This window comes from Flavobacterium sp. UMI-01, from assembly GCF_019656315.1.
In the GTDB taxonomy this organism is placed as follows: Bacteria; Bacteroidota; Bacteroidia; order Flavobacteriales; family Flavobacteriaceae; genus Flavobacterium.
Window position 1 is genome coordinate 1 of sequence record NZ_BPLU01000035.1, and the last position, 57,671, is coordinate 57,671.

52 protein-coding genes and 1 tRNA gene (1 of these 53 running past the window's edge) are annotated in these 57,671 nt (G+C 36.6%); 26 read left to right on the forward strand and 27 right to left on the reverse strand.

The window, feature by feature from the left end; genetic code table 11:
* Positions 1–311 precede the first annotated feature (311 nt).
* Together K5R64_RS10220 and mce are read right to left on the reverse strand one after the other, a co-directional pair.
* Positions 312–385, reverse strand: a tRNA-Ile gene (locus K5R64_RS10220).
* A 142-nt stretch (positions 386–527) separates the two neighbouring features.
* On the reverse strand, positions 528–929 hold the full coding sequence (gene mce, locus K5R64_RS10225) for a methylmalonyl-CoA epimerase (protein WP_220763216.1): 402 nt from the start codon (positions 927–929) through the stop codon (positions 528–530).
* Positions 930–1,095: 166 nt separating this feature from the next.
* Here mce and K5R64_RS10230 point away from each other — a divergent pair, with 166 nt between their 5' ends.
* Positions 1,096–2,757, forward strand: coding sequence for an Ig-like domain-containing protein (locus K5R64_RS10230; RefSeq protein ID WP_220763217.1), 1,662 nt, complete (start codon positions 1,096–1,098; stop codon positions 2,755–2,757).
* Here K5R64_RS10230 and K5R64_RS10235 read toward each other — a convergent pair.
* Entirely contained in the window at positions 2,754–3,521 is a 768-nt protein-coding gene (locus K5R64_RS10235; RefSeq protein ID WP_220763218.1) for an amidohydrolase, read from the reverse strand. The two genes, K5R64_RS10230 and K5R64_RS10235, sit on opposite strands and share 4 nt — an antisense overlap.
* 178 nt (positions 3,522–3,699) lie before the next feature.
* Here K5R64_RS10235 and K5R64_RS10240 point away from each other — a divergent pair, with 178 nt between their 5' ends.
* Both K5R64_RS10240 and K5R64_RS10245 read left to right on the forward strand, forming a co-directional pair.
* Complete coding sequence (locus tag K5R64_RS10240; RefSeq protein ID WP_220763219.1) at positions 3,700–4,152, forward strand: 6-carboxytetrahydropterin synthase; 453 nt, start codon at positions 3,700–3,702, stop codon at positions 4,150–4,152.
* A 23-nt stretch (positions 4,153–4,175) separates the two neighbouring features.
* Complete coding sequence (locus tag K5R64_RS10245) at positions 4,176–4,931, forward strand: UDP-2,3-diacylglucosamine diphosphatase (RefSeq protein ID WP_220763221.1); 756 nt, start codon at positions 4,176–4,178, stop codon at positions 4,929–4,931.
* A gap of 19 nt (positions 4,932–4,950) precedes the next feature.
* On the opposite strand, the gene K5R64_RS10250 is transcribed toward K5R64_RS10245, so the two are convergent.
* The 7 genes from K5R64_RS10250 to K5R64_RS10280 form a co-directional block, all read right to left on the reverse strand.
* Complete coding sequence (locus K5R64_RS10250) at positions 4,951–5,307, reverse strand: hypothetical protein (RefSeq protein ID WP_220763223.1); 357 nt, start codon at positions 5,305–5,307, stop codon at positions 4,951–4,953.
* A 78-nt stretch (positions 5,308–5,385) separates the two neighbouring features.
* Positions 5,386–6,435 (reverse strand): glycosyltransferase family 9 protein, encoded by a 1,050-nt coding sequence (locus K5R64_RS10255; protein WP_220763225.1) that lies wholly within the window; start codon positions 6,433–6,435, stop codon positions 5,386–5,388.
* 84 nt (positions 6,436–6,519) lie between these two features.
* A complete protein-coding gene (locus K5R64_RS10260; RefSeq protein WP_220763227.1) occupies positions 6,520–7,800 on the reverse strand; it encodes an MFS transporter in 1,281 nt (426 codons plus the stop codon).
* Entirely contained in the window at positions 7,797–9,488 is a 1,692-nt protein-coding gene (recJ, locus tag K5R64_RS10265) for a single-stranded-DNA-specific exonuclease RecJ (RefSeq protein WP_220763229.1), read from the reverse strand. Before recJ ends, K5R64_RS10260 begins: the two co-directional genes overlap by 4 nt.
* Positions 9,489–9,527: 39 nt before the next feature.
* Entirely contained in the window at positions 9,528–9,872 is a 345-nt protein-coding gene (locus tag K5R64_RS10270; RefSeq protein WP_220763231.1) for a HopJ type III effector protein, read from the reverse strand.
* Positions 9,873–9,883: 11 nt separating this feature from the next.
* Positions 9,884–10,600: a 16S rRNA (cytidine(1402)-2'-O)-methyltransferase gene (gene rsmI, locus K5R64_RS10275; RefSeq protein ID WP_220763234.1), complete on the reverse strand. Its 717-nt coding sequence runs from the start codon at positions 10,598–10,600 to the stop codon at positions 9,884–9,886.
* A 212-nt stretch (positions 10,601–10,812) separates the two neighbouring features.
* Positions 10,813–11,847, reverse strand: coding sequence for a hypothetical protein (locus K5R64_RS10280; RefSeq protein ID WP_220763236.1), 1,035 nt, complete (start codon positions 11,845–11,847; stop codon positions 10,813–10,815).
* Positions 11,848–12,235: 388 nt separating this feature from the next.
* Here K5R64_RS10280 and K5R64_RS10285 point away from each other — a divergent pair, with 388 nt between their 5' ends.
* Positions 12,236–12,826 carry a thymidine kinase gene (locus tag K5R64_RS10285; protein WP_220763238.1) on the forward strand — a complete coding sequence of 197 codons (591 nt, stop codon included), beginning with the start codon at positions 12,236–12,238 and terminating at the stop codon, positions 12,824–12,826.
* 82 nt (positions 12,827–12,908) lie between these two features.
* Here K5R64_RS10285 and rpoN read toward each other — a convergent pair whose 3' ends face one another.
* From rpoN to K5R64_RS10305, 4 genes are all read right to left on the reverse strand, one after another.
* Positions 12,909–14,369, reverse strand: a complete 1,461-nt coding sequence (rpoN, locus tag K5R64_RS10290; RefSeq protein WP_220763240.1) for an RNA polymerase factor sigma-54 — start codon at positions 14,367–14,369, stop codon at positions 12,909–12,911.
* 163 nt (positions 14,370–14,532) lie between these two features.
* A complete protein-coding gene (gene asnS, locus K5R64_RS10295) occupies positions 14,533–15,966 on the reverse strand; it encodes an asparagine--tRNA ligase (RefSeq protein ID WP_220763243.1) in 1,434 nt (477 codons plus the stop codon).
* Between the two features lie 454 nt (positions 15,967–16,420).
* Entirely contained in the window at positions 16,421–19,045 is a 2,625-nt protein-coding gene (locus K5R64_RS10300) for a glucosidase (RefSeq protein WP_220763246.1), read from the reverse strand.
* A 202-nt stretch (positions 19,046–19,247) separates the two neighbouring features.
* Entirely contained in the window at positions 19,248–21,665 is a 2,418-nt protein-coding gene (locus tag K5R64_RS10305) for an RND family transporter (RefSeq protein WP_220763248.1), read from the reverse strand.
* A 195-nt stretch (positions 21,666–21,860) separates the two neighbouring features.
* Between K5R64_RS10305 and K5R64_RS10310 the strand changes: the two genes are divergently transcribed.
* Positions 21,861–24,131, forward strand: coding sequence for a cation:proton antiporter (locus K5R64_RS10310; protein WP_220763250.1), 2,271 nt, complete (start codon positions 21,861–21,863; stop codon positions 24,129–24,131).
* A 1-nt stretch (position 24,132) separates the two neighbouring features.
* A complete protein-coding gene (locus K5R64_RS10315; RefSeq protein WP_220763252.1) occupies positions 24,133–24,462 on the forward strand; it encodes a multidrug efflux SMR transporter in 330 nt (109 codons plus the stop codon).
* Here K5R64_RS10315 and K5R64_RS10320 read toward each other — a convergent pair.
* From K5R64_RS10320 to pyrH, 3 genes are all read right to left on the reverse strand, one after another.
* The gene (locus tag K5R64_RS10320; protein WP_220763254.1) at positions 24,459–26,954 is read right to left on the reverse strand and encodes a DUF5686 family protein; all 2,496 of its coding nucleotides are present in this window, start codon (positions 26,952–26,954) and stop codon (positions 24,459–24,461) included. The genes K5R64_RS10315 and K5R64_RS10320 overlap by 4 nt on opposite strands.
* 109 nt (positions 26,955–27,063) lie before the next feature.
* Positions 27,064–27,627 (reverse strand): ribosome recycling factor, encoded by a 564-nt coding sequence (gene frr / locus K5R64_RS10325; RefSeq protein WP_220763257.1) that lies wholly within the window; start codon positions 27,625–27,627, stop codon positions 27,064–27,066.
* Positions 27,628–27,697: 70 nt separating this feature from the next.
* Positions 27,698–28,405, reverse strand: a complete 708-nt coding sequence (gene pyrH / locus K5R64_RS10330; protein WP_220763259.1) for a UMP kinase — start codon at positions 28,403–28,405, stop codon at positions 27,698–27,700.
* A 223-nt stretch (positions 28,406–28,628) separates the two neighbouring features.
* On the opposite strand from pyrH, the gene K5R64_RS10335 reads away from it, so the two are divergent.
* The gene (locus K5R64_RS10335) at positions 28,629–29,276 is read left to right on the forward strand and encodes a carboxypeptidase-like regulatory domain-containing protein (RefSeq protein ID WP_220763261.1); all 648 of its coding nucleotides are present in this window, start codon (positions 28,629–28,631) and stop codon (positions 29,274–29,276) included.
* Between the two features lie 3 nt (positions 29,277–29,279).
* On the forward strand, positions 29,280–29,876 hold the full coding sequence (locus K5R64_RS10340; protein WP_220763262.1) for a hypothetical protein: 597 nt from the start codon (positions 29,280–29,282) through the stop codon (positions 29,874–29,876).
* A 2-nt stretch (positions 29,877–29,878) separates the two neighbouring features.
* Here K5R64_RS10340 and K5R64_RS10345 read toward each other — a convergent pair whose 3' ends face one another.
* From K5R64_RS10345 to K5R64_RS10365, 5 genes are all read right to left on the reverse strand, one after another.
* Positions 29,879–30,658 carry a patatin-like phospholipase family protein gene (locus K5R64_RS10345; RefSeq protein ID WP_220763410.1) on the reverse strand — a complete coding sequence of 260 codons (780 nt, stop codon included), beginning with the start codon at positions 30,656–30,658 and terminating at the stop codon, positions 29,879–29,881.
* 448 nt (positions 30,659–31,106) lie between these two features.
* The gene (gene truB / locus K5R64_RS10350; protein WP_220763263.1) at positions 31,107–31,805 is read right to left on the reverse strand and encodes a tRNA pseudouridine(55) synthase TruB; all 699 of its coding nucleotides are present in this window, start codon (positions 31,803–31,805) and stop codon (positions 31,107–31,109) included.
* A 1-nt stretch (position 31,806) separates the two neighbouring features.
* A complete protein-coding gene (locus tag K5R64_RS10355; RefSeq protein ID WP_220763264.1) occupies positions 31,807–32,592 on the reverse strand; it encodes an undecaprenyl-diphosphate phosphatase in 786 nt (261 codons plus the stop codon).
* Between the two features lie 83 nt (positions 32,593–32,675).
* Positions 32,676–32,909: a DUF3098 domain-containing protein gene (locus K5R64_RS10360; RefSeq protein ID WP_220763265.1), complete on the reverse strand. Its 234-nt coding sequence runs from the start codon at positions 32,907–32,909 to the stop codon at positions 32,676–32,678.
* A gap of 76 nt (positions 32,910–32,985) precedes the next feature.
* Positions 32,986–33,861, reverse strand: a complete 876-nt coding sequence (locus tag K5R64_RS10365) for an ABC transporter permease (RefSeq protein ID WP_220763266.1) — start codon at positions 33,859–33,861, stop codon at positions 32,986–32,988.
* Between the two features lie 159 nt (positions 33,862–34,020).
* On the opposite strand from K5R64_RS10365, the gene K5R64_RS10370 reads away from it, so the two are divergent.
* Both K5R64_RS10370 and K5R64_RS10375 read left to right on the forward strand, forming a co-directional pair.
* Entirely contained in the window at positions 34,021–37,569 is a 3,549-nt protein-coding gene (locus K5R64_RS10370) for a DUF559 domain-containing protein (RefSeq protein WP_220763267.1), read from the forward strand.
* Positions 37,570–37,841: 272 nt separating this feature from the next.
* A complete protein-coding gene (locus tag K5R64_RS10375; protein WP_220763269.1) occupies positions 37,842–38,531 on the forward strand; it encodes a zinc metallopeptidase in 690 nt (229 codons plus the stop codon).
* 241 nt (positions 38,532–38,772) lie between these two features.
* On the opposite strand, the gene K5R64_RS10380 is transcribed toward K5R64_RS10375, so the two are convergent.
* A complete protein-coding gene (locus tag K5R64_RS10380; protein WP_220763270.1) occupies positions 38,773–40,074 on the reverse strand; it encodes an MFS transporter in 1,302 nt (433 codons plus the stop codon).
* Positions 40,075–40,194: 120 nt separating this feature from the next.
* On the reverse strand, positions 40,195–41,217 hold the full coding sequence (locus K5R64_RS10385; protein WP_220763272.1) for a LacI family DNA-binding transcriptional regulator: 1,023 nt from the start codon (positions 41,215–41,217) through the stop codon (positions 40,195–40,197).
* Positions 41,218–41,371: 154 nt separating this feature from the next.
* On the opposite strand from K5R64_RS10385, the gene kduI reads away from it, so the two are divergent.
* The 4 genes from kduI (at position 41,372) to pth (ending at position 45,041) form a co-directional block, all read left to right on the forward strand.
* Positions 41,372–42,214, forward strand: a complete 843-nt coding sequence (gene kduI / locus K5R64_RS10390) for a 5-dehydro-4-deoxy-D-glucuronate isomerase (protein ID WP_220763273.1) — start codon at positions 41,372–41,374, stop codon at positions 42,212–42,214.
* Between the two features lie 18 nt (positions 42,215–42,232).
* Complete coding sequence (locus K5R64_RS10395) at positions 42,233–43,027, forward strand: gluconate 5-dehydrogenase (RefSeq protein ID WP_220763274.1); 795 nt, start codon at positions 42,233–42,235, stop codon at positions 43,025–43,027.
* Positions 43,028–43,046: 19 nt separating this feature from the next.
* Complete coding sequence (locus tag K5R64_RS10400) at positions 43,047–44,222, forward strand: DUF4861 family protein (RefSeq protein ID WP_220763275.1); 1,176 nt, start codon at positions 43,047–43,049, stop codon at positions 44,220–44,222.
* Between the two features lie 192 nt (positions 44,223–44,414).
* Complete coding sequence (gene pth, locus K5R64_RS10405) at positions 44,415–45,041, forward strand: aminoacyl-tRNA hydrolase (protein ID WP_220763276.1); 627 nt, start codon at positions 44,415–44,417, stop codon at positions 45,039–45,041.
* 225 nt (positions 45,042–45,266) lie between these two features.
* Here pth and K5R64_RS10410 read toward each other — a convergent pair whose 3' ends face one another.
* The 3 genes from K5R64_RS10410 to K5R64_RS10420 form a co-directional block, all read right to left on the reverse strand.
* The gene (locus K5R64_RS10410; RefSeq protein WP_220763277.1) at positions 45,267–45,986 is read right to left on the reverse strand and encodes a DsbA family protein; all 720 of its coding nucleotides are present in this window, start codon (positions 45,984–45,986) and stop codon (positions 45,267–45,269) included.
* Between the two features lie 224 nt (positions 45,987–46,210).
* Entirely contained in the window at positions 46,211–46,558 is a 348-nt protein-coding gene (locus K5R64_RS10415) for a toxin-antitoxin system YwqK family antitoxin (protein WP_220763278.1), read from the reverse strand.
* Positions 46,559–46,755: 197 nt separating this feature from the next.
* Complete coding sequence (locus K5R64_RS10420; RefSeq protein WP_220763280.1) at positions 46,756–47,103, reverse strand: toxin-antitoxin system YwqK family antitoxin; 348 nt, start codon at positions 47,101–47,103, stop codon at positions 46,756–46,758.
* 220 nt (positions 47,104–47,323) lie between these two features.
* Here K5R64_RS10420 and aspS point away from each other — a divergent pair, with 220 nt between their 5' ends.
* The 12 genes from aspS to K5R64_RS10480 form a co-directional block, all read left to right on the forward strand.
* On the forward strand, positions 47,324–49,078 hold the full coding sequence (gene aspS / locus K5R64_RS10425; RefSeq protein ID WP_220763282.1) for an aspartate--tRNA ligase: 1,755 nt from the start codon (positions 47,324–47,326) through the stop codon (positions 49,076–49,078).
* A gap of 108 nt (positions 49,079–49,186) precedes the next feature.
* Entirely contained in the window at positions 49,187–49,381 is a 195-nt protein-coding gene (locus tag K5R64_RS10430; RefSeq protein WP_220763283.1) for a cold-shock protein, read from the forward strand.
* 234 nt (positions 49,382–49,615) lie between these two features.
* Positions 49,616–49,981, forward strand: a complete 366-nt coding sequence (locus K5R64_RS10435; RefSeq protein ID WP_220763284.1) for an NADH-quinone oxidoreductase subunit A — start codon at positions 49,616–49,618, stop codon at positions 49,979–49,981.
* A 117-nt stretch (positions 49,982–50,098) separates the two neighbouring features.
* Complete coding sequence (locus K5R64_RS10440; RefSeq protein ID WP_220763285.1) at positions 50,099–50,647, forward strand: NADH-quinone oxidoreductase subunit B; 549 nt, start codon at positions 50,099–50,101, stop codon at positions 50,645–50,647.
* A 5-nt stretch (positions 50,648–50,652) separates the two neighbouring features.
* Positions 50,653–51,174, forward strand: coding sequence for an NADH-quinone oxidoreductase subunit C (locus tag K5R64_RS10445; RefSeq protein ID WP_220763286.1), 522 nt, complete (start codon positions 50,653–50,655; stop codon positions 51,172–51,174).
* Between the two features lie 34 nt (positions 51,175–51,208).
* Positions 51,209–52,447, forward strand: coding sequence for an NADH-quinone oxidoreductase subunit D (locus tag K5R64_RS10450; RefSeq protein ID WP_220763287.1), 1,239 nt, complete (start codon positions 51,209–51,211; stop codon positions 52,445–52,447).
* A gap of 20 nt (positions 52,448–52,467) precedes the next feature.
* Positions 52,468–52,998, forward strand: coding sequence for an NAD(P)H-dependent oxidoreductase subunit E (gene nuoE, locus K5R64_RS10455; RefSeq protein ID WP_220763288.1), 531 nt, complete (start codon positions 52,468–52,470; stop codon positions 52,996–52,998).
* A 1-nt stretch (position 52,999) separates the two neighbouring features.
* Positions 53,000–54,367: an NADH-quinone oxidoreductase subunit NuoF gene (nuoF, locus tag K5R64_RS10460; protein WP_220763290.1), complete on the forward strand. Its 1,368-nt coding sequence runs from the start codon at positions 53,000–53,002 to the stop codon at positions 54,365–54,367.
* A 105-nt stretch (positions 54,368–54,472) separates the two neighbouring features.
* Positions 54,473–55,516, forward strand: coding sequence for a 2Fe-2S iron-sulfur cluster-binding protein (locus tag K5R64_RS10465; protein WP_220763292.1), 1,044 nt, complete (start codon positions 54,473–54,475; stop codon positions 55,514–55,516).
* 3 nt (positions 55,517–55,519) lie between these two features.
* Positions 55,520–56,572 carry an NADH-quinone oxidoreductase subunit NuoH gene (gene nuoH / locus K5R64_RS10470; RefSeq protein WP_220763294.1) on the forward strand — a complete coding sequence of 351 codons (1,053 nt, stop codon included), beginning with the start codon at positions 55,520–55,522 and terminating at the stop codon, positions 56,570–56,572.
* Between the two features lie 363 nt (positions 56,573–56,935).
* Entirely contained in the window at positions 56,936–57,481 is a 546-nt protein-coding gene (locus K5R64_RS10475; RefSeq protein ID WP_220763296.1) for an NADH-quinone oxidoreductase subunit I, read from the forward strand.
* A protein-coding gene (locus K5R64_RS10480; protein ID WP_220763298.1) for an NADH-quinone oxidoreductase subunit J crosses the window boundary here: on the forward strand, positions 57,481–57,671 show its 5' end (the start). Its footprint extends 322 nt past the window's final position; 191 of the gene's 513 nt are visible here — the first part of the coding sequence; it begins with the start codon at positions 57,481–57,483; its stop codon lies off the right edge, out of view. Before K5R64_RS10475 ends, K5R64_RS10480 begins: the two co-directional genes overlap by 1 nt.

A 57,671-nucleotide genomic window follows, 5' to 3' on the forward strand; every position in this document is an offset into this window, starting at 1 on the left:
TAGAGCGCAATTTAGAGGTGTTAGAAAAATTGATTTTTTCCTGTTTAGATTATCCAATCTTTTTGCCTAATCCCCAACTTTTGAACTTGATCCTTATTAAGTTAATTAGCATACATTTCAGACTTAAAAATGGGTCACCAAGAAAAAATCAATGGGTCACCGAATGGGTCACCTTTTTTCAAGATATAACGAACTTTAAATAGCAAACTAAGATTTTACTATTGCATCTGTAGATCCTTGTTTTATAAGGTATTTTAACCCCTAACAACAAAAAAGCCTCTACATTGCTGTAAAGGCTTGATATTGAACTGTGGTCCCACCTGGGCTCGAACCAGGGACCACCTGATTATGAGTCAGGTGCTCTAACCAGCTGAGCTATAGGACCGGTTAAGAGTCTGCAATATTACTACTATTTTTTGTTAGCTCCAAATATTTTTTGATTAGTTTTAGTTCCCTTCTTTATCAGGTAGGTAAGGCACTTGGCAATTAATGGATTAAGAGTTGGTTTTCGCTTGTAGTGGGTTGCTTTATTTGATTTCCTGACACAATTCTATTAATACACCATGAGTGTTTTTGGGATGTAGGAATACGATTCGCTTGTTGTCGGCTCCATTTTTTGGGATTTCGTCCACAAAAACAAAATCTTCGTTTTTTAATCGTGCTATTTCGGTTTCCAAATCTGCTACTTCAAAAGCGATATGGTGTAAGCCTTCGCCTTTTTTTTCAATAAATTGAGCAATTGCACTTTCGGGCTTTGTGGCTGACAAAAGTTCAATTTTGGTGTTATCCGTTTTAAAAAATGCGGTCACTACAGATTCGCTAGCAACTTCTTCTGATTTGTATGGTCCTACACCCAATAGTTTTTCAAAAAGCAATTGGGAGTCGGCTAGGTTTTTTACGGCAATCCCGATATGTTCTATCTTGTTCATGGTTTATTTTTTTGTTTGGTCCGTTGTAGTCTTACAAAATTACGGATAAAAGGTCGAGTCCTATTTCGATTTAAAAATTTAAATAGAACAGTTGTAATAAATAGAATAAAAATTTCAATTACCGTAAATATAATTGTTATTTTGTATCCTTTAATTTTGATGACCCATGTTCAAAAACAATTTCACTACTTTCTTTATTGTACTTTCTTTGTCGCTAATAGGTTGTGCTAAAAGAGGAAATATCACGGGCGGGTTAAAAGATACCTTGCCGCCTATTTTAAAAAGTAGTTTTCCTAAGAATTTTTCGACCCAATTTAACGCAAAAGAAATCAAGCTAAATTTTGATGAGTTTGTCAAACTAAGGGATTTGAATAAGCAGCTTATCATTTCGCCACCCATGAAACATGAGCCCTTTATTTTGCCGACCAATGCAAGTAAATTTATAACCATCCAGCTAAACGATACGTTGCAACCTAATACAACGTATAGTTTCAACTTTGGACAAAGTATAGCGGATAATAATGAAGGCAATCCGTTAAATCAATTCAAATACGTGTTTTCAACGGGGACTTATATTGATTCTTTATCGTTAGGAGGAACGATAAAAGATGCTTTTGAAAAAGTGCCTGATAATTTTGTTTCGGTTATGTTGTATGAAAAAAACGAAACATTCAACGATTCGGTTGTTTTTAATCAAACACCGCGTTATGTTACCAATACGTTAGATAGCCTTAAAACCTTCCGTTTGGAAAATCTAAAGGCAGGGAAATACCTTTTGGTGGCGATAAAAGATAAGAATAAGAACAACAAATTTAATCCTAGGGAAGAAAAAATTGGTTTTATAAAACAAACCATTACGATTCCAAATGATACGCTCTTTGAATTGGAGTTGTTTAAAGAGGTATTGCCTTTTAAAACGTATAAACCCGCTCAGGTTTCGGGAAACAAATTGCTGTTGCCTTACGATGGAAAGCAAGATTTTACCAAATCCAAACCTAAAGTTGTCTTGAAAAACGGCGCCACCATTGTACCAAGTATCGTTACGCAGTTTCCTAAAAAAGATTCATTGCATATTTGGTTCAAACCACTTAAGGCAGATTCTTTGCGTGTTTCAGTGACGCATAAGGATTATAATAAAGAGTACACCATTCGCATCAAAAACCAAAAAAAGGATACTTTAACAGCCACGGCGTTACAAAGTGGAGATATTAATTTTAATGAGCGGTTTGTGATTGAAACATCAAATCCTTTGGTAAAAATTGATTCCTCAAAAATAAGTTTGACCAATGCTGCCAAAGAAAAGGTTGTTTTTCAAATGGAACACGATGCGTTTAACCAAAAAATATTTTTTGATTTCAAAAAAACGCCTTCAGAAAAGTACAATTTCACTATTTTACCCGAAGCCTTCACCGATTTGTTGGACAATAAAAACGATAGTCTATCCTATAAACTCACGACTCGAAAAGCGGAAGATTTTGGCAACTTACTTCTTAAATTGCAAAATGTGAAGCGTTTTCCAGTAATTATTGAACTCACGAATTCTAATGGAGATGTTAAGGCTACGGCCTATAGCACAGAAACGACTTCTATAGATTTTAATTTGATTGAGCCTGCTTTATACAGTGTTAGACTTATTTACGATGACAATAAGAACAAACGTTATGATACAGGAAATTTTTTAGCCAAGCAATATTCAGAGGAAGTGGTTTATTTGTCCAAAGAAATTGATGTTCGTGCCAATTGGGATGTGGAACAAGTCTTTGATGTGAGTTTGCCTTATATTCCCGAACCAGTCAAGAAACCCGTAAAAAAGAAAAGTAGTTTTTAATCTAGAATTTCAAAACGATCAGCGTCTTTTAAGAAATTAAAACGTTGTCGGGTTTGGGTTATTGTTTCCTGAGAAAGGGTAGCCGTAAAAACAGCTGTTGCCTCCTGAGGAGAAATCAGGTATTCGCCTGTGGGGCCAATAAGTTGGGAATGGCCATTGTATAACATGCCGTTATCGTCAGTTCCGGTTCGGTTAACGCCAAGGGTGTAGCAGATATTTTCAATGGCACGGGCGCGCAACAAACTATCCCAAGCCAAAATCCTAGATTCAGGCCAATTGGCAACATAAATTAAAAGATCGTATTGTTCTACATTTCTAGAAAATACGGGGAATCGCAAATCATAGCATACCAACAGACAGATTTTCCAGTTTTTATAAGTGACAAGGAGTTTCTCTTTGCCTGCGGTATAAATTTTTTCTTCGCCAGCTAGGGTGAACAAATGACGTTTGTCGTAAAATTGAAGTTCCCCTGAAGGGAAAACAAAAACTAGACGGTTGTAAAAATGGTTATTTTCCTTAATAACAAGACTACCTGTGAGCGCACATTGACGCGTTTTTGCCAGCTGTTGCATCCATTGTATGGTAGTGCCAGTCATGGTTTCGGCTACTGTAGCAGGATTCATCGTAAAACCACTGCTAAACATTTCTGGTAAAACAATTAAGTCGATATCCGATTCGAGAGCATTTATTTTAGCAGTAAATTGGCTTCTGTTTTCTTCGGGATTTTCCCAGCTTAATGTGCTTTGTACGAGTGCAACTTTCATTCTTGTAATTTTTGTTAAAGATAAAACAATCTCTGCAATTATAGCGCTATGGCTTCAAATGCTAATGGTTTTCAAGGGGTGTTTTTGGGGTGTTTCTGGGTAGTTGATTTGTCTAAGAGGGGTAAGGTTGTCAATTCTCGTTACAATTCACTAAATTTGCCCACAAAATAAATCCAAAATGAGCAACATTAGAATCACCAAGCAATTTAATTTTGAAACCGGACATGCCCTTTACGGTTACGATGGAAAATGCAAAAATGTACACGGTCATAGTTATAAATTGTCAGTGACGGTAATGGGACGCCCTATTACGGACCGTTCTAATGTGAAATTCGGGATGGTGATTGATTTTTCGGATTTAAAGAAAATTGTAAAAGAAGAAATTGTAGATCAATTTGATCATGCTACTGTTTTTAACCAAACGACTCCTCATGTCGAATTGGCCAAAGAACTCGAATCACGTGGGCATCATGTTATTTTAGTAGATTATCAGCCTACAAGTGAAAACATGGTGATTGATTTTTCGGAAAGAATCAAAAGCCGTTTGCCAGAAGGCATCGAGTTGTTTTCTTTGAAATTGCAAGAAACAGAATCTTCTTTTGCCGAGTGGTTCGCTAGTGACAATCAATAGTTCTTAATCTTCAATGCTCTCGCATGGTATTTGCCAATAATAAAAAAATATATTTTGCTTCTGACCAACATTTTGGAGCGCCTACTCCTGAGTTGAGTTTGCCTCGTGAAAAAAAGTTTGTAGCTTGGCTAGATTCCATAAAATCCGATGCCGAAGCCATTTTTTTACTAGGTGATTTATTTGATTTTTGGTTCGAATACCAAACCGTGGTTCCAAAGGGATTTGTTCGTGTATTAGGTAAATTAGCTGAAATACGGGATAGTGGCATTCCCATTTATTTTTTTGTGGGTAACCATGATTTGTGGATGCGAGACTATTTTGAAACCGAATTAAATATTCCTGTTTACCACGATAATAAAGAATTTACTTTTTGCGGTAAAACTTTTTTAATAGGTCACGGAGATGGTAAAGGCCCAGGGGATCTGGGGTACAAGCGTATGAAAAAAGTTTTTGTGCATCCGTTTTCTAAATGGCTTTTTGGCTGGTTGCATCCTGATATTGGTGTGCGTTTGGCGCAATATTTATCGGTCAAAAATAAACTGATTTCTGGCGAATCAGATGTGAAATACCTAGGCGAAGACAAAGAATGGCTTATTTTGTATGCAAAACGAAAACTAGAAACAAAACACTACCATTATTTCGTTTTCGGTCACCGTCACCTACCCATGATTAAAGCCGTTGGGCCTGATGCTAAATATGTCAATCTAGGCGACTGGATTTCGTATTTTACCTATGGTGTTTTTGATGGTGAAAATTTCGAACTAAAAGAATTTGTTTAAACCAAGGCACAACTTGTGCTTAATTTCGCCCTCTGCCCCAGAGGTATTCATCCAATTCCATTTTGAATAATGTGGTCGAAACCAAATTGTTCATCTGTATCATCTCATTGATGGACATAGCCAAATCAACTTCTCTAAAAGGCGTTTTTAATAAATATTTAGTGCAATTGTTTTTAAGTTCACAATCGTCACAACAATAATTTTGTGTGATGCTTTCCTCAATCAGGCATTTGAAATCAATAAGTTCTTTGGGGTTGAGTTGCAGTCCTGTTTCTTTGAAAACAAGCTGAATTTTATCTCTCTGTAAGGTATTTTCTTCTTTCCAGTAAAAGGAAACGCCAAGTTCGTTTTGATAAATAGGTTGTATCTCTTTCATTATATTAATGTCTATGACACAAATATAGAAAAAAGATATTATTTAGAATGAATATAAATAAAAATATTTGTCTTCAAATTAGGTTCCGAGCATTTTTTTGGCAGTAGCCAGTATCATTTCGGTGTTTGAAGTAGTAGTGTTTACGGGACAACTTCCGTTTCCATAAGGGCCGTATTTGCTTTCGTCGGTCACTGAAAATAAACCTAAAACTGGAATTTGCGACGTGCTAGCTAGATGCATAATCCCACTGTCTGCACCTATAAATAGCGCTGTGTTGGCTATAAAGGCGGCAATTTCGCGGACATCTTTGCTGTAAAATGTAGGTGCTTTAAAGTCGATTTGAGACACATTTTCTACAGGTAATACTTCTACAATGTTATAGTCAGGAAAGCTAGCTACTAGTTTTTCATAAAAAGGAATCCACCATGAAGGAGGATAGCATTTAGAACCAGTTGCAAAAGTAAAAACACAAATGGTTTTTTGGTCAGCAGGAACCAAAGTGTCTAGTGTTTTTTTGGCGTTAGCGAGTTCTGTTTCGGTAAGTTGGATATTCAGGGTAGGTACAGCTTGGTTTCTTTTAGGATGCCCTAGCTGGCTCAGATAATTCCTGAACTCATAAACGGGAAATTTGGCAAAATGATGGTAATCAGAATACTGGTTTTTTACCCCTTCATTCTCTTCTCCAAAATATTTAAAATTAGCATTCGCAAATTGCGTTGATAAGCGCCCAGAAGACGAATTTTTATCAATGTTAATAACTAAATCGTATGTTTTTTTCTTTAATTTCAGCCAAACCAAAAAATACTTCACGAGTTCATTAAATGGTTTTCGAGGTAAAATGATGTAATGGTCCACCGCTGTGTAATTTGTAAAAATAATGGGAGCAAGACCGCCTCTGACAAACAAATCAATTTTACAATCAGGAAAAACCTCGTGGATCTCTTGGACTAAAGGCGTGATTAATAAAAGGTTGCCCAATCGGTGATTGGGACGATTGATTAAGATGTGTTTAAAAACCGCTTTTGAGTTGGGGTCAAAATTTTGATTTCCTTTGGTTGTTCCAATATATTTTGTCAAGCCGTGAGTAATTTTTCGGCGTAGGATATTGATTTTGGTTTTAAAACTCATGGTGTAATTTTTAGGCAAGCGGTATAAAAGTGGCAAAGGTACCGATTTCAACTGATTTTTATAATAGTCATTTTTTGGAAATTCCTACACGGTTTCTTCTTTTTTATGAATATCGTCATTAAGGTCAAGTTTTCTAAACGTAGGAGAGAGTGAACCAGTTAAAATTACGACCAATAAGGTCATGCTTCCCCCAAAAACTACTGCAGGAACAGTTCCCATCAGACGGGCTGTGAGTCCACTTTCAAAAGCACCCAATTCATTAGACGAACCTACAAACATTGAATTCACCGCAGACACTCGGCCGCGCATATTGTCGGGTGTTTTTAGGAACAAAATCGTTTGGCGAATCACCACTGAGATTCCGTCGAATACCCCGCTTAAAAATAAGGCTAGTAACGATACCCAAAAAATGGTGGAGAGCCCAAATACAATGATAGAGATTCCAAAACCAAAGATGGCAGCCAGTAATTTAATCCCCGCATTGGTATTCAAAGGAACATAAGCGGTAATCAACATTGTCAAAAAAGCCCCTACTGCCGGAGCGGCTCTTAAGAAACCAAAGCCTTCAGGGCCTACTTTTAGGATGTCTTGAGCAAAAACGGGCAACAAAGCAACCGCCCCACCAAAAAGAACCGCGACCATATCTAAGGTGATTGCTCCTAAAACAGTTTTATTATTGAAGACAAATTTGATTCCTTCAGCCAAACTTTGCATCACGGGTTCGCCAATTTTGGGATTCAAAATCGGTTTTTTCTCAATTTGGGACAAACCAAGCAAGGCAATAATCGAGCAGATAAAAACGGCACACATCGACCAATGAACCCCAATCAAATGAATTGAAAAACCAGCCATTGCAGGTCCTACAACCGAGCCAATTTGCCAAACCGAACTGCTCCAAGTAGCCGCATTAGGATATACTTTTTTTGGAACGATTAACGATAAAAGAGAAAAAATGGTGGGACCTATAAATGCACGAACCAAGCCACCCAAAAAGACCATGAAATAAATTCCGTACAGAATTGTTTGGGTTTCAAAATCAGAGATTACCGCTGGCCAAGTCAATAAAAATAGTCCGAAACTAACCACTGAAAAGGCGAGTATGCACAGCAAGAGCATGTTCTTTTTTTCTTTTTGGTCCACAATATGCCCTGCAAATAAGGCTAAAGCCACCGCGGGAATGACTTCCATTAGTCCAATTAACCCTAGCGATAGCGGGTCTTTGGTAATGCTATACACCTGCCATTCGATTACGATAAATTGCATCGACCAAGCAAATACCATCGCAAAACGCACCAATAAAAAGGTATTGAATTCTTTGTATCGTAAGGCCTCGTAAGGGTCTTTTTTTATTTTTTCAAAACTCATGCTTTAATGTCTTTTAATCGTAATTGTGTGGTGATGGTTCCGTTCCATTCGTTTTCATCAATGCAATAGGCGGCTTCGAAGTTTTTTTGATGGGTAACCAAATCCATTTTTTTGCCCAAACCAAATCCAATGGCAGCTATCCCTTCGCTATTGTTTTGTTTGACAAACAATCGAAGGTGTTCGTCCTCTTTGCCCATTTTTTTGGCGTAGCCAGTATCTTTTACATTTTTTGTCAAAAAAACAGGAGTCATATTTTGAGGGCCAAAAGGTTCAAATTGTTTTAAAATTCGAATCAGTTTTGGTGTGATTTGGTCAAAATTAATTTCGGCATCGATTTCGATTTCGGGGATGCGTTGTTCGGGTAGGATGGTTTCTTGGACTTGTTTTTCAAAAGCGTTTTTGAATTGATTGTAATTCTCTGCTTTCAAAGTCATACCTGCTGCGTACATGTGTCCACCAAATTGCTCCAAATGTTCAGAGCAAGCTTCGAGTGCGTTATACACATCAAATCCTTTTACAGAACGTGCCGAAGCAGCATATTTATCACCACTTTTGGTAAAAACCAAAGTAGGGCGGTAAAAATTTTCTATCAATCGGGACGCTACAATTCCAATCACGCCTTTGTGCCAATCTTCTTGAAAAACCACAGTCGAAAAGCGTTCTTCTTCATTATTGGCAACGATTTGGTTCAGTGCTTCTTTGGTGATTTGTTGGTCAAGTCCTTTGCGGTCGGCATTGTATTGTTCAATTTCAGAAGCAAATTGTTGGGCTTGCTCAAAGTCAAATTCAGTTAGTAATTCTACGGCATGGTTGCCATGTTTGATGCGTCCCGCTGCGTTGATTCGGGGGGCAACAATAAAAACAACATCCGTAATGTCCAATGTTTTCTTTTTCACTTGGTGAACCAAGGCTTTGATTCCAGGGCGTGGATTCTCGTTGATTACTTGCAGTCCAAAATACGCCAATACACGGTTTTCGCCCGTGATGGGTACAATATCCGCAGCAATAGCTGTCGCAACCAAATCAAGATAGGGTATCAAATCGGTGATGGTTTCGTTTCGATTTTGACCTAAGGCTTGGATTAATTTAAAGCCCACGCCGCAACCGCACAATTCATCATAAGGATAGGTGCAATCGTTTCTTTTGGGGTCGAGTACGGCAACCGCTTGAGGTAATGAGTCTCCCGGGCGGTGGTGGTCACAAATGATAAAGTCGATGTTTTTTTCTTTGGCGTAGGTCACATGCTCAATCGATTTGATGCCACAGTCCAACGCAATAATTAATGAAAAATCATTGTCCTCAGCAAAATCGATTCCCTTGAATGAAACGCCGTATCCTTCCAAATAACGGTCTGGAATATAAGTGGCAACATTGGGATAATGTGATTTTAAATAAGCCGAAACCAATGAAACAGCGGTTGTCCCATCGACATCGTAATCGCCAAAAACCAGTATGTTTTCATTGTTCTTGATGGCTTTTTCGATGCGTTCTACTGCTTTGTCCATATCTTTCATCAAGTACGGATCATGTAAATGGTCTAGCGACGGACGAAAAAAGGCTTTGGCTTCTTCAAAAGTTTCAATGCCACGTTGTACTAGTAATGTAGCCACAAAATCTTCCACATTTAGGGCTTGCGCCAAATGTTTGATTTTATCTTCGGAAGGTTTTGGTTTTAGGGTCCAACGCATTGTTTTTTGTTTAAAGATTAAAGTTTTTACGTTTAAAATTTATTTAAAATTCAATGCAATCCCTTCAAATTCGATGCCGTCCCAGCCGTATTTCATAAAATTGCGGATGTTTTGGTGATTGTCTCCTTCGGGGTCTCCTAATACCTCGTCAAAATAATAACTTCCAAAACAAGCTAAGGTTTCTTCTTTGGTCAACTGTTGCATTTGGGCGAAAGCAAATAATTTGCAAGAACCTGAATTAGTTCCTGCGGCATTATGCGTATCTCCGTTTTTGAATGCGGTAGGAGTGAAGTCATAATTTTCTTCAATTACTGCCATAGTATCTGCAAAGGCAATGTCATTTGGTGTTTCTTTTAATTTGGTAATAAAGGATTGTAAAGTCATAAGTAGGTTGTTTATTCTTCGTCTTTTTGAAATTTATTTTTTTTAGGTTCTTTTACAATGGTTTTGCCACCAATAACGACCACAATTTCGCCGCGCGGTGCGGTTTTTTCAAAATGGGCAAGCACTTCGCGAGCTGTTCCTCTCACATTTTCTTCGTGTAGTTTGGATAATTCTCTGGATACGCAAATAGGGCGGTCTTCGCCAAAATAGGTAATGAATTCAGCTAAAGTTTTGACTAATTTATGAGGCGAAACATAGAGAATCATGGTGCGAGTTTCTTCGGCGAGTTCTAAATATCGGGTTTGACGTCCTTTTTTCTCGGGTAAAAAACCTTCAAATACAAATTTGTCATTGGGCAAACCACTGTTGACTAAGGCAGGTACAAAAGCCGTAGCACCAGGCAAACATTCCACCGCGATGCCGTTTTCTATACAAGCGCGCGTGAGTAAAAAACCTGGGTCAGAGATGGCTGGTGTTCCCGCGTCCGAAATCAAAGCGATGGTTTCGCCTGCTTTTAATCGGGCAATAATGTTTTCGGTGGTTTTGTGTTCGTTATGCATGTGGTGACTATGCATGTGCGTGCTTATCTCAAAATGCTTCAAGAGTTTTCCGCTCGTACGCGTATCTTCGGCTAGAATCAAATCAGCTTCTTTCAGAATTCGGATGGCTCTAAAAGTCATATCTTCAAGATTGCCAATGGGCGTAGGAACGATATATAATTTTGACATAGTCAGTCTAACATTGGTTTTTATAATTATTAGCCACAGACCCATTGGTGCTAAAGAACAAAAGTAAGAACTTTTACAACCGCAGATTTACTTTTCTTAACAACAAATATAGGTTTGAAAATCTGTGAATCTGCGGTTATTTTAAGAGATCCTTTTTTGCATTCAGTTGAAATGAATTGATGGCTAATTTGTTTTTTGATAGTGAAAAGGACTTACAAAAATTTCTTCTCTATAATTTCCATAAAACGCTCTTCATAATCTGTTTTTCCTTTCCAGTCGTTGTAGTCCGGTTTAACCATGTCTTCGATAAAAGCTTTGGTTTCATAGAAATTGTCAAAAGTCATAATTTGGCTCATCACTCGGTTGTAGTCTTCTCTACTATTGCCAAATAAATGTTTTACAAAGGCAATCTGGTCGTTCAAATCGATGTCGATTCCTTTTGAAAATTTATCATTTAATGAAATTACTTTTGGAGCTGCTTTTTCAAGAACCGTTTGGTTTTTGGCAGCAGGCGCACTTTCTTCAATAGTTGTATTGCTTTCAACTGCTTCAAAAACAGGAGTAGGAGGGATAGCAGGTATTTCGTCCACTTTTACAAACTGCGGTTCGTTATATTGACCACCTAGTAAATCTTCGAATGAAATTTGAATCGCTTCGTTTTTCTTGCTGGTTTCCACTTCGATTTTGTCTTCTTCTACTTCTTCTGTTAAACTAAAGCTAGGAATAAAAGCAGGAGGAGTAATGGGGGCTGTTTTTTCTTCAACGGCTACTTCTTCTTGAATAATTTCTTCTTCAGCTGCTGCTTCTTCCACTTTTTCGGATACTATCTCTTGGATAGGTTCCTGTGTTAGTAATTCCTCGTTATTATCTTCGATTTCAATTTTTTCTTCCTCAATACTTTCGGTTTTATCTTCGATGGGAGTCAAAATTTCTGGAGTAACCAATGTGGCTTCGGCTATAGGTGTGTTTATCTCTAAACGATCTTCTGTTTTTTCTTCCTCAATCATGGCAGGAGGAATAACAGGCTCTTTTGGAGTATCAAAGAAGTTTGCAACATCAGTCAAAATAGCCTCTTGGCCAATGGTAGGTTTAATGTCTCCATATTGTTCTTCTACAAATCGCAGCACGGCTAATTTTTCGTATAACTTTTGGGTTTCCAAAAACAATTGGTTGATATCAGATTTGTTTTTTAGTTGTAGTATGCGGTGTGCAATGCTTATTAAATCGGCTTCCAATCTTTTTTTCATAACAGTAGAAATTATAATATATGGCGAATGTTGTTTGTTGTTTTAGTTCTCTAAATAAGGATTTGGTTTTATCTATGATAAACGTATTAAATTTTTTTAATACCAATTATACCCATTTATACGAAAATAGTATTGTCTCAATTTCACGAATCTGCCATGGACAGAAAAATAAGTGTAATTTTATCTTGGCACTTTTTCAATTTGTGATAATTTGTAAAATTTGAGTTTAACTTTTTTAACACAGTTGCCTGTTTTAATGATGCTAAAACCTTTTATTTGATAAAAATTTTCTACTTTTGAGATGAAGCAAAAGTACAAAATCTCAAGTGCTTTTATCATGGTACAAAGTAATAAAAACTATTCATTTTTTAAGTAAGAAAAAAATAAAATGTTTCTCGAAAATACAGTAAATCATAAAGAGCAGTTTGGTTGGATTGAAGTGATAAGTGGTTCGATGTTTTCGGGTAAAACAGAAGAATTAATTCGCCGCCTAAAGAGGGCACAGTTTGCCAAGCAAAAAGTTGAAATTTTTAAACCATCATTAGATACAAGATATCATGATGAAAGAGTTGTTTCTCATGATGCGAATGAGTTTCGTTCTACTCCAGTTCCTGCAGCAGCAAATATTGCGCTTTTGGCACAGGGATGTGATGTTATAGGTATTGATGAAGCACAGTTTTTTGATGACGAAATTGTAACGGTTTGTAATGATTTGGCCAATCAAGGAATCCGTGTCATTGTAGCAGGATTGGATATGGATTTTAAAGGAAATCCTTTTGGCCCGATGCCAGCCTTAATGGCCACAGCCGAATATGTAACCAAGGTGCATGCAGTGTGTACCCGAACTGGGAATTTAGCGCATTATAGCTTTCGAAAAAATGATAATGACAAACTGGTAATGCTAGGCGAAACAGAGGAATACGAGCCATTGAGTCGTGCTGCTTATTATCAAGCGATGCGTGAAACCAAAGAGATTTAGCTCTGATAAAAATAAAACCATTAAGAAATTAAGTTCAATCTTAATTTTCTTAATGGTTTATAAATTAAAAATCTAAAGGGTTTTAAATCTTCTTCCTCATTCTCGCCACTGGAATATCAAGTTGTTCTCTATATTTGGCAATGGTTCTGCGAGCTATAGGATATCCTTTTTCTTTGAGTAATTCTGCCAGTTGATCATCAGGATAGGGTTTTTTCTTGTCTTCGGCTTCGATGATGTTTTGCAATATTTTTTTGATTTCAAGAGTAGAAACGTCTTCCCCTTGGTCATTTTTCATGGCTTCGGAGAAAAATTCTTTAATTAATTTGGTTCCGTATGGAGTTTCTACATATTTGCTATTGGCCACACGCGAAATGGTTGAAATATCCAATCCTACCAAATCGGCTATGTCTTTCAAAATCATGGGTTTTAGTTTTGTTTCGTCGCCATCTAAGAAATAGTCTTCTTGGTAATGCATAATGGCATTCATCGTTACGTACAAAGTTTCTTGGCGCTGACGAATGGCATCTATAAACCATTTGGCGGAGTCCAATTTTTGTTTGATAAACTGTACTGCATCTTTTTGATCACTCGATTTGTCTCTTGAGTCTTTGTAAGTACGAAGCATTTCTTGATAATCCTTAGAAACGTGTAACGAAGGAGCGTTACGACCGTTAAGGGTCAATTCGAGTTCGCCATCCACAATACGAATAGCAAAATCAGGCACGACATTTTCAGTGATTTTGTTGTTGCCCGTAAAAGAACCCCCTGGTTTAGGGTTGAGTCGTTCAATTTCGTGAACAGCTTTTTTAAGTTGTTCTTTTGAAACATTGTATTTCTGAATCAATTTGTCGTAATGCTTTTTGGTAAACGCATCAAATTGATTTTCGATGATATCAATGGCTAGGTCCACATATTCTGTGGGTGTTCGGTGTTTTAATTGGAGCAACAAACACTCTTGTAAATCTCGAGCCCCTACACCCGATGGTTCTAATTCGTGAATAACATGCAGCATTTTTTCGACCATTTCTTCATCGGTATAGATACCTTGAGTAAAGGCCATGTCATCGACTAAATCAGGGAGACTTCTGCGGATGTATCCCATATCATCAATACTACCTACGAGAAACTCGGCAATTTGACGTTCATCATCTTCTAAAATAAAGGTGTTCAGTTGATTGATTAAATCCTGATGAAAGCTAATAGGTGCTACAATGGGAGATTCTCTGTCGTCATCGTCATCACTATAATTGTTGACCTGCGTTTTATAATCTGGGGTGTCATCATCGCTTAAATACTCATCAATATTGATATCGTCGGTGTCAATTCTTTCGCTTTCATCGTATTCATCATACTCGTCATTTTGAAATTCGTCATTCTCGTAATTGTCTTCTTCGTTCCCAGATTCAAGCGCTGGGTTTTCGTTCATTTCTTCTAACAGACGCTGTTCAAAGGCTTGCGTAGGCAATTGAATTAACTTCATCAACTGAATTTGTTGAGGAGATAATTTTTGAGATAATTTTAAATTTAAGAATTGCTTTAGCATTTTTATTGTTTAACTGTTTAGTTGATTAATCGGTTAAGCTTAGTTAACGGCACTACATCAACTCATCATTTTAAAAAAATTAATTTTAGAAATCAGTATTTTATTCATCACTTATTGGTGATAGTTACGATTAAACAGTTAAGCAATTAACCGATTAATCTATTTAAAATTCCGCATTACCAGGTGTTCTTGGGAAAGGAATCACATCACGAATGTTAGTCATACCCGTTACAAACAACACCAATCGTTCGAAACCTAGACCAAAGCCTGAGTGTACTGCACTACCAAAACGTCTTGTGTCTAAGTACCATGATAATTCTTTTTCGTCGATACCAATGGTTTTCATTTTTTCGACTAAAACATCATAACGTTCCTCGCGTTGGGAACCGCCCACAATTTCGCCAATACCAGGAAAAAGTATGTCCATTGCCCGCACGGTTTTTCCATCTTCGTTCAGTCTCATGTAGAAAGCCTTGATGTTGGCTGGGTAATCGTATAAAATTACGGGGCATTTAAAGTGCTTTTCTACCAAATAACGTTCGTGTTCCGATTGTAAATCGGCGCCCCATTCGTTTATGACAAACTGGAATTTCTTCTTTTTATTAGGTACTGAATCTCTCAGAATATCAATAGCTTCGGTATAGGAAACACGTTTGAATTTGTTTTCGAGTACAAAGTGTAATTTTTCTAACAAATTCATTTCGCTACGCTCTGCCTGAGGTTTTGTTTTTTCTTCTTCTAACAAACGAGTGGTTAGAAATTGCAAATCGTCAGGACATTGTTCCATGGTGTATCGAATCACATATTGAATGAAATCTTCAGCCAAATCCATGTTGTCGTCTAAGTCATTAAACGCTACTTCGGGCTCAATCATCCAGAATTCGGCCAAATGGCGAGAGGTATTTGAATTTTCGGCTCTAAAAGTAGGTCCAAAAGTATAAATTTGCCCCAAAGCCATCGCAAAGGTTTCGCCTTCTAATTGACCTGAAACGGTTAAATTAGTGTGTTTTCCAAAGAAATCTTTCTTGTAATCAATAGCTCCTTCTTCTGTTTTAGGTAAACTGTGCAAAGGCAAAGAAGTTACCTGAAACATCTCTCCAGCACCTTCGGCATCAGCACCTGTGATGATGGGCGTGTTGACATATACAAAACCTTTTTGTTGAAAATAGCTATGTACCGCAAAGGACAAAACCGAACGCACTCTCATTATAGCACCAAAAGCGTTGGTACGCACTCGCAAATGGGCATTTTCTCTTAAAAATTCCAAAGAATGCTTTTTGGGTTGCATGGGGAATTTTTCAGGGTCGGCATCGCCTAAAATTTCCAGTTGTGTGACTTGAATTTCTACTTTTTGTCCAGCGCCTTTGCTTTCAACCAGGTTCCCCGTAACCGAAATGGCTGCACCTGTAGTAATTCTTTTTAATATTTCATCAGGGGTGTTTTCAAAATCCACCACGCATTGTATGTTGTTGATGGTCGAACCATCATTCAAAGCAATAAATTGATTGTTTCTAAAAGTTCTTACCCATCCTTTTGCATTCACTTCTTGTAGTGTTGATGGACTGTTTAGTAGGTCCTTTATTTTTGTATGCTTCATTGTAGGTGTCAATAACTATTAACAATAATACGTTTCTTTAGTACAAATATAATTCATTTTTTTAAAGGAATTAGCCACCCTGAAGTTTATTAGAAGCTTATTCTCTTTGTCAGGTATAAATGCAGTTCGCTTCTGCTTGCATGTGGTTTTGAGCTAGGCAGTTGTAAAAACCGTATTATAATGCTTAGCTATTCTCTTGAGGGTCATGGTCACAAAGAAGCCTAAAGAAAAATACGGAGAATGGCTAGTGTTTTGAAAAGAGTAAGTAAATAAAACGCAATTGTTTTCTTAAGGCTTGAAATGGGAAGAAATGCATGGTTATCTTTTTTTCAAATTCTTTGTGCGGACATGCCTTTGATTTTTAATCCCAAAAGTATTTTTGTGAAATAATCACTCCAAGCCCCAAAAAAAAGCAACTCGAGTGGAGTTGCTTTTATAGATAATAAGATGTTTTTTATTGATTCTTTTCTAATTCCAAAATCAAATTGGCAATCAAGGCAGTCCATCCTGTTTGGTGTGAGGCTCCAAGACCTTTACCAGTGTCGCCATCAAAAAACTCATAAAAGAAATGTTCGTTTTTAAAATGTTCGTTAGTAGCAAAAAGTTTTTCGGGGTCTTCTGCATGGTATTGGAATTTGCCATCTTCATTACGTTCAAACAATTTGATTAATCGTTTGGTCAATTCGTTTGCAATTTCATTTAAATTCAGCTTTTTGCCTGAACCTGTTGGGAATTCATAAATATAGGTAGGGCCGTAAAAGGTGTAATATTTGCGTAGCGATTGAATAATCATATAATTCAATGGCATCCAAATAGGACCACGCCAATTGGAATTTCCACCAAACATATTGGAACGGCTTTCACCCGGTTCATACTGAATTTGGTGATGTCCATCGTTGTTAAAAATAAAAGGATGTTTTTCGTGGTATTTAGAAAGCGAACGGATTCCGTAATCAGAAAGGAATTCGTCCTCATCGAGTAAACGTTTTAAGAGGTGCTCCAAGCGGAAACCACGCATGATAGAGAAAAGAAAATTCCCTTCTTTATTGGCGCTTTCTAAATTGGATATCAATGAAGCAAGGTCAGGTCGCGTACGAATGATTTCGTTAGCACGTCTTCTGAAATCTTTTAATTCATCAAATAAATCTTTGTGCATGATTTCAACTGCAAACATCGGGATGACCCCTACCAATGAGCGTACCTTAAGACGTTCTGCGCTACCATCTGCCATTTGTACAACATCGTAGTAGAAGTTGTCTTGATCATCCCATAACGAAATGTCTTTTTTTCCAATGTGGTGCATTGCCCAAGCAATATTCAAGAAATGTCTGAAAAACTTAGCGGAAACTTCTTCGTAAATTTTGTTGGTCTTGGCTAATTCGAGGGACATACGCAACATATTCAATGAGAACATCGCCATCCAACTGGTGGCATCGGCTTGTTGCATTTTTTTGATTCCTTTAGGCATGTGATTGCGGTCAAAAACCCCAATGTTGTCCAGTCCTAAAAATCCTCCTTCAAATAAATCAGTGCCACTAGTATCTTTTTGATTTACCCACCAAGTAAAGTTGATAAGCAGTTTTTGGAAGGCTTTTTCTAGAAAAGAAGTGTCGGCTTTACCCTTGCTAATGCGGTCTCTTTCATACACAGTCCACACGGCCCATGAATGCACAGGAGGATTCACATCACTAAAGTTCCATTCATACGCTGGAATTTGGCCATTAGGATGCATATAGCTTTCTTGTAGAACTAATAACAATTGTTGCTTGGCAAAACAAGGGTCAATTTCAGCAAATGATGCCATGTGAAAAGCAAGGTCCCAAGCGGCATACCAAGGGTATTCCCATTTATCTGGCATCGATATGATGTGGCGGTTGTTGAGGTGTTGCCAGCTAAAATTACGAGGATGATCTCTATGGGCGGGATTTTCTTCGGTACCTCCAAAAAGCCATTTGTGAACATTGTAATAATAAAATTGCTTGGTCCACAACAAACCTGAAAAAGCACTTTTGGCGATAGCTTGATGTTCTTTGGCAATTTTATCACTAATGATTTGGTCGTAAAACGCCTCACATTCTTTTTTTCGTAAGTCAAATACCATTTCGAAATCTTCCCAAGGCTTTTTTATAATTTCTTTGCTCAGACGGATTCTTACGATTTTTTCTTCACCAGGTTTTAGTTTTAATTCGTGATGTACGGCTACTTTAGTGCCAAATTTCTTAGGGTTTACTGTAGCTTCTTTTTTGGTAATATAATCGTTGATGCCGTCTTTGACGTATTTGTATTCGTTTTTGTAATGGTAAATGCGTTGGTTGTTGGTTTCGTTTTCACAAAATAGTTGTTCGCCTTTCTCGTGATAAAAATAATATTCCCCATTTCGGGTACAACTAGAATGTACAGTAGTGTCCGAAACCGATTCCATATTTGGACGCGGATGGCGGTTGTTGTGTTTCCAATAATTGCGAAACCAAAGATGTGGCAATACGTGTATGTTGGCATCTTTTAAGCCTCTGTTGACTACCGTGATTTTCATCAAGATATCGTCAATGCCAGCTTTGGCATATTCTATAAAACAATCAAAATAGGCATTGTCTTTAAACAAATCGGTGTCGAGTAATTCGTATTCCGGTTCTTCCCGACTGCGAAGGTTTTTTTGGATTAACTCTTCGTAAGGAAATTCGTTTTGAGGGTATTTGTATAAATATTTGTTGTACGAATGGGTGGGAGTCGAAACTTGATGAAAATACAGTTCTTTTACATCTTCTCCGTGATTTCCCTGATTGTTGGTGAGTCCAAACAAACGTTCTTTGATAATAGGGTCTTTTCCGTTCCAAAAAGCAGGTGCTAGACATAGGATTTCGCGTGAGTCGCAAAAACCCCCAATACCTTCTTCTCCCCAACGATAAGCATTGCTTCGTGCTTTGTCATGAGAAATGTATTCCCAAGCATTGCCATCTTGACTGTAGTCTTCCCGTACGGTACCCCATTGCCTTTCGGCTAAATAAGGACCCCATTTTTTCCAGTTTTTATAGGTGTTATCAACAGCTAATCTTTCTGCTTCAGTAGTAATCTGAGTCATAATTCGTTGATTTTATTTTATGGTATTTAAAAAATACAACACTCAAAAAATGTTGTGTTGTTGTTAAAAATAAGGTTTTTTTAAAACATCTGACAAAGTTGATTTAAGTATTCCTTAATTGTTAAATATCTCGTTTTTCTTTTTGCATCAGATAAAAAAAAGCGCTTTTAATTCACAATGCGATAAAAAGAAAATAACGGTTTTATTTGTCAATCATTTCTAATGTTGCAGGTTCTTCGGACTTGCTTAACACATCAATGGTAGGTTCTTTAAATTCTTGTTCGTTGGCCAATCTTTTATTGAGTGTTAGTACCAAACAAGGTAAAAGCATCAGATTCGATAACATTCCAAAGAGCAATGTCATGGCAATTAATCCGCCCAGCGCTACTGTTCCACCAAAATCAGATAATAGAAAAACTGAAAATCCTGCAAATAAAACGACTGAGGTGTAAAACATACTTACGCCTGCTTCTTTGATTGTAGCCATTACCGATTTTTTTATTTTCCAATTATGATTGGTTAGCTCTTGACGGTATTGTGCCAAAAAGTGAATGGTGTCATCCACCGAAAGCCCAAACGCTATACTAAAAACCAAAATGGTTGATGGTTTAAGCGGTATGCCAAAATAACCCATTAAGCCCGCGGTAATCATCAAGGGTAGTAAGTTAGGAATGACCGAAACGACCACCATCTTAAACGAACGAAACATAAATACCATCAAAAGACTGATTAAAAATACCGCAAAAAACAAAGAAGTTACTAGGTTGTCTAAGAGGTATTTGGTGCCTTTTTCGAACACCAACGCTTTTCCTGTCATTACTACATCATAACGCTCTTTTGGGAAAATACTGTCGATTTTGGTTTGCAATTGATGCTCAATTTTGGCCATGTTTCCAGTGCCAATGTCTTTCATGAAAGTGGTGATACGTGCCGTTTGTCCGGCGCTGTCCACATAGCTTTTCATGATGTTTTCTTTGGTGTTCTTGGTTGCATTTTTGGCATAACTCAAGATAAAACTTTGTTCTTGCGAACTTGGTAATTCATAATAATCAGGGTTGCCGTTGTAGTAGGCTTGCTTTGAGTATTTGACTAAGTTGAGTATTGAAATAGGCTTTGATAATTCTGGAATGGAATCTATCGTTTCTTGTAACTCATCCATTTTACGAAGGGTGGAGGATTTCATTACTCCTTTTTTTCTTTTCGTGTCAATGGTTATTTCCAAAGGCATGACTCCGTTGAATTCGTTTTCAAAGAACAATATATCCTTGAAGAAAGCTGTATTTTGAGGCATGTCTTCGATTAAACTACCCGAAGTTTGGATTTTGAATGCGCCAAAGGTGCTCACTATAAATAAAAGCAGGGCAACCGCATACACATAGCGACGGTTGTATTTGACCATTTTTTCTATCCATTGCATAAAAACTTTGGTGTAATTACGGCTAAGGTGTTCCAAGTGTTTGCTTTTTGGCACTGGTTGATAGCTGTAATAAATGGGAATTGTAATAAGACACAAAAAGAATAAAGCCATAATACTTAGAGACGAAATGATACCAAATTCTCGTAACAATTGACTTTTTGTTAGGATGAAAGTTGCAAAACCAGCAGCAGTGGTCAAATTGGTCATCAAAGTAGCGGTTCCTACTTTGGTAATAACACGTTGTAAGGCTTTGGCCTTGTTTCCGTGGGCTACGTATTCTTGTTGGTATTTATTGGTCAAGAAAATACAGTTTGGTATCCCAATAACAATCACCAGTGTAGGAACCAATGCGGTAAGAACGGTAATGTGATAATTAAAAAGACCTAGGAGTCCAAAAGTCCACATCACCCCAATGACAACAATAAGAATAGCAATTAAAGTGGCTCTGAACGAACGGAAAAAGAAAAAGAAAATCAATGAGGTGATGAGTAGTGAAACTCCGATAAATAAACTGATTTCGTCCAGAATACTCAAAGCGTTTAGCGTGCGAATGTAAGGCATGCCTGAAACACGTAAATCGATGCCAGTTTCTTTTTCAAAAGCTTCAATCTTTGGGATAAAATCATTGACAATATATTCTTTGCGGTGGGCGGTGTTGACAATGTCTTTGTCCATATAAATCGCTGAGCGCAAGGTGCCGTTTTGTTTGTTGTACAAAAGACCTTCGTAAAAAGGCATGTTTTGAAGCAAGTCTTTTTTTAAGGTGTTCAGGTACGCTGTAGAGGTGGTTTTGGAGGCGTCCACAAACGGAACCATTTCAAAAGTTTGGAGCGAATCGTTTTTCTTAAGTTGTTTTAAGTCATTGATGGATACCACCAAGTCAATTTCTTTTTGTGCCTTGATGGTGGACATTAATTTGTTCCAAGCAGCAAATGCTTTTGGTGTAAAAAAAGCATCGTCTTTGACACCTACAACAATTAAATTTCCTTCTTCACCAAATTTATCTAGAAAAGCATTGTATTCGTTATTGATGATGTTGTTATCTGGAAGTAGGTTGGCTTCTGTAAATGAAAACTGAATGTTTTTCCATTGAAGTGCTAGTGCTACTGTTATCAAGGCGATAAGTCCAAGAATGGCAAGTCGGTTTTTAAGTACAATTCGGGCGATAAATTCCCAAAATCCTACTTTAAATATCTTTTTCATAGTTGTTTTAAAATGGGGGCAAAGGTAGTGAAAACCATAGTGAAAGCGTAATTTATTTGTAAATTTTAAATCAAATTTAGGGTTTTGAATGCCTTTTCTTTTGGGGTTAAAACTTAATTATGAGGATGTAAAAGATATTGTAGAATTTACCATCTTTGTGTTGGTTTTAAAAGTGAATATTAGAAAAAGATGATTGTGAAAAAATATAAAAATACGCTGTTTTATTTTGGGGTAACAGGAGGTTTTTCGGCTTTGATTTATTGGATCATTAACCAAGGAAAATTGCTGGAATTGAATAAGCCTGCCATATTGTTGGAAAATGCAAATGACTCTTGGACAGATTTTGTAGATTCAATGATGCACAATTTCAAAGAGCCATTAGCGATACTGCTGGCGCAAATTGTAATGATTATTTTAATGGCTCGTTTTTTTGGTTGGGTTTTTAAAAAAATTAGTCAACCTACCGTTATCGGGGAGATTATTGCGGGTATTGTATTAGGCCCCTCCTTGGTAGGGATGTATTTTCCAGAGTTTTCAGCGGCGTTGTTTCCTCTAGAGTCATTGGGGAATTTAAAATTCTTGAGCCAAATTGGTTTGATTCTGTTCATGTTTGTGATTGGAATGGAGTTGGATGTTAAAGTGTTAAAAAATAAAGCGAGCGAAGCCATTGTGATTAGTCATGCCAGTATTGTGATTCCGTTTGCTATGGGTATTGGATTGTCTTATTTTGTGTACAATCAATTTGCTCCCGAAGGAGTTGCTTTTCTTTCATTCAGTTTGTTCATGGGAATAGCGATGAGTATTACCGCTTTTCCTGTCTTGGCACGTATTGTACAAGAGCGAGGCATTCATAAAACCCGATTGGGGGCTATTGTGATTACCTGTGCCGCAGCTGATGATATTACCGCTTGGTGCTTGCTAGCCGTAGTAATTGCCATTGTCAAAGCGGGTGATTTTGTAGGCTCGTTGTATGTTATTTCATTGGCGTTTGTGTATGTTTTGGCTATGATTTTCATAGTGAAACCTTTTTTGAAACGCATAGGGGATTTGTATGCTGAAAAAGAGAACATTGGTAAACCTGTGATGGCTATTTTCTTTTTAATTTTAATTCTCTCTTCGTATGCTACTGAAGTAATTGGGATTCATGCGCTTTTTGGGGCCTTCATGATGGGAGCCATCATGCCGGATATTTCTAAATTTAGAATGATATTTATTGAAAAGGTCGAAGACGTTTCGGTAATTTTATTATTGCCTTTGTTTTTTGTGTTTACAGGTTTGAATACACAAGTTGGACTCATTAATGATATTTATCTATGGAAAGTGACAGGTGCAATTATCGCTGTTGCTGTTATAGGAAAGTTTATTGGCAGTGCATTGGCAGCCAAATTTGTGGGACAAAATTGGCATGATAGTTTGACTATCGGTGCTTTGATGAATACGCGTGGCTTGATGGAGCTGATTGTGCTTAATATTGGTTTGGAGTTGGGAGTGTTAACATCCGAAGTTTTTACCATGATGGTGATTATGGCGTTGGTTACCACTTTTATGACAGGTCCTGCTTTGGATGTATTGGATTTTTTGTTTAAAAACAAAAGGGATTCCGAAGTAGAAGAGCTATTAGACGATGATAAATACCGAATTTTAATTTCCTTTGGGAACAATGAAAAAGGGAAATCTTTATTGCGATTGGCCAACAGTTTGACAAAAAAACAAAAGAAATCAACTGCGATTACAGCCATGCATTTGTCTCAAAGTGACGAACTTCACTCGTTTAACATGGAGGAAATAGAAAAAGAAAGCTTTGAACCTATCTTGGACGAATCGGATCAATTAGGTATTAAAGTAACTTCTATTTTCAAAGTGACTAGTGATATCGAAACTGAGATTGCTGAGGTAACCAATCAAGGAGATTATGATTTATTGTTAGTAGGTTTAGGGAAGTCTATTTTTGAAGGAACACTGCTAGGGAAAGTGATTGGATTTACTACCCGCATCATTAATCCTGACCGCTTGATTGATAAGTTTAAAGGAAAAGAAGGTTTGTTTGAGAATTCTCCTTTTGACGAAAGAACACGTCAGATTGTAGCCAAGACTAAAAAACCACTTGGGATTTTAATTGACAAAGAGTTTCAAGAAGTCAATCAAGTTTTGGTGCCTATTTTAAAATCGGATGATAGTGTTTTGATTGATTTTGTTCAAAAATTGATTTACAATAACAATTCAAAAATCACCTTGTTGGATATGAAAAGTTATGTCAAAAATAATTTTGTGTTGCAAAGTGCCATTGTGACGCTTTTGCAAAAATACCCCAACAATATGGCTGTGATAAATGAAAAGGAAATGAACGCTAACTTATTACAACAACAAGATTTGATGTTGATTAGTTTGGAAAGTTGGAAAACAATTCTGGATTCTGATAGCGATTGGTTGGCTCAAGTGCCTTCTGTTTTAATTATTAAACCCTAAAATGAGTTGGATATTATTAATAATAGGCGGTTTGTTTGAAGTAGCTTTTGCATCTTGTTTAGGCAAAGCCAAAGAAACTTCAGGTTTAGAAGCCACCTATTGGTTAGTGGGTTTTGTAGTATCACTGACTATAAGTATGATTTTGTTGTACAAAGCCACACAGGTACTGCCCATTGGGACGGCTTATGCGGTTTGGACAGGTATTGGTGCAGTAGGAACAGTGCTTGTTGGGATTTTTGTATTTAAAGAGCCAGCAACTTTTTGGCGTTTGTTTTTTATAACTACTTTAATAGCTTCGATTATTGGGTTGAAATTTGTTTCCAGTCATTAAAATCCTAAGTTTAAAACAAAGCTGAGTTTGATAGCAATATTGTCTTCAAAATTAGGCAATTGATTGGGGCCATAACGGTAAAAAGCCGTTAAACCTAAACCGTTCAGGATTTGGTTAAACTCGACTCCCGATTCAAAATAACCTTCGTTCAAGGTTTTGTAATTCAAGCCTACGTGTTGTTCGGGTTGGTCTAGATTACCCCAAGCCATCCTTGAAACCAATACAAATGATGGTTTGACTTTTGAAAACAATCGAACCCTGTTCAAACTATGTTTGAATTGAAAATATGCAAATTCTCGGGAGAAAAACTCATTGAAAAACATGGTTTCAAAACTGTTTTTGCCAGCAAAGGTGATGCGTTGTATAATGGTTTCTTTGGTGATGTTGTTAGGCGAAGTATTGTATAAGTGTGTCAACGGCACATCTCCTAGTGCATAACCTGCCTGAAGGAGTAGATGGGTTTTTTGACCATTCAAATATTTTTTTTCGTATTCGGTTTTGAAATCTAATTTGGTAAACTCGAAATCATTTTCAATCACTTTGGGAAGTGATTGCGTGAGTTGAAAGGTGAATTTAGGATAGCGTTTCTCAATTTCAATTTTACCATTGGGTGTTTGCATAAAATCACTAAAAGGGCTCCATTGCAAGGAAACCTTAGCAGTGGTCATTTGGTAATACGTAAATAAGGTATTGTTGAGATTGTAAGCGTAGTCAAATTTAGGAAGTATTTCACTATGGGTAAGTTCCCAAATACTTTCGGTTTTGGGGATAATTGCTGTTTCAATATAGGTTCGCCAACTGACATGGTTGTAAAAAGTACTAATGTTGATAGGACGAGGGTCGTAAATTTTAAATGGAATTTTATCAATTGAGAAAGTGGTACTGGCTATTTCTCGTACATCATCGGTGTAAGAAATTCCAATCCAGCTGTTTGAAAATTTTCCTATGCGTATGGCGCTGCCCAAATGGTATTTGAACGTGCCATCTTTGGTGCCATAAGCCGTATAACCATCGATTTTAAAAATTTTAGAAAAGCGTTCGTTGGTAGTACCACCAAAACCTAAACGAAAACCTTCGTAGTTATTAAAACGAATTAATTTTCGTAAATCAATATCAAAATAAGGCAGGGGGATAAAGCCATTGATGGCTTTGCGACCAAAACGGATTTTACTTTCTAACCGGTTTTTTTGAAACAAGCTATCGAGAGCTTGATAGGTTTTCTGTTCTCGAATACTCAACGAATTGGTACGGTGTTCGTCCCAAAAATGAGCAGGTTTGTTTAGGGCACTATCTTTGATTTCGATACTTACAAACGATTTTTTTACCGTAATGGGTTGGTTGTATTGTAAGTCATAATTGTAAGTGTGTGAAACTAGAGAAACATAATCCGAGGGTTGTTTTTTTCTTTTTGAAAAAGAGTCTTCTACATCGCCGTCAAAGTGGATGGTACCTCCTAATATTTTGATATCATCATCGTTTTTTCCTTTTACAATTTTAAATTTTTTAGCCGAGGGAAACCAAATTCCTTCTTGAGGTAGGTATTCAAATTCGTGTGTGCCACTGATGTCCAGTACCCCTTTGATGCGCATTACTGCTTTTGCAATAGCATAACTGTTTTGATCGATATACAATACGCCTTCTAAACCTGATTTTTTACTCTTTCTTTTGTTTTTAAAATGAATGCGGTACGTCATTCGGTCGTCAACTGCTACCGTATCCAGCAGGGTATAACTGTATTGACTAGGGGCATCGTAAGCAATGGGGCTGTTGTATTTGGTTTCAAACAATTCATATTTGTAGTCATAGATGGAAAATGATTGCAAGCTAAAACCAATGATTTCATAAATGGGTTGTTTTAATCCGGCCATTTTGGTGCCCAAAATCGTCTCTTTTAATGCCTTGTCTTTATATTGAAAATGAGAAACTTTTTCGGTTAAAAACAAATCGTGTTTGTCTATTGTTTCTTTGAACTTATAATTGGTAGAATCCAATTTGTGAAGCCAAAAACCTCTTTTTTTGGGAATAAAAACCGTGTCTATTTTTTTAGAAATAGAATCTGGAGGAGCACTCACAAGTAATTTGTTGTAAGACTTAAATTCAAAACTTTGAAGTCTGTCTTTGGGATTGTTGGCCTTTTTTGAAGCGATAGCTTTTTGGATAATACCTGCGGCTAAAGCTGCATGAGGATTGTTTTTTGAAGCACAAATTGGTTTAATAGGCGATAGGTAAATTGGATAAAAAGTAACATTAGGAGAAATGACAAGGGTTGCCTTGGTATATCCGGGGTACGTGGTTTCAAAAGTAGTATGACTGGTGGGGATTTCGATTGTAAATTTCCCATCGACATCGGTAGTGGTAAGTTGTTTTCCGTTGGTAAAAACAGAGGCAAAAGGAAGTGCTTTGTTTGTTTGAGCATCTTTTACAACACCGTTTACCTGAAATTGAGCGTGAAGGTTGAGGGTGAACAATAGAATTAAACAAAAATACTTCATGGAGTGAGTTTCTTATCAAACGGTAATGGTACCATTTTGTTATGACAAAAATAGCAATAAAAAAATCCGTTCACTCTGTAAACGGATTTATTCTTGAGATTGAGAGTGATCACACTTTCATAATTTCGGCTTCTTTAACCACTAAAAGTTCGTCAATTTTTTTGATAAAACTATTGGTTAAATTTTGAACCTCGTCTTCAGCACTTTTGCAAATATCTTCTGAGGTGCCTTCTTTTTCTAATTTTTTGATATCTGTGTTAGCATCTTTACGAGCGTTTCTGATACCTATTTTCGCATCTTCTGCTTCTGCTTTAGCTTGTTTGGCTAATTCGCGTCTTCTGTCTTCGGTCAAAGGCGGTACGCTGATGATAATAACATCACCATTGTTCATCGGGTTAAAACCTAAATTAGCAATCATGATGGCTTTTTCAATAGGTTGTAACATGCTTTTTTCAAATGGTTGTAATGTGATTGTCCTAGCATCAGGAGTGCTTATTTTAGCTACTTGTGCTAATGGTGTTGAAGAACCATAATAATCTACAAATACACTTCCTAACATTGCTGGTGATGCTTTACCAGCACGAATGTTCGTAAATGATTTTTCTAAATGCTCAATAGAACCTTCCATAGATTCTTTAGCGCTGTCCAATATAAAATCGATTTCTTCTGTCATCTTTATTTTATTTAGTGTTCTGTATGCAGTATTCGGTTGTTAGTGTTTGTGGTACACCGAATATTATTACCTATATGTTTACTACTGTTCCAATATTGTCTCCGTTACAAATCTTTTCAAGATTTCCTAGTTTATTCATGTCAAAAATAACAATAGGCAACTTGTTTTCTTGGCTTAATGTAAAAGCGGTGGTGTCCATTACGTTAAGACCTTTTTTTATCACTTCATCAAATGTAATAGAATCAAATTTAACTGCCGAAGCATTTTTTTCAGGATCACAGTCATAAACGCCATCAACACGCGTTCCTTTTAGAATGACATCAGCATTAATTTCAACTCCTCTTAATACAGCTGCAGTATCAGTGGTGAAATAAGGGTTTCCTGTACCTGCACCAAAAATCACAATACGTCCTTTTTCCAAGTGACGCACGGCTCTTCTTTTAATATAAGGTTCTGCAATTGCTTCAATTTTTAAAGCAGTTTGCAATCGAGTCAACATGCCTTTGTCTTCAAGAGCTCCTTGAAGCGCCATTCCGTTGATGATTGTAGCCAGCATTCCCATGTAATCACCTTGTACTCTATCCATTCCAGCACTTGCACCAGCTACACCTCTAAAAATGTTTCCTCCACCAATAACAATAGCGATTTCTACTCCTTTGTCGTGGATTTTTTTGATTTCTTCAGCATATTCGGCTAGTCTTACAGGGTCTATTCCGTATTGTTTATTTCCCATTAATGCTTCGCCACTTAATTTCAGAAGAATTCTCTTGTATTTCATGAGTATATTGTGTTGTTTGGTGCAAATATAGTCATATTCTTTTTTTTTGAAATAGGGAGGTTGTTTTTTATAGTAAGTTTTATTTTAATTTTTTTCCTTGTATTTAATTGGAGAGATTTGAATTTTAGTTTGCAAGTTTTTACTTTTTATTGTTTTAGATTTAATATCGAAACGGGTTGCTTCTAGTGAAAATGGTTTAGATTTACCTCCAATATTCATGTCTATGAAACTAATGTTATTGTTGTTTTGCTTTTTCATGTTGTGCTATTGTGATATTCCATATGATGGAGAGACAAAGTTGGTTGTGACAGGAAAGATTTTGGATGAAAATGGAAGCCCAATTTCAGGTAAGGAAGTTGCAGTTGAAATTAACAATGGTAGTACTTACTGGCCCGCTGATTTAATTTCTTATGGTTTTACAGATTCAAATGGGGTTTTCACTTTGGTATTTCCAGCTCCGAAAGGGGATTACAATATTATGACCGTTATCAATGAGGATGATAATGTTTTTCAGGACAAACATATTAGTGCTAAAATTAAAAATTTCAATAACTATAAGTTAGACTTAAACACAATCACCTTATTTAGGAAGGAATCAATTACTAGCTTGAGATTGATTTTAAACAATACCACAACAAAGAAAGGGATTACAAGCATTGAAATCGAAGGGCAGGTACCTGAATTCGATGTTGATTTAAACCTTAATCCAGATAATCCAGGATATTTCAATACATATTATAATGTAATTAAAAATCAAACGGTTCGTCTTAAATATACAGTTTCTGATTTTTCAACTAGTCCATCTTCCATGTCCTATACAGTTTCTGTTCCCATACATAATGAAGCAGTAATTTACACTATAAATTATTAGCTAATGAAATACAGTTTTGTTTTTGTTCTATTTTGTCTCAACCTGACGTTCGGACAAACCAGTTCGAGATTTGGGTTTAAACCCGAGTTTAATTTCCATTCCGTGGCTCCTGTTTCTTTTGGAGATAATTATTTGTCAAAAGCTAATAAGGCTAATCTTGGTTTTGCGGCTAGTGTGATATTTGTTCATTTTGAAAAAATCAAGTTGGGAATAGGTTATGATTACATTAATTATTCCGTTACTGATATTTCTAAAGCAGGTAACTATCATTTTAGCCGATATCATTCAGTTTACGGCATTCTTGCTTATGATATAAAAATTTCAAAAGCATTTTTGTTGGAGCCTTCTATCGGTATAGGTTCTGTAGATCTTAAATTTAAAGACAAGAATCGAAGTTTTGGTGAGCAATCAGGAACGGATTTTAGAATAGGCTGCAAAGGTTTATATTCATTTGATAGAACTTTCGCTACGTATGTTGGAGCAGGATTTGTAACTGCTAAATTTGAAGTGAATACTAATCCTGAATTTGAGTCATTTTATGACCATTCAAAAATGCTACAGATTATTGTTGGTTTAAGAATTAACCTAGACAACAATTAAGTTTACAAATTAAGTGTTTCGTAAGAGTTTTTAGCTGCCTCGTAGCCAATATCAAAAATGGTTTTCATTTTGCTTTTATTGGTTTCAAAAGTGCTGTAAATACTCAGTGCTTCGGGTTTGATAATCCAATCACAGACGGTAAATTTTTGGATGTCTGAATTGGCTGAGAAAATATCAAAGGCTCTGGAGGTCACGGCTCGAATGGAATTCAAATCGGCGGCTTTGATTTTTTGAATCGGACTAACATAAATACCTATAATGGTTTCGCATTGCCCATACAAAACATCCGAAGGAAAATGATTCAAAATACCACCATCACTGTAAGTTTCTCCATTGATTTCGTAAGGAGAGATGATTCCAGGGAAAGCTGAGGAGGCAATAAGCGCATCTACAATTTTTGTTTTGGAATCAAAAATTTTAAGACGGCCTCGTACCATATTGGTGGCTGTGATTTGTACTGGAATCATCAAGTCGCCCAGTGTTGCATCCTGAAAGATAGAATAAAAATTGTCTCGAAACGATTCGGAATCAATTAAGCCTGCTTTTTTAAAGGTAAGGTGTCGCCAATGGAAAATATATATGGATTGAAAAAAAGCCAAAATTTCATCTGGTGTTTTGCCTATGGCGTACAAAGCGGCTACAATTGCGCCCGCACTAGTGCCAGCAATTCTGTCGGGAAAGATGTTTTTTTCAATCAAAAACTGAAGGGCGCCTGCATGTGCAATTCCTTTGGCACCACCACCAGAAAGTACAAGACCAATTGTCTTCTTTTCTAAATCCATTCGTAAGTTGTTGTTTTTATAAAAATACAATTTTTGATTGTTTTTCACTATTTTTTGTGCCAGCAATTGTAAACAGTAGGCTATGTGGAGTAAGGGATGTGGTCTGATTTTGGGAGTGTCTGATTTTTTGCAAAAGAAAAGAATGCGAAAAAATATTTTCTCTATCAAAAATATTTTTGTAACTTAGTGACTGCCAGCCAAATCTATTGTTTTCTGATTTGCTTTTTTTATGAGTGTTTAGTCATTGTTTCACAATTTAAAACTAACGTCATGAAAAAATTTTTCGAAAAACTGTATGATTTATTTTCTCGATTTCTATTTGGAAACGAAAAAATCTCCCACTATTAATCCTTGATTTCTACTAAGGATATGTAAAAAATGGAGTTGTAAAGAAGTACCAAAAAGCACATTTTAAATTAAGTATAATTTATAATGTGTTTTTCTGTGCTTATAATTCATCGAGGATTTTTTGTTCAAATGCGGTAACCTCAGTCGCATTGAGAACAGAGTAGTCTCCTATTTTGGTTCTTCTCAAAACAGTTAAGTGAGCCCCCGAGGCTAAAGCACTACCAAAATCATGTGCTAAGGAGCGGATGTAGGTTCCTTTGCTACAAACTACTCTAAAATCCACTTCGGGTAATTCGATTCGGGTAATTTCAAATTCGTGAATCGTAGTTTTTCTTGAGGCTATTTCGACAGTTTCTCCTGCTCTGGCATGTTCGTATAAACGAACACCATCTTTTTTTATGGCCGAAAAAATAGGAGGTTTTTGGTCTATTTCGCCTAAAAATTGTTCAACGGTTTTATGAATCAAAGCCGCATCAATGTGTGAAGTAGGAAAGGTGTGGTCAATTTCTGTTTCTAAATCATAAGAAGGAGTTGTGGCTCCAAGATGAAAAGTACCAGTGTATTCTTTGGCTTGTCCCTGAATTTCGGTTATTTTTTTGGTGAATTTACCCGTGCAAATGATTAATAATCCAGAAGCCAAAGGGTCTAAGGTTCCTGCGTGTCCTATTTTGAATTTTTTTGGAAGACCTACTTTGTTGATGAGTATGTATTTCAACTTATTAACTGCCTGAAAAGAACTCCAGTGTAAGGGTTTGTCTATCAGGATGATTTGTCCGTTTAAGTAGTCTTCGGCAGTCATTTTAGATGATGGTCAAGGGGTGAATGAAAAAATGGATAATCAATAAGGCTATTCCAATTATGATTCGGTAGTAACCGAAGATTTTAAAACCTTTTCGGCTTAAAAAACCAATAAAACTCTTTATAGCCAATAAGGCAACAATAAAGGCAATCACATTTCCTATGATTAACAAGTTTATTTGTTCTTCTGATAAAACAAAACCTTGCTTATAATAGTCGTAACATTTTTTTACGGTGGCGCCTAACATGGTAGGAACTGCAAGAAAGAAAGAGAATTCGGCCGCAGCAGTTCTAGAAAGATTTTGAGACATTCCTCCTACAATACTAGCTCCTGAACGTGATACTCCAGGAATCATGGCAAGACATTGGAATAAACCAATTTTAAAAGCTTTGCCATAGGTGATTTCGGTATTGTCGGAATGGCTGAACCAATCATCTACTTTTAGTAGAATAATTCCTCCAAGCAATAATGAAATGGATACCGTTACAGGGTTTTCAAGTAATTTATCAATAGCATCACTTAGTAAAAGTCCCAAGACTACCGCAGGAATAAAGGCGACAAGTAATTTGTAATAAAAATCAAAAGATTGTAAAAAGCGTTTGTAATATAAAATAATAACCGAGAGAATAGCTCCCAATTGAATTACTATTGTAAATAGTTTGGTGAAATCGTCCTGTGCAATGCCAAAGAAGGACGAGGCGATGATCATGTGTCCGGTTGAAGAAACGGGTAGAAATTCAGTGATTCCTTCAATAATGGCAAGAACGATGGCTTGTAATGTATTCATTTTTTAGTATTCAGGGTTCGTTATTTTAGTATTCCGTTTTATAAAAGTACTTTTACTGCACATGTGCCACAGAACACTACAAACTATTTTTTTGGATTTTTAAGAATAGAGTAAATGGTGATTCCAAAGCCAATTAAAACGGTTGTAGGAGCCAACCGAATTCTTCTGAAACTAAAAATATCTTCGTTAAAAACATTAGGGTCGTCACTCCCTCCGCCAGACATAAGGATAAAACCAAGTGTGATTACGCCAATTCCTATCAAAAGAATCTTGTAATTGACTTTGTCGAATAAGAATTCTTGTTTGTTATTTTCCATTTTATTTTTGTGTAATTCAAAATAATTAGCAGTCTGTATTGTGTAAATCCTTAATCCAGAAATTCTAATTTCTTAATTAGTATAAATCGTCAGTTCTTAAATTCAAGAATCGTTGTGTGGCAAAATGGGTGCTTATCCAAGTGATTAATACGCCCATGCCAAATACGGCTAGAAAAACACCACCTATTAAAATTTTGTTTTCAAGAATTTCAAGGTCGGGAAAATTTGTTTCCACATACAAAAGCAAAGCAGTCAAGGCGATAATTGCAAGTGTCGCGCCAATCATTCCGAGTCTAACACTACGCATTACAAATGGTTTTCGGATGAAGGATTTAGTAGCACCCACCATTTGCATGGTTTTAATTATAAAGCGATTGGAATAAATAGACAATCGCAACGAACTATTGATTAAGAGAACGGCAATAAAAGTCAAAAAGCAACTGATGATTAAAATCCACATACTCACTTTTTTGATGTTGTCATTCACTAAGTTTACCAGTTGTTTGTCGTAAACAATATCCGATATGAGTTCGTTTTGACGCAACTGACTTTCAATTTTTGCAATACTGTCACGCTCCACATATTTGGCTTTCAAATGGATGTCGTAAGAGTTTTGTAACGGGTTTTCGCCAAGAAATGCTAAAAAATCCTCACCAATAATATCGGTATGTTGCTTTGCTGCTTGTTCTTTGGTTACAAAAACAGAGGATTTTGCAAACGGAGCTTTTTTTAATTCCTCTCCAAAAGCCTTAAGTTCCTCGTCAGTGGTTTTATTTTCAAAAAAAACAGTCATGGCAATTTTTTCTTTGAAGTCGTCTGCGAGTTTTTTAGAGTTAATAATAAAAAGCCCTAGCGTGCCCAATAGGAACAAGACCAAAAATATACTTAGTACAACAGAAAAATAAGAGGATATCAATCTGCGTTTTTGAAACTTTTCAAAGGAAGAACTCATAGTGTATTTTAATTATGGCGTAAAAATAATAAAGTATTTCTTTATTTAAAGTTAATAACGCTCAAAGTTTTGACTTTCGTACAATAAACGTAAATTTGCGCCTTTATAATTCATAAAACGTAAAGGCTTAGCGTCTTTGTACCTTAGAAACTCACTGTGATGAAATACAATCCGAACGAAATCGAAGCCAAATGGCAAAAATACTGGGCTGATAACAAAACTTTTGCGGCCTCAAATACTTCCGAAAAGCCCAAACATTATGTATTAGACATGTTTCCTTATCCATCAGGAGCAGGATTGCACGTAGGGCATCCGTTAGGATATATTGCTTCGGATGTGTATTCAAGATACAAAAGGCATCAAGGTTTCAATGTGTTGCATCCTATGGGGTATGATAGTTTTGGATTACCAGCGGAACAATATGCGATTCAAACCGGACAACGACCTGAAGATACCACTCGCGTCAATATTGATGGTGGTGTGGATAAAGAAGGAAACCAAATTGCAGGTTACAGAAAGCAATTAGACAAAATAGGATTTTCATTTGATTGGGACCGAGAAGTGCGTACTTCAAATCCTGATTATTACAAGCATACCCAATGGATTTTTATCCAATTGTTCAATTCTTGGTACAATAAAAACACAGATAAAGCAGAGGACATTTCGACCTTGATTTCGATTTTTGAAACAGAAGGAAATGCGAATGTAAATGCCGTTTGCGATGATAATATTGCTCCATTTTCTGCCTCAGAATGGAACGCTTTCGCAAAAGAAGAACAAGAGAAAATATTATTGCAATACCGATTGACGTACCTAGCAGAAACTGAGGTAAACTGGTGTCCGGGCTTAGGAACGGTTTTGGCGAATGACGAAATTGTAAATGGGGTTTCGGAGCGTGGTGGTTATCCTGTGGTTCGTAAAAAAATGACCCAATGGAGCATGCGCATTTCGGCTTATGCAGAGCGTTTGTTGCAAGGATTAAATGATATTGATTGGAGCGAAAGCATCAAAGAAAGTCAGCGCAACTGGATTGGGAAATCGGTTGGTGCGATGGTAACTTTTTATCTCCTCCCCCCTGCCCCCTCCAAAGGAGGGGGAGCAGAACCTGGATACATGACGGGTAATTCTCAAAACGCAAAAAACTTATTGGTTAATGCGAAGGAAATGCGAAAAGAACCCACATTTGCAGAAGCGATGTTGTGGGATGCTGTTAGAAATAAAAAATTAGAAGGGAAGTTTAGAAGACAACATTTAATTGGTAATTATATTGTCGATTTTGTATGCTTAGAAAGCAGATTAATTGTTGAAGTTGACGGAGAATATCATAATACACCTGAACAAATTGAATTTGACGAACAAAGAACTTTAGAATTAGAACAAAAACATAGATTCAAAGTTATCCGATTTACAAACGAAGAGGTAAAAAAAGATATTGAAAAGGTTTTATCAGAAATCAAAACAGAATTAAATAAAAGAAAACCAGAAGACGAAACAAATCCAGCTTCGGCTCCCTCCCCTTCGGGGAGGGTTGGGGTGGGGATTTTCACCACTAGGCCAGACACCATTTTTGGAGTTACTTTTATGACATTGGCGCCAGAACACGAATTGGTAGCCAAAATCACAACTCCAGAACAAAAAGCAGCAGTAGAAGCCTATATCGAAAAAACAGCTAAGCGTTCAGAAAGAGAGCGAATGGCCGATGTAAAAACCATTTCAGGGGTGTTTACAGGAGCTTATGCAGAACACCCATTTACCAAGGAGCCGATTCCAGTTTGGATTGGGGATTATGTTTTGGCAGGTTACGGAACAGGAGCGGTAATGGCCGTACCTTGTGGTGATGAGAGAGATTATGCTTTTGCAAAACATTTTAATATTCCAATCAAAAACATTTTCAACGTCCTTAACCCCCCTCCTTCGGAGGGGTTGGGGGAGGAATGTGCTTTTGCTTCAAAAGAAGGGTTTGAATTAGTAAACTCTGATTTCTTAAACGGATTAGGTTACAAAGAAGCAACTCAAAAAGTGATTGCTGAGTTAGAAAAGCTAGGTCAAGGTTATGGAAAAGTAAACTACCGTTTGCGTGATGCGGTTTTCTCGCGTCAGCGTTATTGGGGTGAGCCTTTCCCAGTGTATTATGTGAATGGGTTGCCACAGATGATTGATGCGCAACATTTGCCAATCATTTTGCCAGAAGTAGAGAAATATTTGCCAACCGAAGACGGTTTGCCTCCGTTAGGAAATGCTGCGGTTTGGGCTTGGGACAGTGTTCAGTGTTCAGTGGTTAGTAATGAGTTAATAGATAATGTGACTGTGTTTCCGTTAGAATTGAACACCATGCCAGGTTGGGCAGGAAGTTCTTGGTATTGGATGCGTTATATGGACGCTAAAAACGAAACCGAATTTGCAAGCAAAGAGGCCTTGAAATACTGGGAATCGGTGGATTTATATATAGGTGGAAGCGAACATGCTACTGGTCACTTACTGTATTCTCGTTTTTGGAACAAATTCTTAAAAGACAAAGGTTTTGCACCAACCGAGGAGCCGTTCAAAAAACTGATTAATCAGGGAATGATTTTGGGGACGAGTGCGTTTGTATATAGAGTTTACTTGACTGTTAAAGATAAATCTAAAGAAATTAGAAAGAGTGATCGAGAAGTTTCTTATCCTATGGATGCTTTAAAATATATCTCTCAAAATTATAGTTATTATACTTCTTTCAATTATTTGACAGATTTAAGTGATGGTAAAATTGAACCATCAAACTTCGAATCAGGGAAAGTCTTTACTGTTTATAATTTAGAGTTAGGAAAAGAACTTATGTCTGAATTTGAAATTGAGCAAGCAATTATTGATAAGGTTTTATTAGGAGATTATATTTTAGATGTAAGTTTTGATCCTATTAGAATTCCTATAAAGCATGTAAATAACAGTAACGAATTAGATGTTGAAGCATTGAAAACGGGATTTCATCAATTATCTTCTTCTAACTTCTTTTATAAAGGAAAATTTATTGTTGGAAGGGGAGTTGAGAAAATGTCAAAGTCATATCACAATGTTGTAACACCAGATGATATATGTGAAGAATACGGTGCTGATACTTTGCGTTTATACGAAATGTTCTTAGGGCCATTGGAGCAGGCAAAGCCATGGAATACGGCAGGAATTTCGGGAGTTTTCGGTTTCCTTAAAAAGTTATGGCGTTTGTATTTTGACGAAAATGGTTTGATTGTTACCAATGACGAACCTACCAAAGACAACTTAAAATCACTACACAAAACCATAAAAAAAGTGTCGGATGACATTGAGAATTTCTCTTTCAACACTTCGGTTTCGCAGTTTATGATTTGTGTCAACGAATTGTCGTCTCAAAATTGCCATTCACGTGCCATTCTAGAGCCATTGGCGATTGTGATTTCGTCTTATGCGCCACATATCGCCGAAGAATTATGGTCGGCTTTAGGGCATGAAGGGTCGATTGCTACGGTAGCTTTCCCTAAATTCGAAGAAAAACATTTGGTAGAATCTGAAAAAGAATACCCTGTTTCATTCAACGGAAAAATGCGTTTCACCATCAAATTGCCTTTGGATTTAACCAAAGACCAAATTGAGGAAATCGTAATGAAAGACGAAAGAACCCAAAAACAACTAGACGGCAAAACGCCTAATAAAGTGATTATCGTTCCAGGGAAAATTATCAACTTGGTGGGGTAACAGAGGCGAATTCAATATTCGACAATCAATCGCAATGACAATAGTCAATCGAAATAATTAATTCTAATTTTTAATATTTTAAAATCCAAATCCCAATTACACTTCGACAGGCTCAGTGTGACAATGGCGATTTGGATTTTTTTTGTCATTGCCATTGAAAATTTCCATTAAGCATTTTAATACATTTTTAACGGGTGTCAAATTGGCATTTTTGTAAATTGGTTCAGAATTTGATTCTTAATTATCAAAATTTAAACTAAAATATAAAAAATATGGGAAGTGGATATTTAATACTTGCGGGTCTGATTATGCTTTTTAGCTGGTTAGTGAGTGCAAGACTAAAAAGCAAATTTGAACACTATTCGAAATTGCATTTGCAAAACGGGATGAGTGGAGCAGAAATTGCTCAAAAAATGCTAGCTGACAACGGAATTTATGATGTGCGAGTGATTTCGACACCAGGACAACTCACGGATCATTACAATCCAATGGATAAAACAGTTAACCTTAGTGAAGCGGTGTACAACCAGCGCAATGCAGCAGCAGCAGCGGTAGCGGCTCATGAATGTGGGCATGCGGTTCAACACGCTGTGGGTTATGAATGGTTGACGATGCGCTCTAAGTTGGTGCCTTTTGTGAATGTTGCTTCGACCTATATGCAATGGGTATTGTTAGGTGGGATTTTGTTACTAGAAAGTTTTCCTCAGTTGTTGTTAATTGGGATTATTTTGTTTGCCACAACAACCGTGTTTTCTATTATTACGTTGCCTGTAGAGTATGATGCGAGTAATCGTGCTTTGGCTTGGTTAGAGAACAAACGAATGCTGACACAACAAGAACATGCAGGTGCTAAAGATGCTTTAAAATGGGCTGCTCGTACGTATCTAGTAGCGGCGATTGGTTCCATTGCAACCTTGCTGTATTACCTTTCTATTTATTTAGGTGGAAATAGAAGAGATTAATAATTACGTTGCTTCGAATAAAGTAAAACCGCATGTATGCGGTTTTTTTATGGTCTTACATAAGATGAAAGCTTTGAGTGCATTGGGAGTGTAACAGAGTTAGGGGACTTTAATTCGTGCCAAGTTTTGATAACTACTGGTAAGCTCACAAAATCCTAATGAAGTTTTGGATTAAGGGTAGAAAAAAAATCTCCAAAACAAATGAATGATTTGGAGATTTTTAAAGTGAATAAATATTGTTTTATTTGATTTCTTTCAAATTATCATCTAGTGGTGTCATGGATGGCATGAGTAACTGAATGAAACCAAGTACGACTAAGTAACAAGAGCCTGCTACTAAGAATGCCCAGAAGTAAGCGGTATTATCAGCATTATCAAGCAAGCTTCCAAGGATTTTATTGCTTATAATCGAAGCAACAGCTCCTACCATTCCGCCCAGTCCTATGATGGATGCAGTAGCTTTTTTAGGGAAAACATCTGGTACCAATGTGAAAATGTTTGCCGACCATGCTTGGTGTCCAGCGGCTCCAATTCCAATTAAAAATACGGCTACCCATTTGTTCTCTGCAAAGGCAACATAACATACAGGTAAAATTAATAATGCACACAATAATAAGGTTGTTTTTCTGGCTTTATTGATTGACCAACCTTTGTTGATAAAATAACCTGATAAATAACCACCAAAGATACTTCCTAAATCAGCCAATAAATACATGATAAAGAACGGAAGTCCGATGTCTTTTAGTTTTAATTCGAAAGTGTCCGCTAGGAATTTTGCTCCCCAAAATAGGTAGAACCACCATACGGCATCTGTAGTTTTTGCAATGGCAAATGCCCAAGCCTGACGTTTTTTGATAATTTTTAACCAAGGAATTTTGGTTGTATCTGTTTCAATATCAGAATCACTATTGATATGAGCCAATTCTTCTGGTGAAACTTGAGGGTGAACTTCTGGTTTTTTATAAGTTCTAAACCAAATAAAAATCCAAATTGAACTCAATACTCCTGTGATTAAGAAAGGGATTTGCCAGTTGGTTCCGTCTTCTTCTACAATCCAACCTACCACAAAGGGAGCTGCAATGGCACCAATACTAGTGGCAGCATTGAAAATTCCAGTGGCATAGGCGCGTTCTTTTTTAGGAAACCACTCGGCTACGGTTTTGATAGCAGCAGGAAAGTTTCCAGCTTCTCCAAATCCGAGTCCAAAACGAGCCAAACTAAATCCAATAATACTAAAAGCAGGAATGACTAAGGCATGTAGCATTCCAAACATACTCCAGATTCCAATGGAAACGGTGTATCCAATTTTAGTACCTAAACGGTCAATAATTCCTCCCATAGTCAGCATACCCAAAGCGTAAGCCACTTGAAAACTGATGAGGATGTTGGCGTAATCATTGTTAGACCAATTGAACATTTTTTGTAAAGTAGGTGCCATCACACCAATAATGCTTCGGTCAAAATAGTTGATGGTAGTTGCAAATAAAAGCAAGGCAAGGATGCGAAATCTGTAATTGCCAATTTTGGTTTTAACTGTGGTCATCTTTTGGTTTTAACGTTTAAAGTTGTAAATATATAAAAATAATACAATCGATTGGATTTTTAATTCTAACATTTGAATGTTAAATTTTAAAATACAGTAGTTTCGATTTGTATGGAGTTTTTAGGAGGTCTTTTTGGAGGAATTTCTAATGATTAATTCAGGTTCCAAGATTTTTGTTTGGTGTATTCGTTGACTTGGTTTGCAGTTGATTTGTTCAAAAAGCAAACTAGCAGAGACTTTTCCCATTTCAAAATCAGGTTGTTTTACCGTGGTTAACGACGGCTCAATTACTGCCGAAACGGGTTCGTTACTGAAGCCAACAAAAGCAATGTCTTCTGGGATTCGAATGCCTTTTTCTTTTAAATATTGCATCGCACTAATGGCCGAAGTATCATTTGAAGAAAATACAGCATCAACTTCAGGGAGTTGAAGTATTTTTTGGGCCATGGCAATCCCGTCTTCTTTCATCAAATAAGATTCGAAAATATACTGTTCCCTAATGGGGATTTGGTTATTTTCTAAGGCATCTTTATAGCCATTGGTTCGGTTTTGATACAACTGTGAATGTTGTGGGCCTGAAAAATGAACAATGTTTTGATATCCTTCTCTGATTAAATGTTCTGTAGCTTCAAAACTTATTTTGTAATCATCGATAATCACATTGGTGGTATTTTCCAAAATGCAAGGTCTGTCAAAAAAGAGAATAGGAAATCCTTGTTTTTGGTATTCCTTAAAATGGTCGTACGAGGTGGTTTGCATTGAAACCGAAATCAAGACGCCGTCCACGCGATTGGATAATAAGGTATCCATCAGTTTTTTTTCTCTTTCAAAATCATCCAAAGATTGACAAATAATCACATCGTAACCTGCTTCAAAAGCAGTTTCTTCAATCCCTGCAATAACCGAGGAAAAAAAATGCCTTGAAATCCTTGGTACAATAACTCCTATAGAATGCGTTTTGTTGGTTCGTAGTTTAGAGGCCAAGCTGTTGCGTTGGTATCCTAACTCCTGCGCTTTACTTAGAATCTTGTCTTTGGTTTTCTGGGATACTCTTGGGCTGTTGTTGAGCGCTCTCGAAACAGTAGAGCTGTCAATCTCAAGGGCTTTTGAAATATCATGAATGGTTACGTTGTTGTTTTTCATGGGTTGCGAATGGCTGCAAAGATATTGGTTTTGTAAAAAAAAGAGAAGCCACTGGGGTGCTTTTTGCAAAGGTAAGGAATTAAAAAAAGCAATATACAATCGATTGTATTTTACTTTTTCATATATTTACCAAAATTTTTTAAATAACAGAAAGATGGAAAATAAATATGAATCTCGTTATGCTGCAGCTCCTCAGGATGTAAAATCGTACGATACTGCAAAATTACGTAAGGAGTTTTTGGTTGAAAACTTGATGGAAGATGATAAAATCAATTTGGTTTATTCTCATTATGATAGATATATCACCGGAGGTGTAAAACCCGTAACTAAAGAAGTGGTTTTAGAAACTATTGATCAGTTAAAAGCTTCTTATTTCTTGGAGCGAAGAGAATTAGGAATTATCAATGTGGGAGGGACAGGAACTGTTACGGTAAATGGAGAAGCATACGTATTGGATCATAAAGAAGCATTATATGTAGGACAAGGAAACGAAAAGGTATCTTTTTCTAGTGCAGATGCGGCTAATCCAGCTTTGTTTTATATCAATTCAACACCTGCACACAAAGCATATCCAATTAAAAAAATTGGTATTAATGATGTAGAAGTGGTAGAATTGGGTACTCCTGAAACAGCCAACAGAAGGACTTTGCGTAAATATATTGTAAATAGTGTTGTAGATGTTTGTCAATTGCAAATGGGAATGACAACTTTACATACGGGAAGTGTTTGGAATACAATGCCAGCACACGTTCATGATCGTAGAATGGAAGTGTATTTTTATTTTGAAATTCCAGAAAATCAAGCGGTTTGTCATTTCATGGGGCAACCTGATGAAACAAGACACATTTGGATGGGGAACTATCAAGCTGTAATTTCTCCACCATGGTCTATCCACTCAGGTTCAGGTACAAGCAATTATTCTTTTATATGGGGAATGGCAGGTGAGAACTTGGACTATGGCGATATGGATTTTTGTAACATAACAGATTTACGCTAATTTTTTAAATAGAAAAATATGTCAATTAATTTATTTGATTTAACAGGTAAAGTAGCTTTGATAACTGGGGGAACTCATGGTTTAGGACAAGCAATGGCTACTGGATTAGGGAATGCAGGTGCTACTTTGGTTATCAACGGTGCTTCTTCTCAAGAAAAATTAGATGCTGCTGTGGCTACTTATCAATCTTTAGGGATTAAAGCGTATGGGTATCTGTTTGATGTGACTAACGAAGAGCAAGTAATGAAAAATATTGCTGCCATTGAAAATGAAGTAGGTCCTATTGATATTTTGGTGAACAATGCGGGAATAATCAAAAGAATTCCGCTTGAGTCAATGGAAGTAGCTGATTTTGAAGAGGTAATCAAAGTAGATTTGATAAGTCCTTTCATTATGTCAAAACATGTTGTGAAAGGAATGATTGCTAGAAAACAAGGCAAAATCATCAACATTTGTTCGATGATGAGTGAGTTGGGACGTAATACGGTAGGAGCTTATGCAGCTGCCAAAGGGGGGCTTAAAATGCTTACCAAAAACATGGCAACTGAATGGGCAAAACACAATATTCAAGTAAACGGTATTGGACCTGGATATTTTGCAACTACTCAAACTGCTCCTATTCGTGTGGACGGACATCCTTTTAATGATTTTATTATCAATAGAACACCAGCGGCACGTTGGGGAGATCCTGAGGATTTACAAGGAGCAGCTATTTTCTTGAGTTCTAAGGCTAGTGATTTTGTCAACGGTCATGTGGTGTATGTAGATGGGGGGATTTTAGCCACAATCGGTAAACCTTCAAACGAGAATTAATTAATCAAAAACCATAATTATGAAGTTTGTCAAAATAGTATGTAATGCGATAATTGCTTTTTTGTTATGCTCTTTTGGGACAAATGAAAAAGCGATTGTAGTAAAAGTAAAGAACAATTTAAACAAAGAGCGTTCGTTTGAAACGGTGACTTTGACAAAGGAATTCTTGAAAGTAAATGATTTGACTTCTCTAGGAATTAGAGATAAAAAGACTGGAAAATTATTAGTAACACAATTGGTCGATACAAATAGCGACGGTATTATGGACGAACTATTGTTTCAGCCTGTGGTTGCTGCCAAAGCTACTCAAGAGTTTGAAGTCGTAAAAGTTTCTGAAAAAGAACGTCCAAAATCTATCGATTATTGTTATTCTCGTTTTGTCCCTGAGCGTACAGATGATTACACTTGGGAAAATAATAAGGTAGCTTTTAGAGTATATGGTCCGGTGGCTCAAAAAATGATTGAAGACAAAGTTCCTGGTGGTACTCTTTCCAGTGGCGTAGATGCTTGGTTAAAAAGAGTAGATTACCCTATTATCAATAAATGGTATAAGAAAAATAGTGAAAGACCAGGTGCCTATCATGAAGACTCTGGAGAAGGATTAGATAATTTTCACGTGGGCGCTAGTAGAGGAGTTGGAGGTATTGCTGTCAAAGTAAAAGACCAATACTATTATTCTAAAAATTACATCGAGTACAAAACCATTACTACAGGACCTATCCGTACAAGTTTTTATTTAAAATATGCTGATTGGGATGCCAACGGCAATAAAATTATCGAGTCTAAAATTGTTAGTTTGGATTTGGGCAGTCGTATGTCGAAATTTGAAACTTCTATTGAAGGCACAAAATCTATCGCTGCAGGTTTAACACTTCATGAAAAGAAAGGAAAAGTGACTGGCGATAAGAAAAAAGGCTGGTTGAGCTACTATGAGCCTATTGGAAATTCTGAAATAGGAACAGCTATTGTAGCCTCAAAAAAATATTTTTGTGATTATGAAACCTACGACACTTCGGAGGTTGATTTAAGCAATGCTTATGCTAACTTAAAAGTAAAAAACAATAAAGTGGTTTACTATGCAGGACATGCTTGGAAAGAACAAGGAGATATTAAAAATGCAGAGCAATGGCAAAATTATTTAAGCCAATTTGCTGAGAATATCAATAATCCTTTAGTAGTTTCATTGGCTAAATAAGCTTTTTTTTAAAGAATAATAAAAACCTTTTGCTTTTGCAAAAGGTTTTTTTGTGTCTATTGTGTTAGGTTTTAGAGTGCAATTGAGTAATTTTTTGAGCAAGGATAGTATGGATAGTTTGAAAAAATACCCTTTTTTTGTGCTAATTTTATTTTATTCCGATTTTTGAACAAATACGTTTATTTTTGCAGCATGAAAAAATGGATACAACAGTTGTTTTCATCAAAAACCGTCGAAAGTAACATCGATAACATGAAAAAATTTTTAATAGTAGGATTAGGGAATATTGGGGCTGAATATGTCAATACGAGACACAATATAGGATTCAAAGTGTTGGATTTTTTAGCTAGAAAAGAAGGACTTTCGTTTGAAACTGCAAAATTAGGTGCCATTGCTGAATATAAATTCAAAGGAAGATCGTTTTTGTTGTTGAAGCCAAATACCTATATGAATCTAAGTGGTAAGGCTGTAAAATATTGGTTGGATAAAGAAAACATTCCAGTCGAGAATCTTTTGGTGATTACAGATGATTTGAACCTGTCGTTTGGAACCATTCGCATTAAGCCAAAAGGCAGTGATGGTGGACATAATGGACTTAAAAATATAAATTTGCTGTTGAATAGCAATGTATATGCGCGTTTTCGTTTTGGGATTAGCGACCAATTTAAAAAAGGCCAACAAGTTGATTATGTTTTAGGAGAGTGGAACGACGAAGAAAACAATCAATTACCAGAACGATTAGAAGTAGCCACTGAAATCATTAAATCTTTTGGAACTGCTGGTTTAGAAAATACTATGAATGCTTATAATGGTAAATAGTTTTTAGAACCTAAAACGACGCAGCGCAAATTAGCTCCATCTGTTAAATTAGAACGACAGAAATAGCGTTGTGAAATAGTAATTAAAACTTCAATTCCGCTTTAATAATTAAAAAAATCCAATAGTGGATTGTAGGTTCAAGCACAAATAAAAAGAGCTTTTCTTGCTAGTACAAGAAAAGCTCTTTTTTATAATCAGGATGTTTCTTTTTTGAACAATTGGAATTTAATCGCAACAGCCATCGATACCGCAACTGTCACCTTTTGAATCGTTTACTACTGTCAATTTAGGCCCAAACGAACCTTCTTCCCATACTCTTTCAAGAGTTTTTACAAAAGTTTCTACATGTTGAGCACCTGAGACAGCATATTTGTTGTCAAATACAAAGAAAGGAACTCCTTGGATACCGATTTGTTGAGCCATTTGGATGTCTTGGGCAACAGCTTCGCCATAAGCATCCGAATGCAAAACCCCTTCGACTAGTTCTTTATTCATTCCAAGATTTTGAGCTAGTTCACTCAAAGTGTTGAGGTCATTGATGTTTTTACCATCGGTCATATAGGCTTTAAATAGCAATTCTTTAAGTTCGTTTCCTATATGATGTTTTTTTGCTAAATGCAACAGTCTGTGGGCGTGATACGAATTGGCTAATATGGCTTTGTCAAAATTAAATTCTAAGCCACTATTTTTAGCGTTTTGAGTCATATTTTCAACCATTTCGATAGCCCAATCTTTGTCTTTTCGGTATTTTTCGGCTAGATGGTCGTAGATATTGTCTTCTGGTGATGCGATAAAATGGGCGTCAAGCTGAAAACTTTTCCATTCGACTTCAATCGCTTCTTGATGGCCAAATTGTTCTATAGCAGTTTCAATCCGTCTTTTGCCAATATAGCAATAAGGACACATAACATCAGACCAAATTTGTATTTTGAGTTTATTTTCCATTAGTAAAATTTATGTTTGTATATACAAATGTAATCATCATTTTTGTGAATTACGTATGGTTTAGGATTTTATTAGGATATTGGATGAATTGCCAACTTGTCGAAATAGCCCCCAAATGGCTTCGTTTCTAATCAATTAGGTGCTATAAAATCTAAATAAAGTATAAAAAATAACCCGAAAGACAAAAGCCTTTCGGGTTGGGTAATTTTATTTTGAAAAGAAAATTAGTTGTTTGCTAAATCATCTTTTTTCCAATTTTTTACTGCTACAATTTTATTGTTTGCGTAATCTACTTCATTTAAGGTGCCTTCATTCCAAATGAACCATTTTCCAGCTTTTTGCCCGTTAACATAAGTAGCCATGGCAATCTTTTTACCATTTTCGTCATAAGAAACCCATTCGCCATGAAGTTTCCCGTCTTTAAAAGCGCCTGTTTGTTGAACTTGTCCATTGTCGTGATAATAAGTTGCAATAACAGTATTGTTGACAGCTGCCTCTAGTTTTGGCTTGCCTTCGTTAGCAAATAACATTCCTGATAATAGTAATACACTTAGTATGATATATTTTTTCATGATATAAAAGTTTTAATGATTTGTTTTCCAAATGTATAATTTATTATTTACAATAAAAAAACATTTTGGTAACATTTTGGTAACATTGCAAAAACTTAACATTTGGGAACGTTGTTTTTATAAAAAAATATGCCTCCGAAAAAGGATTCGGAGGCATTGTATTTTTAGTGAAAACCTAAGGATTTAGGAGATACTGTTTATTCATCGTTGGCAATAGCTTCTCTTTTCCAATTTTTAACAGCAGCAATTTGGTTATTAGAATAATCTACTTCATTTAAAGTACTGCTGTTCCAATGGAACCATTTGCCAACTTTTACACCTTTGTTGTAGTTAGCAATTGCGGTTTTGTTTCCTTTATCATCATAGGAGACCCATTCGCCTTGCAGTTTTCCGTCTTTAAAGAAACCTTCTTGCATAACTTGACCATTTTCATGGTAATAGGTAGCTTTCACCATATTGTTTACTGCTTCTAATTTTGGCTGTATGTTTTGAGAGAATACCATTCCCGATACTAAGATTAGTGTAATTATGATGTATTTTTTCATTTTGAAAAGTTTTAGGGGTTAATACTACAAAGATAACGATTGAATTTACATTAAAAAAACAATTTGGTAACAATTTGATAACATTGGCTAAAACTTAACATTGAAAAAGACAGGATGTTAAAAAGCAGTACAAAAAATTAAATTTCTCAATCCATTGTTCATAATTAGTCCTAAATTTGCAGCCGAGTCAAAAAAGACGAATTAATATAAAATTTTGATTATGTATAGAAGTCATAATTGTGGTGAACTGAACGCCTCACATATAAATACTGAAGTAACCTTAGCGGGTTGGGTACAAAAATCCAGAGATAAAGGATTTATGAACTGGGTTGATTTGAGAGATCGTTATGGAATTACCCAACTTATTTTTGACGAAAGTCGTACTGAAAAGTCTGTTTTTGAATTGGCTAAAACCTTGGGTCGTGAATTTGTGATTCAAGTTAAAGGGCTTGTTATTGAAAGAGAAGCTAAAAATAAAAATATACCAACAGGTGAAATCGAAATTTTGGTTTCGGAGTTAACGATATTAAATAGTGCTATTACGCCTCCTTTTACTATTGAAGATGAAACGGATGGTGGGGAAGACATTCGAATGAAATACCGTTACCTTGATATTAGAAGAAATCCAGTAAAAAACAGTTTGTTGTTCCGTCACAAAGTAGCGATGGAAGTGCGTAAATATTTGTCTGATTTGGATTTTTGTGAAGTCGAAACACCTTATTTAATCAAATCGACTCCTGAGGGAGCTAGAGATTTTGTGGTGCCTTCAAGAATGAATGAAGGTCAGTTCTATGCTTTGCCACAATCACCTCAAACTTTTAAACAATTGTTGATGGTAGGTGGTATGGATAAGTATTTCCAAATCGTAAAATGTTTCCGTGATGAGGATTTACGAGCAGACAGACAACCTGAGTTTACGCAAATCGATTGCGAAATGGCCTTTGTGGAGCAAGAAGATATTTTGAATATATTCGAAGGATTAACGCGTCATTTATTGAAAGAATTAAAAGGAGTTGAGGTGGCTAAATTTCCGCGTATGACTTATGAGTATGCGATGAAAACCTACGGGAATGACAAACCGGACATCCGTTTTGGGATGGAATTTGGTGAATTGAACGAATTTGCACAACATAAAGAGTTTCCAGTTTTTAATGTTGCTGAACTAGTTGTAGGTATTGCTGTTCCAGGAGCAGGAAATTATACCCGTAAAGAAATTGATGCTTTGATTGATTGGGTAAAACGCCCACAAGTAGGTGCATCTGGAATGGTGTATGCTAAATGCAACGAAGATGGAACTTTCAAATCATCAGTAGATAAATTTTACAACCAAGAAGATTTAGCCAACTGGGCTAAAGTGACAGGAGCCAAACCAGGTGATATGATTTTTGTTCTTTCTGGACCAGCTAACAAAACCAGAGCGCAACTTTCTGCTTTACGTATGGAATTAGCAACTCGTTTGGGGTTAAGAAAGCCTGAAGAATTTGCTCCATTATGGGTGGTTGATTTTCCTTTATTAGAATTTGATGAAGAAAGCGGTCGTTACCATGCGATGCACCATCCGTTTACTTCTCCAAAACCTGAGGACATGCATTTATTAGAAACCAATCCAGGGCAAGTACGTGCCAATGCGTATGATATGGTCTTGAACGGAAATGAAATAGGGGGTGGGTCAATTCGTATTCACGACAAAGAAACCCAACAGTTAATGTTTAAATATTTAGGGTTTACTGAAGAGGAAGCCAAAGTACAATTTGGATTCTTGATGGATGCTTTCCAATTTGGAGCGCCGCCACACGGAGGACTGGCATTTGGGTTAGATCGATTAGTGGCTATTTTAGGGGGACAAGAGACCATCAGAGACTTTATTGCATTCCCCAAAAATAACTCTGGAAGAGATGTTATGATTGATGCACCTTCGATAATTAATCCTTTGCAACTAGAAGAACTCCATATTCATTTGGATGTTAAAAATTAATAGAAAACGCTGAATATCAATTATTTTTACAAAAAAACGCATAATAATGGTGATTGTATTGTATTAAATATTACATTTGTCTCATTATAAATTATTATTACTATTACAATGCGTACAGGTACAGTTAAATTTTTCAATGAGTCTAAAGGTTACGGATTCATTACAGACGAAGAAACAGGAAAAGACATTTTCGTTCACGCTTCAGGAATCACCGCGGAAGAATTACGCGAAGGTGACAGAGTTAGCTACGAAGAAGAAGAAGGAAGAAAAGGTAAAGTTGCTGCTCAAGTAGCAGTTATCTAAGCATAAAAATTCATTTTTTATTGCCAACGAATGTTAAAAGCGTTCCAACGATAAGTTGGGACGTTTTTTTTTTTGCTCAAAAATTAAAAAAATACCTGCAACGATTCTTTAAGTAGAAAAATTATAAATAACGTAAAATTTAGCAAAATTTTATAACTTATTCTTAATCTAATGTTGTGTTTTCGGTCATCGAGTCCTATCTTTGTCGCTAAATAAAAAAATATAACAAATAAGATGCTTACAGACCAATTAAATTACATTCCAATTTTTATGCAGTGCTTGCTTGCTGTGGGATTTGTGGCTGGAACCATAGTCGTTTCAGGAAAATTAGGGCCAAAAAGAAGATCTGAAACCAAAGACCGTAATTTTGAGTGCGGTATCGAATCGGTTGGTAATGCTCGTATTCCATTCTCTGTTAAATATTTCCTAGTTGCTATATTGTTTGTTTTGTTTGATGTGGAGGTGATTTTCCTGTATCCTTGGGCTATCAATTTCCAAGAATTAGGAATGGAAGGACTTTTAAAAATGATTGTTTTCATGCTGTTGCTTTTGGTGGGATTCTTTTATATCATCAAAAAGAAAGCATTGGAGTGGGAATAAATACAATTTACGATTTGAGATTTTCTCATTTAGGATTTCTCAAAAGGAAAAATGATTTAAAATACATGATTTAGTTTAGGTGACCCCTAAATTTAAAATCCTAAATCTATAATTAAGATGTCAGAATCTAAAGTAAAAATGGTTGCGCCTCCTGAAGGTGTTGTTGGAGAAGGTTTTTTTGCAACCAAACTAAATGATGTAGTAGGATTAGCAAGAGCAAATTCGCTTTGGCCATTGCCATTTGCCACTTCTTGTTGTGGTATCGAATTTATGGCAACCATGGCTTCGCATTATGATTTGGCTCGATTTGGTTCTGAGCGTGTGAGTTTTTCTCCACGTCAGGCTGATATGTTATTGGTAATGGGAACTATTTCTAAAAAAATGGGGCCTATTTTACGTCAAGTATATGAGCAAATGGCTGAGCCTCGTTGGGTAATTGCAGTAGGAGCTTGTGCATCTTCTGGTGGTGTTTTTGATACGTATTCGGTTTTACAAGGAATTGATAAAGTTATTCCAGTGGATGTTTACGTGCCTGGATGTCCTCCAAGACCAGAACAAATTGTAGAAGGTGTCATGAAATTACAAGAATTAGTAAAATCAGAATCGGTGCGAAGAAGAAGTTCGCCTGAATACCAAGAATTGTTAGCTTCTTATAACATTAAATAATCACAATGGCATTAGAAACAGCTCAAATTCAAGACAAATTAGCCGCTACTTTTAGCGATACAGCATTTGCTTTTAAGCAAGAAAGAGATATTCTTTCTGTTGAAGTTCCTGCTGATAAAATAACTGCCATTATCTTATTTTTAAAAAATGATCCTGATTTGCGGTTTCATTTTTTGACAGATTTATGCGGTGTTCATTATCCTGATAACGAATTAGACCGACAATTTGCAATTGTGTATCATTTACATAATTGGTACGAAAATACGAGAATCCGAATCAAAACATTTCTTAACGGAAATACTCCCGAAATTAAAACTGTTACCACTATATTTCCTACTGCCAACTGGATGGAAAGAGAAACCTATGATTTTTACGGTGTAAACTTCATTGGTCATCCTCAGTTAAAACGTATTTTGAATATGGATGAAATGGTTTCTTTCCCCATGCGAAAAGAATTTCCATTGGAAGACGGAGGGCGTACGGACAAAGACGATAGATTCTTTGGAAGAACGCCAAGCAATTGCTAAAAAGATACAATATATAATTTTTCACATGCTATAAATGTCAGAACTATTATTACCACCAGAGCATCGCTATGCTAAAATAATGAAAGAGAAACTAAATGAAGACGGAAGCGAGCTTTCGATTCTGAATTTAGGGCCTACGCATCCTGCAACCCACGGTATTTTTCAAAACATTTTATTGATGGATGGAGAACGTATCTTGGAAGCTGAACCTACCATTGGATACATTCACCGTGCTTTTGAAAAAATCGCTGAAAATCGTCCGTTTTACCAAATTACGCCGCTTACAGACCGTATGAACTATTGTTCTTCTCCCATCAACAACATGGGATGGTGGATGACTTTAGAAAAATTATTAAATATTGAAGTTCCAAAAAGAGCGCAATATTTAAGAGTTATTGTAATGGAGTTGGCACGTATTACAGACCACATCATTTGTAATTCCATTCTTGGGGTAGATACAGGAGCTTACACTGGATTTTTATATGTATTCCAATTTAGAGAGAAAGTTTATGAAATCTACGAAGAAATTTGTGGGGCTCGTTTGACAACTAATATGGGACGTTTGGGAGGTTTTGAAAGAGACTGGACACCTAAAGCATTTGAATTATTAAACACCTTTTTAGAAGAATTTCCACCAGCTTGGAAAGAATTCGAAAACCTTTTTGAAAGAAACAGAATTTTTATTGATAGAACCGTTAATGTAGGGCCTATTAGTGCCGAAAAAGCAATGGCTTACGGATTTACAGGGCCTAACTTGCGTGCTGCAGGTGTGGATTACGATGTACGTGTCGCACAACCATACAGCTCTTATGAAGATTTTGAATTTAGTATTCCGGTTGGAAAATCAGGTGATACCTATGATCGTTTTTGTGTGCGTAATGCCGAAGTTTGGGAAAGTTTAAGCATTATTCGTCAGGCTTTGGCCAAAATGCCAGAAGGAAACGAATACCATGCTGAAGTTCCTGATTACTACTTGCCACCAAAAGAAGATGTGTACAACAATATGGAATCGTTGATTTATCACTTTAAAATTGTGATGGGTGAAGTTCCTGTTCCAGTGGCCGAAATTTACCATCCTGTGGAAGGTGGAAATGGAGAAGTAGGATTCTACTTGATTACCGATGGAAGCCGTACACCGTACCGATTGCATTTTAGAAGACCTTGTTTTATCTATTACCAAGCCTATCCAGAGATGATCAAAGGCGCTTTGTTATCAGATGCGATTGTGATTTTATCAAGTTTAAATGTAATTGCGGGAGAATTAGACGCTTAAAGATTTCAGATTTAGAAAAAATGGAAAGAACACATCACAAACAAGAGATAAACATAACTGACGCATTGATGGCTCGCATCAATGAATTGATTTGTCATTATCCAGAAGATAAAAGAAAATCGGCTTTATTGCCTGTTTTGCACGAGGTTCAAGATGCTCACGACAACTGGTTGAGTATTGAATTGCAAGACAGAGTAGCGGAGATTTTGAATATCAAACCAGTAGAAGTATATGAAGTGGTTACTTTTTATACGATGTACAACCGTCGTCCTATTGGGAAATACATGTTTGAATTTTGCCAAACGTCTTCTTGTTGTTTAAGAGGTACGGAGGATTTGATGGATTATACCTGTGAAAAACTAGGTGTTGGTATTGGCGAACCTACTGCTGATGGACTTTTTGAAGTGCGTGGTGTAGAATGTTTAGGGGCTTGTGGCTATGCGCCAATGATGCAACTAGGTGATTTTTACCAAGAACATTTAACCAAAGATAAAATCGATCAGATAATTGCTGATTGTAGAGATAATAAAATAATATTACACGATAAATAAGATGTCAAAAAAAATATTATTAGATAAAATCAACATTCCGGGAATCAAAACCTACGAAGTCTATCGTAAAGAAGGCGGTTATGCCTCTGTAGAGAAAGCTTTGAAAAAAATGACGCCTGATGAAGTGGTTGAAGAAGTAAAAAAATCGGGACTTCGTGGTCGTGGTGGTGCGGGTTTCCCTGCTGGAATGAAATGGAGTTTTATTGACAAAAAATCAGGAAAACCAAGACATTTAGTTTGCAACGCCGATGAATCGGAGCCAGGGACTTTCAAAGATCGTTATTTGATGGAATTTATTCCGCATTTATTGATTGAAGGAATGATTACTTCAAGTTTTGCTTTGGGAGCAAACTTATCCTATATCTACATTCGTGGAGAGTACATGTGGGTTTTCAAAATATTAGAAAGAGCCATCGCCGAAGCCAAAGCGGCAGGATGGTTAGGAAAAAATATATTAGGTTCGGGTTACGACCTAGAACTACACGTTCACTGTGGTGCTGGAGCTTACATCTGTGGTGAAGAAACGGCTTTGATTGAATCCTTAGAAGGAAAAAGAGGAAATCCTCGTATCAAACCCCCTTTCCCTGCAGTTTCAGGATTGTGGGCCAATCCTACGGTAGTAAACAATGTTGAAACTATTGCCTCTGTGCCTTGGATTGTAAACAATTCAGGAGATGATTATGCGAAAATAGGAGTAGGACGTTCTACGGGAACCAAATTAATTTCGGCTTCAGGGCATATTAAAAATCCGGGTGTTTACGAAATCGAATTGGGATTAAGTGTAGATGAATTCATGAATTCTGACGAATATTTGGGAGGAATGTATTCTGACCGACCTTTGAAAGCCTTGGTTCCAGGAGGTTCTTCTGTGCCTATTTTACCAGCGGATTTGATTTTCAAAACAGCTAACGGTGAAGATCGTTTGATGACTTATGAATCTTTAAGTGATGGTGGTTTTGCCACTGGTTCTATGTTAGGTTCAGGAGGATTTATTGTGTATGATGATACGGCTTGTATCGTTAGAAATACGTGGAATTTTGCTCGTTTTTACCACCACGAAAGTTGTGGTCAATGTACGCCTTGCCGTGAAGGTACAGGTTGGTTAGAAAAAGTGTTGTGGCGTATTGAAAACGGTCAAGGACGTGAAGAAGATATTGACTTGTTGTGGAGCATTCAATCTAAAATTGAAGGAAACACGATTTGTCCATTAGGTGATGCCGCATCCTGGCCAGTAGCTGCTGCGATTCGTCATTTTAGAGACGAATTTGAATATCATGTTCGTTTCCCTGAAAAAATTAAAAATAGAAATCACTTTGTAGCTGAACCGTTTTCAAGCGTAAAGCATTTGGTGGCGAAACAAACAGTATAATACCCACCTAACCTCCCCAAGGGGGAGGAATTTTGGAGAAAGTAATAACTTAATAATTAACCCAATGACTCCCTCTCCTTTGGAGAGGGTTGGGGAGAGGAAAAAATGAAAGTAACAATAGACGGTCAAGAAATTGAAGTTGAAGCAGGAACAACCATCTTGCAAGCAGCGCGTATGATTGGTGGGGAATCAGTTCCTCCAGCGATGTGTTATTACTCAAAACTAAAAGGGAGCGGTGGAAAATGCCGTTGTTGTTTGGTTGAAGTAGCTAAAGGTAGTGATGCTGACCCAAGACCGATGCCAAAATTAATGGCTTCGTGTGTGACAGGTTGTATGGACGGCATGGAAGTGAACAGTAAAAACTCTGACCGTGTGCGTGAAGCGCGTCAATCCGTGACGGAATTTTTATTGATAAACCACCCGCTAGACTGTCCTGTATGTGACCAAGCGGGAGAATGCGATTTGCAGGATTTGAGCTTTGAGCACGGAAAATCAAAAACCCGTTTTATTGAAGAAAAAAGAACCTTTGAACCAGAAGATATCGGTCCGAACATTCAATTACACATGAACCGTTGCATTTTATGTCAACGTTGTGTGCAAGTGGCTGATCAATTGACTGACAATAGAGTACACGGTGTAATGGACAGAGGTGATCACGCGAATATTTCGACTTGTATCTCAAAAGCGATTGACAATGAATTCTCTGGAAACATGATTGATGTGTGTCCGGTAGGAGCGTTGACTGATAAAACTTTCAGATTCAAATCGAGAGTTTGGTTCAACAAACCCTACAATGCGCACAGAGATTGCGACAAATGTTGTGGAAAAACTACGGTTTGGATGTTTGGTAACGAAATCCAAAGAGTGACTGGTCGCAAAGACCAATACCACGAAGTAGAAGAATTCATTTGTAACGAATGCCGTTTTGATCACAAAGACCCAGCGGATTGGGTGATTGAAGGTCCAAGAAAATTTGATAAAGATTCGGTTATCAATCAAAACAACTACACCAGAAAGTTAGAAACGGTTACTATCAATACTGAAGAAGGTATCTTAAAAGGTAGAGAGCAAGACCGTAAAAAAATAAGTATGTCGGCTATTCCTTTGCCAAACGGAAAAGAAGAGCAAACGAATAACTCTAATGCATAAGAAATGGATACAGCAATTATTATAGAAAAAAGCATTGTTATTCTTGTTGTTTTTGCCATTACGATGGTCATGGCGATGTATTCAACACTAGCAGAACGTAAGGTTGCGGCTTGGTTGCAAGACCGTATTGGCCCGAACAGAGCGGGTAAAGGAGGATTATTACAACCACTTGCAGATGGATTGAAATTATTCTCTAAAGAAGAATTTGAACCGAATACGCCTAATATCTTTTTGTTTTATGTAGGGCCTGCCATTGCGATGGCTACTGCGTTAATGACAAGCGCCGTAATTCCGTGGGGAGATAAATTACACGTTTTTGGTCGTGATGTAATCTTGCAAGCTACGGATATTGATGTGGCGTTGTTATACGTTTTCGGAATTATTTCATTGGGTGTTTACGGCATCATGATTGGAGGATGGGCTTCCAATAACAAGTTTTCATTGATTGGTGCGGTACGTGCGGCTTCGCAAATGGTATCTTACGAGGTAGCGATGGGATTGTCTATCATTGCTTTGTTGATGATGACTGGAACCTTGAGTTTGAAAGAAATCGCAGCACAACAATCAGGAATGAGTTGGAATGTGTTTTACCAACCTTTATCGTTCTTTATCTTTTTGATTTGTGCTTTTGCAGAAACCAATAGAACACCATTCGATTTAGCGGAATGTGAAACGGAATTGATTGGAGGATACCATACGGAGTATTCTTCGATGAAAATGGGTTTTTACTTATTTGCGGAGTATGCGAATATGTTTATTTCATCAACTATTTTGGCGGTATTGTTCTTTGGAGCTTACAACTATCCTGGAATGGAATGGGTGATTGAAAACTATGGTGTGAACATTGGAAATGTAATTGGAATTGGTGTTTTGTTTGCCAAAATATGTTTCTTCATCTTTTTCTATATGTGGGTAAGATGGACGATTCCAAGATTTAGATACGATCAATTGATGCATTTGGGATGGAAAATATTGATTCCGTTGTCGATATTCAATATCATCATCACTGGAATTGTGATATTGAGAGCGGAGATTGCGGTGTTCTTAGGTTTTTAGATAAAACATAAAGATTTTTTTTAACCATTAAGAAATTAAGTTTTTTAAACCATAATAAGACATTTAAGAGCGTTTAAGAAGGGAATATTTTCGGATGGTTTTGAAAATGTAATAGAACATAAAGATTTTTATAAACATATAAGACATATAAGTTTATAAAAAAATTAAATAGAAGCTTTTAGCACATAGAAGAAGTACAAGTTCATTTACGTTTTAAGCTAAAGCTTCAAATTAAAAAGAAATAGTAAATAATAGCAGAATACCCTAGCCCTGATAGCAGCGGCATCCTTGTGGGGGCTGGCCTATGGCCCCCACAAGATAGAGCGGATAGCAGGATTAGCTACAAAAAATAAAAATTAAAAAATGGCAATAGAAACCATATCCTTATCGGGAAGAAAAAAGCAAGTCTCTCACAAAGAGATGAGTTTTTTAGAACGGATGTACATCATTGCAATCTTTAAGGGATTGTGGATTACATTAAAGCATTTGTTTTCAAGAAAAGTTACGATTCAGTACCCTGAGCAGGTGCGTACGATGAGTCCTGTGTACCGTGGGCAACACCAGTTGAAACGCGATGAGCAAGGGAGAGAAAATTGTACAGCTTGTGGGTTGTGTGCGCTTTCGTGTCCTGCTGAAGCCATTACGATGAAGGCTGCGGAGCGTAAGCCGGATGAAAAACATTTGTACCGTGAGGAAAAATATGCTGAAATCTACGAAATCAATATGTTGCGTTGTATTTTTTGTGGATTGTGCGAAGAGGCTTGTCCTAAAGACGCCATTTATTTAACTACTTCGAAGGTGTTAGTTCCAGCGAGCTACGATAGGGAAGATTTCATTTTTGGTAAAGACCGTTTGGTGATGCCCTTAGATGTAGCCATGAAAAATACTCAACTTAAAAACGCTAATTAATGTCAACAATACTTATTATATTTTGTGTTTTGGCGGCCATCACTTTATCGACAGCTTTTTTGACTGTTTTTAGCCGAAATCCTATACACAGTGCACTTTATCTTGTGATTTGTTTTTTCTCGATTGCAGGTCATTACTTATTATTAAATTCTCAGTTTTTAGCGATTGTACACGTGATAGTGTATTCGGG

What these genes read in the sequence shown, in the direction of transcription:
- K5R64_RS10335 (WP_220763261.1), top strand. Translation starts at nt 28,629, where the DNA reads ATGAAACTAATGTTATTGTTGTTTTGCTTTTTCATGTTGTGCTATTGT.
- K5R64_RS10430 (WP_220763283.1), top strand. Translation starts at nt 49,187, where the DNA reads ATGCGTACAGGTACAGTTAAATTTTTCAATGAGTCTAAAGGTTACGGA.
- K5R64_RS10475 (WP_220763296.1), top strand. Translation starts at nt 56,936, where the DNA reads ATGGCAATAGAAACCATATCCTTATCGGGAAGAAAAAAGCAAGTCTCT.
- K5R64_RS10445 (WP_220763286.1), top strand. Translation starts at nt 50,653, where the DNA reads ATGGCATTAGAAACAGCTCAAATTCAAGACAAATTAGCCGCTACTTTT.
- K5R64_RS10435 (WP_220763284.1), top strand. Translation starts at nt 49,616, where the DNA reads ATGCTTACAGACCAATTAAATTACATTCCAATTTTTATGCAGTGCTTG.
- nuoF (WP_220763290.1), top strand. Translation starts at nt 53,000, where the DNA reads ATGTCAAAAAAAATATTATTAGATAAAATCAACATTCCGGGAATCAAA.
- nuoH (WP_220763294.1), top strand. Translation starts at nt 55,520, where the DNA reads ATGGATACAGCAATTATTATAGAAAAAAGCATTGTTATTCTTGTTGTT.
- nuoE (WP_220763288.1), top strand. Translation starts at nt 52,468, where the DNA reads ATGGAAAGAACACATCACAAACAAGAGATAAACATAACTGACGCATTG.
- K5R64_RS10305 (WP_220763248.1), bottom strand. Translation starts at nt 21,665, where the DNA reads ATGAAAAAGATATTTAAAGTAGGATTTTGGGAATTTATCGCCCGAATT.
- rpoN (WP_220763240.1), bottom strand. Translation starts at nt 14,369, where the DNA reads ATGCTAAAGCAATTCTTAAATTTAAAATTATCTCAAAAATTATCTCCT.
- K5R64_RS10315 (WP_220763252.1), top strand. Translation starts at nt 24,133, where the DNA reads ATGAGTTGGATATTATTAATAATAGGCGGTTTGTTTGAAGTAGCTTTT.
- K5R64_RS10340 (WP_220763262.1), top strand. Translation starts at nt 29,280, where the DNA reads ATGAAATACAGTTTTGTTTTTGTTCTATTTTGTCTCAACCTGACGTTC.
- K5R64_RS10280 (WP_220763236.1), bottom strand. Translation starts at nt 11,847, where the DNA reads ATGAAAAAAAGATTGGAAGCCGATTTAATAAGCATTGCACACCGCATA.
- K5R64_RS10355 (WP_220763264.1), bottom strand. Translation starts at nt 32,592, where the DNA reads ATGAATACATTACAAGCCATCGTTCTTGCCATTATTGAAGGAATCACT.
- recJ (WP_220763229.1), bottom strand. Translation starts at nt 9,488, where the DNA reads ATGCGTTGGACCCTAAAACCAAAACCTTCCGAAGATAAAATCAAACAT.
- K5R64_RS10250 (WP_220763223.1), bottom strand. Translation starts at nt 5,307, where the DNA reads ATGAAAGAGATACAACCTATTTATCAAAACGAACTTGGCGTTTCCTTT.
- K5R64_RS10365 (WP_220763266.1), bottom strand. Translation starts at nt 33,861, where the DNA reads ATGAGTTCTTCCTTTGAAAAGTTTCAAAAACGCAGATTGATATCCTCT.
- K5R64_RS10240 (WP_220763219.1), top strand. Translation starts at nt 3,700, where the DNA reads ATGAGCAACATTAGAATCACCAAGCAATTTAATTTTGAAACCGGACAT.
- asnS (WP_220763243.1), bottom strand. Translation starts at nt 15,966, where the DNA reads ATGAAGCATACAAAAATAAAGGACCTACTAAACAGTCCATCAACACTA.
- K5R64_RS10360 (WP_220763265.1), bottom strand. Translation starts at nt 32,909, where the DNA reads ATGGAAAATAACAAACAAGAATTCTTATTCGACAAAGTCAATTACAAG.
- K5R64_RS10235 (WP_220763218.1), bottom strand. Translation starts at nt 3,521, where the DNA reads ATGAAAGTTGCACTCGTACAAAGCACATTAAGCTGGGAAAATCCCGAA.
- K5R64_RS10345 (WP_220763410.1), bottom strand. Translation starts at nt 30,658, where the DNA reads ATGGATTTAGAAAAGAAGACAATTGGTCTTGTACTTTCTGGTGGTGGT.
- K5R64_RS10320 (WP_220763254.1), bottom strand. Translation starts at nt 26,954, where the DNA reads ATGAAGTATTTTTGTTTAATTCTATTGTTCACCCTCAACCTTCACGCT.
- K5R64_RS10380 (WP_220763270.1), bottom strand. Translation starts at nt 40,074, where the DNA reads ATGACCACAGTTAAAACCAAAATTGGCAATTACAGATTTCGCATCCTT.
- kduI (WP_220763273.1), top strand. Translation starts at nt 41,372, where the DNA reads ATGGAAAATAAATATGAATCTCGTTATGCTGCAGCTCCTCAGGATGTA.
- frr (WP_220763257.1), bottom strand. Translation starts at nt 27,627, where the DNA reads ATGACAGAAGAAATCGATTTTATATTGGACAGCGCTAAAGAATCTATG.
- K5R64_RS10465 (WP_220763292.1), top strand. Translation starts at nt 54,473, where the DNA reads ATGAAAGTAACAATAGACGGTCAAGAAATTGAAGTTGAAGCAGGAACA.
- K5R64_RS10255 (WP_220763225.1), bottom strand. Translation starts at nt 6,435, where the DNA reads ATGAGTTTTAAAACCAAAATCAATATCCTACGCCGAAAAATTACTCAC.
- K5R64_RS10385 (WP_220763272.1), bottom strand. Translation starts at nt 41,217, where the DNA reads ATGAAAAACAACAACGTAACCATTCATGATATTTCAAAAGCCCTTGAG.
- K5R64_RS10260 (WP_220763227.1), bottom strand. Translation starts at nt 7,800, where the DNA reads ATGAGTTTTGAAAAAATAAAAAAAGACCCTTACGAGGCCTTACGATAC.
- K5R64_RS10270 (WP_220763231.1), bottom strand. Translation starts at nt 9,872, where the DNA reads ATGACTTTACAATCCTTTATTACCAAATTAAAAGAAACACCAAATGAC.
- mce (WP_220763216.1), bottom strand. Translation starts at nt 929, where the DNA reads ATGAACAAGATAGAACATATCGGGATTGCCGTAAAAAACCTAGCCGAC.
- rsmI (WP_220763234.1), bottom strand. Translation starts at nt 10,600, where the DNA reads ATGTCAAAATTATATATCGTTCCTACGCCCATTGGCAATCTTGAAGAT.
- K5R64_RS10395 (WP_220763274.1), top strand. Translation starts at nt 42,233, where the DNA reads ATGTCAATTAATTTATTTGATTTAACAGGTAAAGTAGCTTTGATAACT.
- pyrH (WP_220763259.1), bottom strand. Translation starts at nt 28,405, where the DNA reads ATGAAATACAAGAGAATTCTTCTGAAATTAAGTGGCGAAGCATTAATG.
- K5R64_RS10285 (WP_220763238.1), top strand. Translation starts at nt 12,236, where the DNA reads ATGTTTCTCGAAAATACAGTAAATCATAAAGAGCAGTTTGGTTGGATT.
- K5R64_RS10370 (WP_220763267.1), top strand. Translation starts at nt 34,021, where the DNA reads ATGAAATACAATCCGAACGAAATCGAAGCCAAATGGCAAAAATACTGG.
- K5R64_RS10410 (WP_220763277.1), bottom strand. Translation starts at nt 45,986, where the DNA reads ATGGAAAATAAACTCAAAATACAAATTTGGTCTGATGTTATGTGTCCT.
- pth (WP_220763276.1), top strand. Translation starts at nt 44,415, where the DNA reads ATGAAAAAATGGATACAACAGTTGTTTTCATCAAAAACCGTCGAAAGT.
- K5R64_RS10230 (WP_220763217.1), top strand. Translation starts at nt 1,096, where the DNA reads ATGTTCAAAAACAATTTCACTACTTTCTTTATTGTACTTTCTTTGTCG.
- K5R64_RS10440 (WP_220763285.1), top strand. Translation starts at nt 50,099, where the DNA reads ATGTCAGAATCTAAAGTAAAAATGGTTGCGCCTCCTGAAGGTGTTGTT.
- truB (WP_220763263.1), bottom strand. Translation starts at nt 31,805, where the DNA reads ATGACTGCCGAAGACTACTTAAACGGACAAATCATCCTGATAGACAAA.
- K5R64_RS10415 (WP_220763278.1), bottom strand. Translation starts at nt 46,558, where the DNA reads ATGAAAAAATATATCATACTAAGTGTATTACTATTATCAGGAATGTTA.
- K5R64_RS10300 (WP_220763246.1), bottom strand. Translation starts at nt 19,045, where the DNA reads ATGACTCAGATTACTACTGAAGCAGAAAGATTAGCTGTTGATAACACC.
- K5R64_RS10375 (WP_220763269.1), top strand. Translation starts at nt 37,842, where the DNA reads ATGGGAAGTGGATATTTAATACTTGCGGGTCTGATTATGCTTTTTAGC.
- K5R64_RS10450 (WP_220763287.1), top strand. Translation starts at nt 51,209, where the DNA reads ATGTCAGAACTATTATTACCACCAGAGCATCGCTATGCTAAAATAATG.
- aspS (WP_220763282.1), top strand. Translation starts at nt 47,324, where the DNA reads ATGTATAGAAGTCATAATTGTGGTGAACTGAACGCCTCACATATAAAT.
- K5R64_RS10400 (WP_220763275.1), top strand. Translation starts at nt 43,047, where the DNA reads ATGAAGTTTGTCAAAATAGTATGTAATGCGATAATTGCTTTTTTGTTA.
- K5R64_RS10245 (WP_220763221.1), top strand. Translation starts at nt 4,176, where the DNA reads ATGGTATTTGCCAATAATAAAAAAATATATTTTGCTTCTGACCAACAT.
- K5R64_RS10420 (WP_220763280.1), bottom strand. Translation starts at nt 47,103, where the DNA reads ATGAAAAAATACATCATAATTACACTAATCTTAGTATCGGGAATGGTA.